This window comes from Pseudomonas sp. MNR3A (assembly GCF_009650575.1).
In the GTDB taxonomy this organism is placed as follows: Bacteria; Pseudomonadota; Gammaproteobacteria; order Pseudomonadales; family Pseudomonadaceae; genus Aquipseudomonas; species Aquipseudomonas machongensis.
In genome coordinates, this window is the sequence record NZ_VZZS01000010.1 from 1 (window position 1) to 55790 (window position 55790).

Consider the following 55790-nt stretch of genomic DNA (forward strand, 5'->3'; position numbering starts at 1 on the left):
TCGGAATGCTCATGTACTCCAGTACACTGCGCTTCCTCCCCCCGTTTCGCCTTGTCTGGCCTTCGCGCAGACACATTTCAGACAGACCCTAGAGCTTTTCCTGTGGAAGCGGGTTCGTCCGCTCCCACAGGGCAAGTGTTGCTCAGGAGTGACTCAGCTCGGCATGCTCGTCTCCGGCCAGCACTTGCTGGTCGGTCTGCTTGAGCAGTTGACTGGTCACCACGCCGGCAGTCATCGAGCCGTTCACGTTCAATGCAGTACGGCCCATGTCGATCAGCGGCTCGACCGAGATCAGCAGCGCCACCAGCTCGACCGGCAGGCCCATGGCCGGCAGCACGATCAGCGCGGCGAAGGTCGCGCCGCCACCGACCCCGGCAACCCCCGCCGAGCTCAGGGTGACGATGGCCACCAGGGTTGCGATCCACAGCGGATCGAAGGTGTCGATGCCCACGGCCGGCGCCACCATGACCGCCAGCATTGCCGGATACAGGCCGGCGCAGCCGTTCTGGCCGATGGTTGCGCCGAACGATGCGCTGAAGCTGGCGATCGACTGCGGTACGCCCAGGCGGCGAGTCTGCGCCTCGATGTTAAGCGGGATGCTGGCGGCGCTGGAGCGGCTGGTGAAGGCAAAGGTCAGCACCGGCCAGACCTTGCGGAAGAAGCGCAGCGGGCTGACGCCAGTGATCGCCAGGATCACCCCGTGCACCACGAACATCAGACCCAGGCCGATGTACGACACCACCACGAAGCTGCCCAGCTTGAGGATGTCATCAAGGTTCGAGCTGGCAACCACCTTGGTCATCAGCGCCAGGACGCCATAAGGCGTGAGCTTCATCACCAGGCGCACCAGACGCATGACCCAGGCCTGCAGCACGTCGATCGCCGACAGCGCGCGCTCGCCCTTGTCCTTGTCGTCCTTGATCAGTTGCAGGGCTGCAAGGCCCACGAACACGGCGAAGATCACTACGCTGATGATCGAGGTCGGTTTGGCCCGGGCCAGGTCGCCCACCGGGTTGCTGGGGATGAACGACAGCAGCAGTTGCGGGATGTTGAGATCGGCGACCTTGCCTGCGTAGTCGCTGTTGATGGCTTGCAGGCGTGCGGTTTCCTGGACGCCTGCGACCAGGCCCTCGGCGCTGAGGCCGAACAGGTTGGTCAGGGCGATGCCGATCAGTGCGGCGATGGCTGTGGTCAGCAGCAGCGTGCCGATGCTCAGCACGCTGATTCGGCCAAGGGCCGAGGCATTGTGCAGGCGTGCCACCGCGCTGAGGATCGAGGCAAAGATCAGCGGCATGACGATCATCTGCAGCAAGCCGACATAGCCGTTGCCGACCAGGTCGAGCCAGGCGATGGTTGCCCTGAGCACCGGATGGCCAGCGCCGTACAGGCTGTGCAGCACCAGCCCGAACAGGACGCCCAGCACCAGGCCAAGCAGCACTTTTTTCGCCAGGCTCCAGTCGGTACGGCGGGTTTGCGCCAGGCCCAGCAGCAGGGCCAGGAACGCCAGCAGGTTGAGGGAAAGCGGCAGGTTCATCGAAGCTCCGTGAAGCAAAAATAGGGATCGCCTCTGTGAGCGATTGCGAACGGAAATGCTAACAGTCTGAAAAGAAACGAATTTATATCTAAAGGTAATTTAGATAGTCGCTAATGGAATAACGCGCTGTCGCAGTTGGCAATGAACATGCCGTTTCGGGCTCTCTCGAGGTCGGTGCCAGACGTCTGCCTGTCATGCAGGCGGTCTAGGCTTCAGCGGCCATGTCTCTGGAGAACGCACATGATGTCTGCTCCGAAACTTCTCGCGGGCGGTCTCGCCCTGCTGCTCAGCGCCACCACCTGGGCGGCAACCGAACTCAAGCACTGGCCCGCCGAGGCCGCCAAACAGCTCGACACGATGATCGCTGCCAATGCCCACAAGGGTAACTACGCGGTCTTCGACATGGACAACACCAGCTATCGCTACGACCTCGAGGAAGCGCTGCTGCCGTTCATGGAGAACAAAGGCCTGCTGACTCGCGACAAGCTCGACCCTTCGTTGAAGCTGATCCCGTTCAAGGATACCGCCGAGCACAAGGAGAGCCTGTTCAGCTACTACTATCGCCTGTGCGAAATCGATGACATGGTCTGCTACCCCTGGGTGGCGCAGGTGTTCTCCGGTTTCACGCTCAAGGAACTGAAGGTTCAGGTCGATGAGCTGATGGCCTCGAACAAGCCTGTCCCCAGCACCTACTTCGAAGGTGATCAGGTCAAGACCATCGAGGTGCAGCCGCCGAAGGTCTTCACCGGCCAGGCCGAGCTGTACAACAAGCTGATGGAGAACGGCATCGAGGTCTATGTGATCTCGGCCGCGTCCGAGGAACTGGTGCGCATGGTCGCGTCCGATCCCAAGTACGGCTACAACGTCAAGCCGCAGAACGTGATCGGCGTCAGCCTGCTGCTCAAGGACCGCGCCAGCGGCAAGCTGACCACGGCGCGCAAGCAGATCAGCGAAGGCCACTACGATGCCAAGGCCAACGAGGGCCTGGAGTTGACGCCCTACCTGTGGACCCCGGCCACCTGGATGGCCGGCAAGCAGGCGGCCATCCTGACTTACATCGATGAGTGGAAGCGGCCAGTGCTGGTAGGCGGCGATACGCCAACCAGCGACGGCTACATGCAGTTCCATGGGGTCGACGTGGGCAAGGGCGGTATCCATCTGTGGATAAATCGCAAGGCCAAGTACATGGACCAGTTGAACGGAATGATCGCCAAACATGCGGCGGCGCAAGCGAAGGAAGGGCTGCCGGTGACGGCGGACAAGAACTGGGTGATCGTGACGCCGGAGCAGATTCAGTAAACGTTGGAGCTTCTGTGCCGGCCTTTTCGCGGGTAAACCCGCTCCCACAGGGGTCTCATAGTCTTCAAGGCTGCGCTGTATCTGTGGGAGCGGCGGTTCGGCGCCCGACTTGCCCGCGAAGAGGCCAATACTTTTCCACAGGCATAAAAAAACCGGCGCTCAAGGCGCCGGTTTTTCATTCATGCCCTCAAAGCCTCACAGCCCGTCGAGTATCGCCTTGTTCCGCACAGCACCCTTGTCGGCGCTGGTCGCCAGCAGGGCGTAGGCCTTCAGTGCAGTGGTCACCTTGCGAGGGCGCACTTCGGCAGGTTTCCAGCCCTTCTTGTCCTGCTCGACACGGCGTGCAGCCAACTCTTCGTCGCTGACCAGCAGGTTGATCGAGCGGTTCGGAATGTCGATCAGCACTTTGTCACCGTCCTTGACCAGGCCGATGGCACCGCCCGAGGCCGCTTCCGGCGAAGCGTGGCCGATCGACAGGCCCGAAGTGCCGCCGGAGAAGCGGCCGTCGGTGAGCAGGGCGCAGGCCTTGCCCAGGCCCTTGGACTTCAGGTACGAGGTCGGATAGAGCATTTCTTGCATGCCAGGGCCGCCTTTCGGGCCTTCGTAGCGGATGATCACGATGTCGCCGGCCTTCACTTCGTCGGCGAGGATGCCGCGCACGGCGCTGTCCTGGCTTTCGAAGATCTTCGCGGTGCCTTCGAACACGTGGATCGACTCGTCGACGCCTGCGGTCTTGACCACGCAACCGTCCAGGGCGATGTTGCCGTACAGCACGGCCAGGCCGCCTTCTTGCGAGTAGGCGTGTTCGAAGCTGCGGATGCAGCCGTTCTCGCGGTCGTCGTCGAGGGTTTCCCAACGGGTCGACTGGCTGAACGCGGTCTGGGTCGGGATACCGGCCGGGCCAGCCTTGAAGAAGGTGTGCACGGCTTCGTCATCGGTCTGGGTGATGTCCCACTTGGCGATGGCTTCTTCCATGCTGCGGCTGTGCACGGTCGGCAGGTCGGTGTGCAACAGGCCGCCACGGGCCAGCGAGCCGAGGATGCTGAAGATGCCGCCGGCGCGGTGGACGTCCTCCATGTGGTACTTCTGGATGTTCGGCGCCACCTTGCACAGCTGCGGCACCTTGCGCGACAGGCGATCGATGTCGCGCAGGTCGAAGTCGACCTCCGCCTCCTGGGCGGCAGCCAGCAGGTGCAGGATGGTGTTGGTCGAACCGCCCATGGCGATGTCGAGCATCATGGCGTTCTCGAACGCCTTGAAGTTGGCGATGTTGCGCGGCAGTACCGACTCGTCGTTCTCGCCGTAGTAGCGCTTGCACAGCTCGACGATGGTGCGTCCGGCGGTAAGGAACAGCTGCTCGCGGTCGGCGTGGGTGGCCAGGGTGGAGCCGTTGCCCGGCAGGGCGAGACCCAGGGCTTCGGTCAGGCAGTTCATCGAGTTGGCGGTGAACATGCCGGAGCACGAACCGCAGGTCGGGCAGGCGCTGCGCTCGTACTCGGCGACCTTTTCGTCACTGGCGGTCGAGTCGGCGGCGATGACCATGGCGTCGACCAGGTCCAGGCCGTGGCTGGCCAGCTTGGTCTTGCCGGCTTCCATCGGGCCGCCGGAAACGAAGATCACTGGAATGTTCAGGCGCAGGGCAGCCATCAGCATGCCGGGGGTGATCTTGTCGCAGTTGGAGATGCAGACGATGGCGTCGGCGCAGTGGGCGTTGACCATGTACTCGACGGCGTCGGCGATGATCTCGCGGCTCGGCAGCGAGTACAGCATGCCGTCGTGGCCCATGGCGATGCCGTCGTCGACGGCGATGGTGTTGAATTCCTTGGCCACGCCACCGGCGCGCTCGATCTCGCGGGCGACCAGCTGGCCCAGGTCCTTCAGGTGCACGTGGCCCGGAACGAACTGGGTGAACGAGTTGGCGATGGCGATGATCGGTTTCTTGAAGTCTTCGTCCTTCATCCCGGTGGCGCGCCACAGTGCGCGGGCACCCGCCATGTTGCGGCCCTGGGTGGAAGTCTTGGAACGATAATCAGGCATGAAGCACTCCTGGCGGCTTAATCAGGTCTCTGGAAAGGGGAGTGAGCTTCTCTTGTCCTTTGCGCCGAAGGCCGGTTGCCGCTGGCACGGATGGGGCCGAAGACAGCGCGGGATCGCCGCGTGCTTGGCCAGAGCTCATAAACCCGCCTGGGGATGTCTGGCGATGAATAGGCCGATTCTACACCGCTGGCGCGACGAGGGAATGACGATGTGTCTGGACGGTGCTTTTCGTCATTTGGGCAGGGTGATGTAGGACATCTCCCAAATGCCCTCCTGGCGGTATTTTCTGGATCTCGCTGCACCTATGATCGCCGCGCCGCATGTGCGGCTTCACGAGCCAAGCCCTCAATGGACCTTCCCAGTTTCAGTTCATCGCGAACCTGCAATCTGGCACTGAGCGCACCGTCGCCAGGGCATCCGGAGGCTTGAGCCCGCGTGGCTGAGGTCTGCGGGCGCCTGCTTCGGCGCCTGGAGAACCTACCATGCAACAACCGACCGACACCCTCGCCGAATCCCTCGACCTGCGCCAGGCGGCCCAGGCCCGACGCGATCGACTCCTGCAGCACGCACTGTACGAAGACGGCAGCGCCGGTGCGCTGATGATCAGCGAGTACTCCAGCCTGGACAGCGGCCTGAGCGCGCGCCAAGCCATCGACATGCTGCGGCGCGAAGCCGCAGACGCCGAAACCATCTATCAATCCTATGTCCTCGATGCCCAGCGCAACCTGCTCGGCACGCTATCGCTGCGTGAACTGATCCTGGCGCCGCCCGACCAGCCGATCGAGACCATCATGGTGCGCCAGGTGATCTGCGTGACCACGGCGACCCGTCAGGAAGAGGTTGCCCGGCTGATTGGCGATCACGACCTGCTGGCGGTACCGGTGCTCGATGAGCTGGGGCGGCTGGTGGGGATCGTCACCTGCGACGAAGCGCTGGATGTGATGGTGGAGGAGGCTACCGAAGACTTTCACAAGGGCGCATCGATCACCAATCACATCGGCAATCTCAAGGATGCAACCGTCAGCCTGATGTACCGCAAACGCGTGCTGTGGCTGGTGCTGCTGGTATTCGGCAACCTGTTTTCAGGTGCGGGAATCGCAGCGTTCGAGGACACCATTGCCGCCCATATCGCCCTGGTGTTCTTCCTGCCGTTGCTGGTAGACAGCGGCGGCAATGCCGGCGCCCAGTCGGCAACCCTGATGGTGCGCGGCCTGGCCACGGGCGAAGTGGTGCTGCGTGACTGGTTGCGCATGCTCACGCGCGAGTGCGGTGTTGCGCTTGCCCTGGGCGGGACCATGGCAGTGGCTGTCGCTTCGTTGGGGGTATTGCGCGGCGGCCCGGAAATCGCACTGATCGTGGCCAGCAGCATGTTGGTGATCGTGCTGATCGGCAGCCTCATCGGCATGAGCCTGCCATTCATGCTCAGTCGCCTGAAGCTTGACCCGGCGACGGCCAGCGGGCCGCTGGTAACCTCGATTGCCGATGCCGTGGGGGTGTTGATCTACTTTGGCATTGCGTCGATGGTGCTGGATATCTGAGGAGACGCTACGGGGCAGCAGCATTGCCGACTTCCCAGGGGCTTGCTGATTGCCGATACAAGTGTCAGCAATCATCGCAAGCCGTATGACTTGGGGCTGTAGACCAGCCCCGGCTGGGTGGGTCAGCTGTTGGGCAGCAACCGGCAGGTGATGCTCTTGATGTAGCGGGTCTCGGCGATCGCCGGGTGCACCGGGTGATCCGGCCCCTGGCCGCCGCGCTCGAGCAGTTGCAGGTTGCGGTCCAGGTGACGGGCGCTGGTCAGCAGGATGTTGTTCAGGTCGTCTTCAGGCAGGTGCATGGAGCACGAAGCGCTGACCAGGATGCCGTCCTTGTTCAGCATGCGCATGGCCTGCTCATTGAGACGACGGTAGGCAGCCTCGCCGTTCTTCAGGTCTTTCTTGCGCTTGATGAAGGCGGGTGGGTCGGCAATGATCACGTCGAAGCGCTCTTCCGCGGCCTTGAGCTCGCGCAGCGCCTCGAACACGTCGCCCTCGATGCAGGTCAGCTTCTCGGCGATGCCGTTGAGCGCGGCATTGCGCTCGACGCCATCCAGAGCGAAGCCCGAGGCATCGACGCAGAACACTTCGCTGGCGCCGAAGGCCCCGGCCTGCACGCCCCAGCCACCGATGTAGCTGAACAGGTCGAGCACCCGCTTGCCCTTGACGTAGGGCGCCAGGCGCGCACGGTTCATGCGGTGATCGTAGAACCAGCCGGTCTTCTGGCCTTCACGCACCGGCGCTTCGAACTTCACGCCGTTCTCTTCCAGCGCGACCCAGTCGGGTACTTCGCCGTAGACGGTCTCGACATAGCGCTCCAGGCCTTCGGCGTCGCGCGCGGCGGAGTCATTCTTGAACAGGATGCCGCCGGGCTTGAGTACCTGCACCAGGGCTGCGATCACATCATCCTTGTGCGCTTCCATGGTGGCCGAGGCCAATTGCACCACGAGAATGTCGAAGAAGCGGTCGACCACCAGGCCCGGCAGCAGGTCGGAGTCGCCGTAGACCAGGCGGTAGCAGGGCTTGTCGAACAGGCGTTCGCGCAGCGACAGGGCGACGTTCAGGCGGTGCACCAGCAGCGACTTGTCCAGCGGCAGCTTGGCGTCGCGCGACAGCAGGCGCGCGCAGATCAAATTGTTCGGGCTCACCGCCACCACGCCCAGTGGCTTGCCGTTGGCGGCCTCGAGGATCGCCTGTTGACCCGCCTTCAGGCCTTGCAGCGGAGTGGCGGCAACGTCGACCTCGTTGCTGTAGACCCACAGGTGGCCGGCGCGCAGGCGGCGGTCGGCATTGGCTTTGAGGCGAAGGCTGGGCAGGGACATGACGTCGCTCCGGAAAAAAGAGCGGGAGTATACCGCGTTGGCCCGGGGTTCGCTGGTGGGGTGGATGAAGTGTCGGCCCCCTCGCGGCTAAAGTTAACCGTCCAGGGAACGATCCAGTGGTTGGTGCCCTGCAGGAGTACAGGGTTAGAATCTCTCGTCATTTCCGAGTGTGTACCCATGTCCCAGGAACTTTCCGCCGAACAGATCCAGCAAGCCTTGCAAGGCATCACCATCCCGCCGCAGCCGCAGATCATGGTGGACCTGCAGTTCGAGCAATACATGCCCGACCCGGACCTGGAGACGATCGCCAAGCTGATAGCGCAGGATCCTGGCCTGGCCGGTGCGCTGCTCAAGCTGGTGAACTCCCCGCATTTCGGGTTGGCCAACAAGATCGGCTCGATCCAGCGCGCCGTGAACCTGTTGGGCAGCCGCTCGATCATCAACCTGATCAATGCCCAGTCGATCAAGGGCGAGATGAGCGACGAAACCATCGTTACCCTCAACCGCTTCTGGGACACTGCCCAGGACGTCGCGATGACCTGCCTGACCCTGGCCAAGCGCACCGGCATCCAGGCGGTGGACGAGGCCTACACCCTTGGCCTGTTCCATGACTGCGGCGTGCCGCTGATGCTCAAGCGCTTCCCCACGTACATGGAGGTGCTGGAAGACGCCTACGCCAAGGCCGGCGAAGAGGTACGGGTGGTCGATACCGAGAATCGTGCCTTCAACACCAACCACTCGGTGGTCGGCTACTTCACCGCCAAGTCGTGGCGCCTGCCGGAGCACATCAGCGCGGCCATCGCCAACCACCACAACGCCCTGGCGGTGTTCCGCGACGAGTCTTCGCGCAACACCCAGACCCAGCTCAAGAATCTGCTGGCGGTGCTGAAAATGGCCGAACACATCTGTGCGTCGTACCGCGTGCTGGGCAACCAGAGCGTCGACCACGAGTGGAATGTCGTCGGGCCGCTGGTGCTGGACTACATCGGGCTGTCGGAGTACGACTTCGAGAGCCTCAAGCAGAATATCCGTGAAATGAGTGGCCACTGATCCATGCCTGAGTTGCCAGAAGTCGAGACCACGCGGCGCGGGATCGCGCCATACCTGGAAGGCCAGCGGGTCAGCCGCGTGGTGGTGCGTGACCGGCGCCTGCGCTGGCCGATCCCCGAGGATCTGGATGTGCGCCTGTCGGGGCAGCGCATCGTCAGCGTCGAGCGGCGGGCCAAGTACCTGCTGATCAACGCCGAGGTTGGCACCTTGATCAGCCACCTGGGGATGTCTGGCAACCTGCGGCTGGTCGAGCTCGGCCTGCCGGCGGCCAAGCATGAGCATGTGGACATCGAGCTGGAGTCGGGGCTGATGCTGCGCTACACCGACCCGCGTCGGTTCGGCGCCATGCTCTGGAGCCAGGATCCGCTTGGTCACGAGCTGCTGGTGCGCCTGGGGCCGGAGCCGTTGACCGACCTGTTCGACGGCGAGCGGTTGTTCCAGCTGTCACGCGGGCGGTCGATGGCGGTCAAGCCGTTCATCATGGACAACGCCGTGGTGGTGGGGGTGGGCAACATCTACGCCACCGAGGCGCTGTTCGCTGCGGGCATCGATCCACGCCGCGAAGCGGGCGGGATCAGCCGGGCACGTTATCTGAAGCTGGCGACCGAGATCAAGCGCGTGCTGGCGGCGGCCATCGAGCGTGGCGGCACCACGTTGCGCGACTTTATCGGCGGCGACGGCCAGCCGGGGTACTTCCAGCAGGAGTTGTTCGTCTATGGACGTGGTGGCGAGGCTTGCAAGGTGTGCGGGACCGAGCTGCGGGACGTGAAGCTGGGGCAGCGCGCAAGCGTGTTCTGCCCGCGCTGTCAGCGCTGATACTCGTGAACACCCATTTGCCGCCAGCTTTGCTGGTCACTCCAGCACTGCGGCCTCACCGACCCCGCGCGGATCGCTGGCTGCCTCGAGCGTCCCGGCCCGTTTGTCCCAGTACAGTACTTGCTGGTTCCCATAGCTGCGCTGCACGTCCTTGAGCGCATACCCGCGTGCACGCAGCGCGGCCTTCTGCTCATCGTCGAAGGTGTTGGGCTCGTGCTCGATCACATCTGGCAGGTACTGATGGTGATAGCGCGGGATCGCTGGCCATTCGCTCACTGGCCGCCCTTCGAGAAAGCCGAGCATCGATAGCAGCACCATGCTCGGGATCCGGCTACCGCCGGGCGTGCCGAAGCTGGCGAACTGTGACGGGCTTTCGATGAAGCTCGGGCTCATGCTCGACAGCGGACGCTTGCCCGCGACCACCGCATTGGCCTGGCTGCCGGCCAGGCCGTAGCTGTTGCTGCCAGTGGGGTCGGCGGCGAAATCGTCCATCTCGTTGTTCAGCACCACGCCGCTGCCGGGTACGGTAAAGGCTGCGCCGAAGGGCAGGTTGACCGACAGTGTGGCCGATACGGCATTGCCCGCAGCGTCGATCACGCTGAAGTGGGTGGTGTGATCGCCCTCGCGCCAGGCGGGTGCGGGGGGCAGGGCACTGCTGGGCGTGGCATCGTGCACGTCGATGCTGTCGGCAAGCCCGCTCAGGTACTGGCGCGCCAGTAGGCGGTTGATGGGGTTGGTGACGTAGTCCGGGTCGCCGAGCAAGCCGCGATCGCGGTAGGCGCGGCGCAGGACTTCTACCACGTAGTGAGTGCGTTGCACGGGCTCTGCGCCCTGCCACGGCAGGCGCTGGAGCATCGCCAGGCTCTGGGCCAAGGCCACGCCGCCGGCAGACGGCGGTGGGCTGCTGATCAGTTCGCGCTGGCCTGCCAGTGGATAGCGCAGTGGCTGGCGCCAGGCCGTGCGGTAGCCTGCGAGATCGTCGAGGGTCCAGACTCCGCCAGCGCGGCGCACACCCTCGACGAGCTTGCGGCCAACCGCCCCGCGGTAGAAGCCGTCCCGCCCCTGATCCGCCATCGCCTGCAGCGTTGCGGCCAGTTCCGGCTGGCGGATCAGGGTACCCAGGGCAGGGACCTGGTTCTCGCGCAGGAACAGCCGGGCGCTTTCCGGGTCGTCACGCAGCGCGTTCAGGCGCATGGTCGCGCGATCGCGGTAGATGCGGTCGACGGCAAAGCCTTGGTTGGCGAGGCGGATGGCTGGCGCGAGGCTGTCCCTGAGCGGCAATTTGCCGTGGGTTGCAGCGAGATCTGCCAGGGCCTGGGGCAGACCTGGGATGGCGGCTGCCAGCGCACCGTTGATCGAAAGCCCCTGCCGGACCTTGCCGTCTTCCAGGTACATGTCCGGGGTGGCGGCGCCCGGCGCGCGCTCGCGGGCATCCAGGAAGCGGTAGTGCGCAGTATCGGACTGTTCGCGCAGCAGGAAGAAACCGCCGCCGCCCAACCCCGATCCATAGGGCTCGACCACCGCCAGCGTGGCGCTGATGGCGATAGCGGCATCGAAGGCGTTGCCGCCCTGTTCCAGAACTTGTCGCGCCGCTGCCGTGGCCTCGGCATGGGGGCTGGCAATGGCAGCGCGCCCGGGCCCGTCCGCCAGGGCGGCGGTAGCCAGCAGCGCCAGTGCGGCGCCGAGCCATGCGCGGCGAATCGCGGCGACGAACGGCATCAGGCCTTGCCGGTGATCCGGCGGTACTTGGCCATCAGCTCGTCTTCTGTTTCCGGATGGGCTTCATCCAGCGGGATGCAGTCGACCGGGCAAACTTGCTGGCACTGGGGTTCGTCATAATGGCCCACGCACTGGGTGCAGAGGTTCGGGTCGATCACGTAGATCTCTTCGCCTTGCGAGATGGCGGCGTTCGGGCACTCGGGTTCGCAGACGTCGCAGTTGATGCAATCGTCGGTGATGATCAGGGACATTGGGACTCCGGCCGGGGCTCGGCGCCCGGGCATGTATCAAAGCAATGGGCACAATTGTGCCGCATTAACGCCCGCAGTGCACGCGGGCGCGAGGCTTTGTCGCGCAAGTGCCGGTTGGCGACGTGGCGTACAAAGCCGAAATCAGGCCGCTGCGATCACTTCTTGAAGCGTACGGTCAGCGCCTCGGCCACCGCCGGGTGGACGAACTTGGTGATATCCCCGCCCAGCGCCGCAATCTCGCGGACCAGCGTCGAGGAAATGAACGAGTAGCGCTCCGACGGCGTGAGGAACAGGCTCTCGACGTCCGGCGCCAGTTGGCGGTTCATGTTCGCCAGCTGGAACTCGTACTCGAAGTCGGACACCGCGCGCAGCCCCCGCAGGAACACATTGGCGCCCTGCTCCTTGGCGAAGTGTGCCAGCAGAGAGGAGAAGCCGATGACTTCGACATTGGGCAGGTGCTTGGTGACCTCGCGGGCCAGCTCGACCCGTTGCTCCAACGGGAACAGGGGGTTCTTCTTGGGGCTGGCCGCCACGGCGATGATCACGTGATCGAACAACCGCGAGGCGCGCTCGACCAGGTCGCCATGGCCTTTGGTAATGGGGTCGAAAGTACCCGGGTACAACACTCGGTTCATCGCGTCATCCTGGCTGGAGTGCGTTGGGGAGTCGGATGGTAGCGCAGCGACTGCTGCCCGGCCAAGTCATGCGACCGGATGATGGCACTATAGACAGTGCGGCTATTGGCTGTCATGCACCCTCTGCGCTCAGCGGATGAACAGCTTGTATACCAGGCGCTGCAGGGCTTTTCCGTAAGGCGGGTAGATCAGCCGGGCGGCGTTGATGCGCTGTTTGGCCAGTACCGCCCTGGCCTTGCTGAAGGTCTGGAAACCTTCGCGACCATGGTAATGACCCATGCCAGAGGGGCCGATGCCGCCGAAAGGCAAGTCCTCCTGGGCGACGTGCAGCAGGGTGTCATTCAGGCATACGCCGCCGGAGTGGGTGTGCTGCAGCACACGCGCCTGTTGGCTGCGGTCGTAACCGAAGTAGTACAGCGCCAGCGGGCGTGGGCGCTGATTGATGTAGGCCAGCGCCTCATCCAGCTCGTCATAGGCGACCAGCGGCAGCACTGGGCCGAAGATCTCGTCCTGCATCACCTGCATGTCGTCGTTTACATCGAGCAGTAGATGTGGGGGCAGCCTGCGGCCCTGGCGCGGCTCGTCGGGGTACAGGTCGAGCACTTGGGCGCCTTTGTCATGGGCGTCGGCGAGCAGGCGTTCGAGGCGCTGCAACTGGCGCGAATTGATGATCGCGCTGTAGTCGGAGTTGTCTGCGATGCGTGGGAAGAGGCGCTGCACCGCCCGTCGGTAGGCCTGGGCGAAGTCGTCCAGGCGTTGACGCGGGACCAGCACGTAATCGGGAGCCACGCAGGTCTGTCCGGCATTGAGGGTCTTGCCGAAGGCAATACGCTCGGCGGCACTGGCCAGTGGCACGTCGTGGGAGACGATGGCGGGCGACTTGCCGCCCAGCTCGAGCGTGACCGGCGTCAGGTTGTGCGCTGCCGCGAGCATGACCTGGCGGCCGATGCTGGTGGCGCCGGTAAACAGCAGGTGATCGAACGGCAGACGGGCAAAGGCCTGGCCTACCTCGACCTCGCCCAGCACGACACTCACCAGGTCGGCGGGGAATACCTGCTCGAGTAACTGCTTTAGGGCTTCGCCAGCGCGCGGCGTGGCTTCGCTGAGCTTGAGCATGACCCGGTTGCCCGCTGCCAGGGCACCGGTCAACGGGCCGATAGCCAGAAACAGCGGGTAGTTCCACGGCACGATGATGCCCACCACCCCCAATGGTTGCGCCAGCACTCGCGCGCTGGCCGGCTGGAAGGCCAGGCCGACGCTGCGCCGGGCAGGTTTCATCCAGCGCCGAACATGGCGCTCGGCATGGCGCAGGCCCTGCACTGACGGCAGCAGCTCGGCCAGCAGGGTTTCATCGGCGCTGCGTCCGCTGAAGTCGGCATCGATGGCCTCGATCAGCACCTTTTGGTGTGCAACCAGGGCCTCACGCAGGCTCTTCAGCCACTGCATACGCTGCGCGGCGGGCGGCATGGGGTTGGCTGCGAAGGCCTGACGTTGTTCGGCGAACAACCGCTCGAGAACAAGGTCGGATGGCTCAAGAGGCATGGCTGTGGACGAACGCATGGCAGCTCCGCGCAGAGGGGCGAGTTGTCGAGCTTATACTCTAATCGGCCTTGATCTGTGAACGTCCGCGGGGTGCACCGCCCGTGGAATAAACCGTAAGATGGCTCGTCATCCGAAGCCCGCAGACCTGGATACCCGCATGGCCCCGCGCATGAAGACCCGTGAGCGCATCGTGCAAAGCAGCCTCGAACTGTTCAACCAGCAGGGCGAGCGCAGCGTCAGCACCAATCACATTGCCGCGTTCATGGAAATCTCTCCCGGCAACCTGTACTACCACTTCCCCAACAAGCAAGCGATTATCGCGTTGCTGTTCAGCCAGTACGAAGAGCTGGTGGACAGCTTCCTGCGCCCGCCCCAAGGCCGTGCAGCCACGGTCGAGGACAAACGCTTCTACCTCAAGGCACTGCTTGCAGCGATGTGGAACTACCGCTTCCTGCACCGCGATCTCGAGCATCTGCTGGAGAGTGATCCGGAGCTGGCCGCACGTTACCGGCGTTTCTCCCAGCGGTGCCTGCAGCAGGGCCAGGCGATCTATCGTGGCTTCGTCGAAGCGGGCATCCTGGACATGCTGCCGACCCAGATCGAGTCGCTGACCATCAATGCCTGGATCGTGCTCACCTCCTGGGTGCGTTTTCTCAGCACCACCCGCGAGCACTCCGCGCATATGGGTGAAGAAGCCTTCAAGCGTGGCGTCTATCAGGTATTGGTGCTGGAGCTGGGGTTCGTCACCGCTGGCTCCCGCGCTGCCGTGGATGCGCTATGCGATGAATTTCATGTTCCGTTCAACCAGGCCCTGGAACACTGATCCGGGCCTTTCGTGCCATCGATAGGAGATTGTCATGCCCCTTGCGCAACTGATCACCCCGCAGCAGCTGGCCGAGCGTCTGGACTCGCCGGGGCTGGTGATCCTCGACTGTCGCTTTGCCCTGGAAGACGTGGATTACGGCCAGCGCAGCTATGCCGAGGGGCATATCGCCGGTGCGCATTTCGCGGACCTGGAGCGCGATCTGAGCGGGCCTGTGGTCAAGGGGCAGACTGGGCGTCATCCATTGCCTGAGCCGCGCCGTCTGGTCGAGCGCTTGCGCGAGTGGGGCCTGGACAATGACAGCCAGGTGGTGTTGTACGACGACGGTCCCGGTGCCTTCGCTGCCCGCGCCTGGTGGTTGCTGGCCTGGCTGGGCAAGCGCAACGCGGTGTTCATCCTCGACGGCGGCCTCAAGGCTTGGCACGCGGCGCATCTGCCGCTGAGCCTGGATCCGCCGGTGCAGCGCGAGGGCAACTTCACGGGCGAGGCCGATGCGAAGCTGCTGATCGATGCCGAGCACCTGAACAAGCGTCTGGGCAGCGCCGACCTGACGTTGATCGATGCCCGCGCCTTGCCGCGTTTTCGCGGCGAAGTCGAGCCGATCGATCCTGTCGCTGGGCATATTCCTGGTGCGCAGTGTGCAGCGTTCACTGACAACCTGGGTGCGGATGGGCGTTTCCTGCCAGCCGAGCAGCTGAAACAGCGCTTCGCCGAGAAGCTGGCAGGGCGTGAGCCGGAGCAGCTGGTCGCCTATTGCGGATCCGGTGTGACGGCTTGCCATAACCTGTTTGCCCTGGCGCTGGCAGGATACCCGTTGGGGCGCCTGTATGCCGGGTCCTGGAGCGAGTGGATCAACGATTCCAGGCACGGTGTCGCCACTGGCGATTGAGGCAGCGAAGCGCTAGCGGCCCTCCAGCAGCCACTGCGGAATCCGGCGCTCAAGGTAGTAGCCCGGATTGCGCAGGCTGCCCTCTACAAAGCCCACATGTCCGCCGCGGCGGTGCAACTCGAAGTGCGTCTGCGGCGCCAGCTCCTGCGGTGCTGGCAGGCTGTGGTCGAACACGAACGGATCGTCCTGCGCGTGGATGATCAGTGTCGGTGTACGGTTTTCCCCCAGGTAATAGCGGCTCGAGGCGTGGCGGTAGTAGTCGTGGGCATCGCTGAAGCCATTGAGCGGTGCGGTTACTCGGCCATCGAAATCCCAGAAGGTCCTCAGGTTGCGTAGCGGCCCGAGGCGCTCCAGCGCAGCCAACCCTTCGTTGTGGCCCAAAGCCTGGAAGTGCTTCTGCTTGCTTTGCACGTAAGCCAGCATCTCGCGCATGAAGTGCGCCTGGTAGACCTTGCTGAAGCCTATGCCGATGCGATCGGCGCACTGATCCAGACGAAACGGCACCGACACTGCCACCGCTGCTTCAAGCTGGCTGGCCGAACCGCTTTCGCCCAGGTACTTCAACAGCACGTTGCCGCCCAACGAGTAGCCCACGGCATACAGCGGCGCCAGCGGTCGTTGCGCGCGCAGATGGCGGATGGTTTCGGCAAGATCTTCACTGGCGCCGGAGTGGTAGCTGCGAGCAAGCAGGTTCGGCTCGCCGGAGCAGCCCCGCCAGTTCAGCGCGACGCTGGCCCAGCCACGCGCCTGCAGCGCTTGCTGCAGGCCTTTTACGTAAGGGGAGTCGGAGGAGCCGGTCAGGCCGTGCAAGACCAGCACCAGCGGCGTGTCAGCTTGATGCGGGCCGTGCCAGTCCATGTCGAGGAAGTCGCCGTCGGCCAGCCACAGGCGCTCGCGGCTGCGCTCAAGTCTTGGAAGCCTGCGCCAGAGTGGGCCCCACAGTGTCTGCAGGTGAGGGTTTGACAGGCCGGTGGCTGGGCTGAAGGTTGCGGTGAGACTGGACATGCTCGGCGGCTCTTGGTGTGCCTGCCTAGAGTGCCACGAAACACCGCACCTGTGGTTGTGTTATCAGTCGGCTATTGGCAGTGCAGGCAGGGGCTGCTGAGCCACCTTGGGTCCGACGCAGGTCACGACACAACGGTTGCTGTCGAAGACCTGCCGAGCGACCGTCTGGATTTGTGTTGCCGTGGTTTGCGCGAGTTGTTCCTGGTAGCGCTGGAAATGATCCGCCGGCAATCCGGATGCGTTGATCTGTGCCAGCAGGTCTGCAAGCTCTTGGTCGTCGGCGAGGGTGCGCAACAGGTCACCGCACAGTTGGCTGCGTGCCAGCTTCATCTCGAACTCGCTTGGGCCTTGCTCGATGAAGCAGCGCAGCACGAGTTTGACGAGATCGATGGATGCTTGCAGATAGTGGGGCTTGATATCCCATTCGACGAGCAGCACCAGGGCGCCACGGTAGTCGTCGAAGTAACTGCGAATGGCGTAAGTGAGGGATCGCCGTTCGCGCAGTTCGGATACCAGGCGCGACTCGAAGCTGGCGCCCAGAATCTGGTTGGCCATGGTCAGCGCAGGAAACTGCTCATCGCCGGGCTGGATTTCTACCGCAAACGCCAGGCTGACCTTTACGTTGTCGGTGTCTGGGTTATTGCTTGGCTGTTCGATGTGCAAAGTCCTGGCCTGGTTGTATGGCCGGGCTTTTTCCAGGGCGGGAAGCGCAAGCTGGGTAATCGGCAGGGCCTGGCAAAGGTCGTTGACCAGTGTTTCGGCGTCCTCTCGAGACAGGTCCCCGGCCAAGGTGATTTCCAGGTTTGCGGCGCAGTAGGCTCGTTGGTGAAAGTCCACTATCTGCTGTCGGCTGATCGTCATGACACTGCTCGTAGTGCCATGACTGTCCCGCGTGTAAGGGTGGCTGTCATAAACGTTACGAAGCCTTTCCACCTTGAGCCGGTGTTCAGGTTTGGCTTCGCGACGGCGTAGATAGTTGATTAAGCGAGTGCGTATGCCTTCTAGCGCCGTGGCCTCGAAGCTCGGACGCGCACTCATGGCAACCAGCAACGCCACGGCTTCCTTGTAAAGGCCGTTGGTGAATGGGCTGCGCAGACGCAAGATGGCGTCGTCGTGCGTCACGTTGTGTTCGAGTGTGGCACCAAGCGACTTGAGTTGACTGGCTAGCTGCACGGCATCCAGTTGGTCACAACCCTGGTTGAGCATATACAGCGTCATTGCGGCCAAGCCGGGCGTGTCGCCGTCATGATAGGCCCCAGCCTTGAAGCGTAGTTGCAGGTCGACTGCAGGAGCACCTTGTACCGGAACGAAACACACCTTGCTGCCCAGCTCGGTATGCCACTGCTGTATTTCCTGAACTGGGGTGTCCAGGGCAGCCTCTGAAAGGCCTTGTGCCGAGGTCAGGCCGGACAGGTCCAGCGCAGCGCTACCAGTGGGCAAGTCGACGCAAGTCAGTACGGGAGTCTCTATTACCGTTGCCTCGGGCGCGCACATATGAGTGACGGTAAGGCGTTCACGGGTGAGGTAGGTCTTGATCGCGAGCTGGATGTCCTGCTCGGTGAGCGATGCCAGGGTCTGAAATTCATCATGCAGCTGCGTGGGGTCCAGGCCGCCGATCACTCTCCAACTGAGCGCATCTGCCTGGCCGGTGAGGTTGGCCTGGGCCTCTGCGTGCTGCGCCAGCAGGTGCAGCTTGGCATCTTCGATCTGCTGCGCGGTGAAGGGGGTCAACTGGAGGCTTTTGATGATGTCCAAAACCGCCTTTTCGGCGCTCGCTGGTGTGTTGCCGGGTGCGACATAGCCAGAGAACGTCAGCAGAGTATCGCCGCGCACCTGGTATTCATAGGACGGGCCGACGCCTATCAGGACCTGCCGTTTGCGCACCAGTTTGTCATGCAGGAGAGACGCCGCACCTCTGCCCAGCAATTCCGCGACAATTCTCAAAGCGTGCACGCTACGGGGCGACTCTGCCGTTGCCAGGCTTGGCACATTGAAGGACATCAGCAGGCCGTCGCGCAGGTTGGGCAGTGTCAGTGCCTGTTGGCGGTACGCCAATTGCTCAGGATGGCGAGGCGTCTGGGTCGGTTGCAGGGGGATGGCCTCGCAACCTGCGAAGTGCCGCTGCACCCATTCTTCGAGACGAGCCAGTTCGATGTCGCCAACGACTACCAGGGTGGCGTTGTTGGGGGCGTAATAATTCCTGTACCACGTGCGAATCGTGATAAGGCTCATGTCTTCGAGGTCTTGCGGGTCGCCGTAGTTGGGAGTGGCGTAGGGGCTGGTTTGGTGAGCAAGCTGTTTATGGCTTTCGAGGGCCTGTTGTACCGGCTGATTGTCGATTTTCAGTCGACGCTCATCGCGTACTGCGGTCTTGGCCTTTTCAAAGGCTTCGCCACCAAGGCGAGCATTGATCATGGCGTCGGCCATGATCTCCAGGCCTACCTCCAGGCGCGAGGCGGGCAGGGTCATCCTGTAGACCGTTGCATCGTTGAATGTAGAGGCGCCGCCGGTGCCGCCCAGCCAATTGATAATCCGAAGGTACTGGCCGGCTGCGAGTTTGCCGCTGCCCTCGAACACCATGTGCTCGATCACATGGGACAGATTGCTATGGCTTGGCGGTTCGTGGCTGGAACCCACGTGATAATGAAGCTGTGCACAAACAAGCGGGCTACGTTGATCACGCTGGAGGTAGACCTTCAGGCCATTCTCCAGGCGAAAGTGCTGTAGCGGCGTGCTTGGCGGGGTGATCAGGTTGGTGGGTTTGACAGTGGATGCTGGCATCGTCGAGCTGCTCCGGCGGGGTTTGAGAGCGGAGCAGCTTCAATCAGAGGGCTTGTTGACAGGTGCTATTTATATCTTGGCATTCATGGTTTCAGCCACGTTGCCACAGGGCATAGTTCACCTGACCCGTTTTCTTTTCCCGGTGCAGGCGCCAGTTGCTGGGCATCGGCAAGCTGGAGGGCGAGGCTTCGCTCTCGGTATAGATCCAGGCCTGTTCTCGCAGCCACTGATGCTCTTCCAGCAGGTTGCAGACGTCTGCCAGCAGGTCCTTGTGGAAGGGCGGGTCGAGGAACACCACATCGAACTGCTGCTTGGCCGGGCCGCCGAGATAGCGCAGGGCGTCGGTCTGCAGGATCTGCCCACGGGGGCAGCGCAGCAATTCGAGGTTGTGCTTGAGGTTGGCGATGGCTGCAGGGTTGCTGTCCAGTGCCACCGCATCGTCGGCGCCGCGCGAAAGGGCTTCGAGCACCAGTGCGCCGCTGCCGGTGAAGGCGTCCAGCACGCGGGCGCCTTCGATATGGGGGGCCAGCCAGTTGAACAGGGTCTCACGCACGCGGTCGGGTGTCGGGCGCAGGCCTTCGCCCTCGGGCACCGCCAGGCGACGGCTGCGCCACTCGCCGGCGATGATGCGCAGTTGCCCAGCTCCCTTGCTTTGGGTCTGGGCGGGGTTGGAGGGTCTTGCCATCAGTGCTCCGGTACGCCGAGCGGTTGCTCGGAAGGTTTGTCTGTGGGCGGTGGCAGCGGCTTTTGCGGCACGCTCGGGCCTGCGGTGACGATCACCAGCTTGTCCACCGCCAAGTGCTTGTTCATCGCCGCCTTGACCTGCTCGACGGTCAGCGCCTGGGATTGTTGCATGAAGTCTTCGAGCCAGGTCAGCGGCAGGTTGTAGAAGCCGATGGCGCCCAGTTGGCCAACGATGCTCGCGTTGCTGGCATTGGAGAGCGGGAAGCTGCCGGCCAGCTCACGTTTGGCATCGTCCAGCTCTTGCTGGGTCGGGCCGTTCTTCAGGTAGTCGGTGAGGATGTCCTGGACCAGCTTGAGCGTGCCTTCGCTGAGTTCGGCGCGCGTCTGCAGGTTGATCATGAACGGGCCGCGCACCTGCATCGGGCTGAATACCGAGTACACACCGTAGGTGAGGCCGCGTTTTTCACGCACTTCGCTCATCAGGCGCGTGCCGAAGGCGCCGCCGCCGAGGATCTGGTTGCCCAGCGACAGTGCTGGCCAGTCAGGGTCCTGGCGAGTGATGCCCAGTTCGGCGAGCATCAGGTGGGTCTGCTTTGACGGGAAATCGATATGAGTCGCGCCCGGCTTGGGCTCAGCTGGTTCGCCAGGGCTGGCCAGTGCCGGACCCTTGGGCAGGGTGGCGGAGAGCTGCGCCGCGATGGTTTCGGCTTCACTGCGGCTGAGGTCGCCGACCAGGGCGATCACGGCATTGCCGGCAGCGTAGGCCTTGGCGTGGAAGTCGCGCAGTTGTGCCTGGCTGATACCCGGGATGCTTTCGGCGCTGCCGTCGCTGGGGTGGGCGTAGGGATGGCTGCCGTAGAGGTTGGCGAACAGCGCCTTGCCGGCCAGCTTGCCAGGGTTCTGCTTCTCGTACTCGAAGCCGGCCAGCAGCTGGTTCTTGATGCGCTTGAGGGCATCTTCGGGGAAGGTCGGCTTGCCGACCACGTCGGCGAACAGTTTCAGCGCCGGGTCGCGTTTGTCCGGGGCGCTCAGGCTGCGTAACGAGGCGATGGCCATGTCGCGGTATGAGCCGTTGCCAAAGTCGGCACCGAGCCCCTCGAAGCCTTGGGCGATCGCGGTGACGTCCTTGCCGGCCACACCCTCGTTGAGCATGGCGTTGGTCAGGGTGGCCAGCCCGGAGACGTTGCCGTCCTGGCTGCTGCCTGCGGCGAAGGTCACGCGCAGGTCGAACATCGGCAGCTCGCGGGCTTCGACGAACAGGACCCGCGCGCCTTCGGCGGTGGTCCAGTTCTGGATGTTCAGCTGGCGTCGGCTGGGGGATTTGCCGTCGAGCTCTGCCAACGACTGCAGCGTGTTGGCCGGGCGGGCGGCGTTGCTGTCGGCCTGGCCGGCGGCATTATCCGATTGCGCCGGGCGGGCCAGCAGCAGGGCCAGCGCCACGATCGCAGCCAGGATGCCGAGGCCGAACAGGGTATAGCGGGGGGCGCTGCGATCACTCATGAGCGGACTCCTCGGGCAGAACATGGGCAACGCTCAGGCGTTCGCGGGTGAAATAGGTGCGCGCGGCGTCCTGGATGTCCTGTGGAGTGACGCGCTTGAGGTCGTCCAGCTCGCTGTCGATCAGCTTCCATGAGAGACCCACGGTTTCCAACTGACCGATGGTGGTGGCCTGGCTGCTGATCGAGTCGCGGTCGTAGACCAGGCCGGCGATGACCTGGGCACGCACGCGCTCCAGTTCTTCTGCAGTGGGTGGCGTGTTCTTGAGCTCGTCCAGCAACTGCCAGACGCCCTTCTCGACGTCGGCGAGGGTTTTCTGCTTCTGCACGTTGGGGGTGGCGGAGATCAGGAACAGGCTGTCACCCCGGGTGAAGGCGTTGTAGCTACTCGAGGCACCGGCCACCAGCTCCTGGCCGCGCTCGAGGCGTGCCGGCATGCGCGCACTGTAGCCGCCGTCGAGCAGCGCCGAGATCAGGCGCAGGGCCTGGGCGCTGCGTGGGTCCTTGGCAGTGGCCAGGCCTGGGACGTTGAAGCCGTAGATCAGGCTGGGCAGTTGGGTGCGTACGTGAAGAGTGAGCTGGCGCTGGCCGGGTTCGGCCAGTTCCAGTGGCAGTTTGGCGGGAGGAATGGCGCGTTTGGGGATGGCGGCGAAGTACTTGTCCGCCAGGCCCTTGACCTCATCGACGGTGACATCACCCACCACCACCAGCGTGGCGTTATTCGGTGCGTACCAGGATTCGTACCAGTGGCGCAGTTCCTCGACCTTCATCCGCTCGAGGTCGGCCATCCAGCCGATGGTCGGGGTGTGGTAGCCGCTGGCCGGGTAGGCCATGGCGCGGAACAGTTCGAAAGCCTTGGCGTTGGGCTGGTCGTCGGTACGCAGGCGGCGCTCTTCCTTGATGACTTCGATTTCACGACTGAACTCGTCGGCCGGCAGGCGCAGGCTGGCCAGGCGGTCGGCCTCGAGTTCCAGGGCTACCGGCAGTCGGTCGCGGGCCAGCACCTGGTAATAAGCGGTGTAGTCATCGCTGGTGAAGGCGTTTTCCTCGGCGCCGAGGTCGCGCAGGATGCGCGAGGCTTCGCCCGGACCGACCTTGGCGCTGCCCTTGAACATCATGTGCTCAAGCGCATGCGATAGACCGGTCTGGCCTGGCGTCTCGTAGCTGGAGCCGACCTTGTACCAGATCTGCGATACCACCACTGGCGCGCGATGGTCTTCGCGCACTACGACCTTCAGGCCGTTGTCGAGGATGAATTCGTGGGTCGGTTGCGTATCGGCGGCCAGGGCCGCAAGCGGCAGGCAGAGCGTGCCGAGCAACAGGCCAGCGGCGCGGCGGGCTAGAGCATTCATACGATGGATAACCTGTACGACGGCCCGCGGGGTTTAGCGTAGGCGGGCCAGGAGGTGCTAGGATACTGATCCGGTTGCCTGGCGACCATGCCTGTCGCCGTTCTGGCCCACAGGACACTACGACAAAACGTTGCGCATGAACCAGCCGGCTTCAAGAGAGTCTGTTCTGCGTATAGAGAATTCCCGATGCCCAATGATGGTGCATCGCTACCCTGAGATAGCCGTCTTCCATGTTTGGTTCCAACGACGACAAGAAAGCGCCGGCCGAGGCCGGTGAAAAGAAAGGCCTGTTCGGCTGGTTTCGCAAGAAGCCGCAGCAACCTGTCGCCGAACAGCCGCAAGCTCCCGAGCAGCCCGTTAACGAGCCGGTAGCGCCAGCCACGCCCGTCGAGCAGGCCGTTGTCGCTCCGCTCGAGCCGGTTGCCGCCGATGCGCCGGTTGTGCCAGATGAAGTGCCGCCGTCGGTAGAGGCTTCCCAGGCCATACCTGCGCAGCCCATCGAGGTCGAAATCCCGGCTCCGGTGGCTGAGGCCCCGGTGGCTGCGCCGGTCAGCAATCTGGTACTGCCTGTCGCCGAGGAACCCGTGGCGCTGGTCCCTGACCTGGAACCGAGCGAACCACCAGCCATTCCCGAGCGCCCTGTCGCGAGCCCTGAGCCTGTGGCAGCGGTTGTCGTCGAGCCGGAGCCGGTGGTTATCACGCCCGTGGCCGAGGCGCCTGCGCCTGCACGGGTGGAGCCCCAGCCTGAGCCTGCCCTTGTCGAGCCAGAACCCGTGGTTGCCGTGGTTGCCGCTGCCGAGCAGTCCAAGCCCGGCTTCTTCGCCCGCCTCAAGCAGGGCCTGTCCAAGACCAGTGCCAGCATTGGCGAAGGCATGGCCAGCCTGTTCCTGGGCAAGAAGGTCATCGACGACGACCTGCTCGACGAGATCGAGACGCGCCTGCTCACTGCCGACGTAGGCGTCGAGGCCACTTCGCTGATCGTCCAGAATCTCACACAGAAGGTCGCCCGCAAGCAGTTGGCAGACGCCGATGCACTGTACAAGTCGCTGCAGGAAGAGCTGGCCGCGCTGCTGCGTCCGGTCGAGCAGCCTCTGAAGATCGAATCCCAGAGCAAGCCCTATGTGATCCTTGTCGTCGGCGTGAACGGCGCAGGCAAGACCACTACCATCGGCAAGCTGGCCAAAAAGCTGCAACTCGAAGGCAAGAAGGTCATGCTCGCTGCCGGCGATACGTTCCGTGCGGCTGCGGTAGAGCAGTTGCAGGTCTGGGGCGAGCGCAACCAGATCCCGGTGATCGCCCAGCACACCGGCGCCGATTCGGCCTCGGTGATCTTCGATGCCGTGCAGGCCGCCAAGGCCCGTGGCGCCGACGTGCTGATCGCCGACACCGCCGGACGTCTGCACACCAAGGACAACCTGATGGAAGAGCTGAAGAAGGTCCGTCGGGTCATCGGCAAGCTCGACGCTGACGCGCCGCACGAAGTCCTGTTGGTGCTGGACGCGGGCACCGGACAGAACGCCATCAGCCAGGCTAAGTACTTCAACCAGAGCGTCGAGCTGACCGGCCTGGCCCTGACCAAGCTGGACGGCACTGCCAAGGGCGGTGTGATCTTCGCCCTGGCCAAGCAGTTCAGCCTGCCGATCCGCTTCATCGGGGTCGGCGAAGGTATCGACGATCTGCGCACCTTCGAGGCCGAACCCTTCGTCAAAGCCCTGTTTGCCGAGCGTGAGCACCCATGATCCGATTCGAGCAGGTCGCCAAGCGCTACCCCAATGGCCATGTCGGCCTGCATGAGCTGAGTTTCCGGGCACGCCGGGGCGAATTCCTGTTCGTCACCGGCCACTCCGGCGCGGGCAAGAGCACCTTGCTGCGCCTGCTGCTGGCGATGGAGCGCCCGACCAGCGGCAAGCTGCTGCTGGCCGGCCAGGACCTGGGTCAGATCAGCAATGCGCAGATCCCGTTCCTGCGCCGCCAGATCGGCGTGGTGTTCCAGAACCACCAACTGCTGTTCGATCGCACCGTGTTCAACAACATCGCATTGCCGCTGCAGATCCTCGGGCTGTCCAAGGCAGAGATCGCCAAGCGCGTGGATTCGGCGCTGGAGCGCGTGTCGCTGTCGGACAAGGGCGAGCTGTTCCCCGCTGACCTGTCGACCGGGCAGCAGCAGCGCGTGGGCATCGCCCGTGCCATCGTCCACCAGCCGGCGCTGCTGCTGGCGGACGAACCCACCGGTAACCTCGACCCGCGGCTGGCCGCAGAGATCATGGGCGTGTTCGAAGATATCAACCGCCTGGGCACCACGGTGCTGATCGCCAGCCACGACCTGGCGCTGATCGCGCGCATGCGTCACCGCATGCTGACGCTTCAGCGCGGACGACTGATCGGCGATGGGGAGGCTGGACAATGAGCACTACGCGTACGCCAAAGGTTTCCGAGCGCGTTGCGCCCAAGGCCGCCGACCCGAAGCCGGAAAAACAGCGTGGTGGCCATGATGACGATGGTCCGGATTTCCGCACCCTGTTGAACGCCTGGCTGGAAAGCCATCGCGCCAGCCTCGCCGACAGCCTTCGCCGCCTGGGCAAGCAGCCAATCGGCAGCTTCTTCACCTGTCTGGTGATGGCAGTGGCACTGAGCATGCCCATGGGCCTGTCGCTGCTGCTGAAGAACGTCGAGAAGCTTGGGGGTTCCTGGCAGCGCGCAGCGCAGATTTCGCTTTATCTCAAGCTCGATGCGGGTAGCAAGGAAGGAGAAGCGCTGCGCGATGAGATCAAGGGCATGCCCGGCGTGGCCGAGGCGACCTACGTCAGCCGCGAGCAGGCGCTGCAGGAGTTCCAGCAGCAATCCGGCCTGGGCGAGGCCTTGCGCGAGTTGCCCGACAACCCGCTGCCCGGCGTGGTGGTGGTGACCCCGACCGAAGTCGACAAGCCGGCGCTCGAAGCCTTGCGTCAGCGCCTGTCGGAGTTGCCGCGGGTCGAAGTGGCTCAGTTGGACCTGGTCTGGGTCGAGCGCCTGGCGGCGATCCTCAAGTTGGGTGACCGTTTCGTCTTCGGCCTGGCGGTCATGCTGATTTCCGCACTGCTTTTGGTAATTGGTAACACAATTCGGCTGCACATCGAGAACCGCCGTGTCGAGATCGAAGTGATCAAGCTGGTCGGCGGTACCGACAGCTACGTGCGGCGCCCCTTCCTCTACATGGGAGCCTTGTACGGCCTGGGTGCGGGCGTGTTGGCGTGGGGCATCCTGGCGTTTGGCCTGAACTGGCTGAACGACGCGGTTGTCGGGCTTTCCGGGCTGTACAACAGTGACTTCGCCCTGGGCGGGGTACCGGGGTCCGATGGTCTGTCACTCTTGATTGGTGCAGTGCTCTTGGGGTATATCGGTGCTTGGATTGCGGTCGCTCGCCACCTGAACGAGCTTGCACCGCGATAATGCTTTCTTGCCAGCATTGACTTTTTTTCATCCAGGAACTTCTTTCATGGTTCCGGGGTCAATGATGGCAGTGCCCACAAGGCACGAGTCCAGTGAGTCGGAGGTACTTGAATGACCACTTCGTTGCAACCTGCCTATGCCCTGGTGCCCGGTGCGAACCTGGAAGCCTACGTGCACACGGTCAACAGCATTCCGCTGCTGACGGTCGAGCAGGAGCGTGAACTGGCCGAGCGTCTCTATTATGAGCAGGATCTTGAGGCCGCTCGGCAAATGGTGATGGCCCACCTGCGTTTCGTCGTACATATCGCCCGCAGCTATGCCGGCTACGGGTTGGCCCAGGCTGACCTGATCCAGGAAGGCAACGTCGGCCTGATGAAGGCGGTCAAGCGCTTCAACCCCGAGATGGGCGTGCGCCTGGTGTCCTTCGCCGTGCACTGGATCAAGGCAGAGATCCACGAGTTCATCCTGCGTAACTGGCGCATCGTCAAGGTCGCCACCACCAAGGCGCAGCGCAAGCTGTTCTTCAATCTGCGCAGCCAGAAGAAGCGTCTGGCCTGGCTGAATAACGATGAAGTGCACCGTGTCGCCGAAAGCCTGGGCGTCGAGCCTCGGGAAGTGCGCGAGATGGAAAGCCGCCTGAGCGGTCAGGACATGGCCTTCGATCCGGCAGCCGATGCGGACGACGACAGCGCCTTCCAGTCGCCTGCGCACTACCTTGAGGATCACCGCTACGATCCTGCCCTGCAGCTCGAAGATGCCGATTGGAACGACAACTCCAACAGCAACCTGCACGAGGCACTCAGTGGCCTGGACGAGCGCAGCCGCGACATTCTCTATCAGCGCTGGCTGGCCGAGGAAAAGGCCACGCTGCACGAGCTGGCAGAGAAGTACAGTGTATCGGCCGAGCGGATTCGTCAGCTCGAGAAGAACGCGATGAGCAAGGTCAAGGCACTGATCACGATCTGATCGGCGCCCTGACTGAAAAGCCGCCTGTCCCTCGCGGGGACAGGCGGCTTTTTGTTGTTCGCATGGGGCGGCAAGCGGATCAAGGCTTGCGTGCGCTCTCCAACTGCATCAGGTAACTGGTTCCCCCGAGCTGGCTCATCTGTCGTCGAATCCATCCGGCCCGGCTGGCGACATAGGTGCTCGGGCGGCTGGCGCTCCACTTGATCGGGCTGGGCAGCACTGCAGCGAGCTGGCTGGCCTGTTGGCGAGTGAGACGGCTGGCATCGACGCCGAAGTGATAGCGCGCCGCTGCCTGGGCGCCGAATACGCCTGGCCCCCATTCGGCGCTGTTGAGGTAGACCTCGAGGATCCGCTCCTTCGACCAGAACAGCTCCATCAGGCCAGTGAACCAGGCTTCGAGACCTTTGCGAAACCAGCTGCGCCCCGACCACAGGAACAGGTTCTTCGCCACTTGCTGGGAGAGCGTGCTGGCGCCGCGGATACTGCCGCCGCGCTCGTTATGTGCCAGTGCGGCCTGGATCGCGGGAATGTCGAAACCCCAGTGGTTGGCGAAGTGCTGGTCCTCGCCCGCGATAACGGCCACCTTGAGCTCGTCGGAGATCTCGTCCCAAGGCGTCCAGTCGCGCTGCAGGTCGATCGGCTCGCCACTGAACCAGGACTGCACCTTGCGTTCGACCATCAACGCAGTGCCTGGTGGTGGCACCCAGCGCAGCACGAGCACCAGCACGATGCTGCCGGCGGCGAACCAGAGCAGTGCGCGGGCGAGACGGCGGATCAGGGATGACAGCATGTCGATAGCTTGGCCGGACCGATGGAACCGGCCATTATACAGACCCCTCTCGAGGAGTCGTCCCATGCTTCGCAGCTTCCTGATGCTCGCCGCGTTCTTTGGCTTTACGGGTGTGGCCCTAGGTGCCTTTGCCGCACACGGCCTGAAGAACCGTCTTACCGCCGATTACCTGGCGATCTTCCACACCGGCGTCACTTATCAACTGGTCCATGCCCTGGCGATCCTGGCGGTCGCGCTGCTTTCGGTGCACTTGCCGGGGCGTCTGGTCGGCTGGGCGGGCGGGCTGTTCGCAGTCGGTATCCTGCTGTTCTCCGGCAGCCTTTACGTGCTGACCCTCACCGGGTTGGGCAAGCTTGGCATCATCACCCCCATCGGCGGCCTGTGCTTCCTCGCCGGCTGGCTGTGCCTGGGGCTGGCAGCCTGGCGCCTGGGCTGACCAAGCGGTCGGGAATCGCGACTAATGGCGTGTGTCGCCCTTGGGTTGCAAGGCTGATCGGGGCTAGAATGCGGGCCCCAATGAACGATGGTGGCCGTGCGCATGCGCATTCAACTGAACGGTGAACCTTACGAACTGCCTGCGGGCGAGAGCGTCGCGGCCCTGCTGGGTCGGCTGGAGCTGGTCGGGCGTCGTGTGGCGGTGGAGCTGAACCTGGACATCGTGCCGCGCAGCCAGCACGAAAGCACCCTGTTGAACGAGGGTGACCAGGTCGAAGTGGTCCACGCCATCGGTGGCGGCTGACGCTTCTGCCGTGCCCCACCCGCAAGTCCCGCAACCTTTCCAGAGGAACAACGATGAGCAACGTTCGTAGCGACAAGCCCTTCACCCTGGCCGGACGCACTTTCCAGTCGCGCCTGCTGGTCGGCACCGGCAAGTACCGTGACATGGAAGAAACCCGCCTGGCCATCGAAGCCTCGGGTGCCGAAATTGTCACCGTCGCCGTGCGCCGCACCAACCTCGGCCAGAACCCGGGCGAGCCGAACCTGCTCGATGTGCTGCCGCCGGACCGCTATACCATTTTGCCGAACACCGCCGGTTGCTATGACGCCGTCGAAGCCGTACGCACCTGCCGCCTGGCCCGTGAGCTGCTCGATGGCCACAACCTGGTGAAGCTGGAAGTGCTGGCCGACCAGAAGACTCTGTTCCCCAACGTGATCGAAACCCTCAAGGCTGCCGACGTGCTGGTCAAGGACGGTTTCGACGTGATGGTCTACACCAGCGACGATCCGATCATCGCCCGTCAACTGGCCGAAGCCGGCTGTATCGCCGTGATGCCCCTGGCGGGCCTGATTGGTACCGGGCTCGGGATCTGCAACCCCTACAACCTGCAGATCATCCTGGAAGAGTCCAAGGTGCCGGTACTGGTCGACGCCGGTGTAGGTACCGCCTCCGACGCCACCATCGCCATGGAAATGGGTTGCGAAGCCGTGCTGATGAACTCCGCTATCGCGCACGCCCAGCAGCCGGTGCTGATGGCCGAAGCGATGAAGCACGCCATCGTCGCCGGTCGTATGGCCTATCTGGCCGGGCGTATGCCGAAAAAACTCTATGCCAGCGCCTCGTCGCCGCTGGATGGTCTGATCAAGTAAGAGCCCCTGATGACTGAATCGCAAGAAACGCCGATCACCGCTGAAGGCGAAGAGCGCCCGCACCGCCGCATCAAGAGCTTCGTGATGCGCGCAGGCCGCATGACCGAAGGCCAGCAACGTGGCCTTGATCAGGGTGGCCCGCTGTTTATCCTGCCCCTGGCCGACAGCCCGGTGGATTATGACCAGGTGTTCGGCCGCTCGGCGCCGCGCACCCTGGAGATCGGCTTCGGCATGGGGCACTCCCTGCTGGAGATGGCCGCTGCTTCGCCTGAGCTGGACTTCATTGGCGTGGAAGTGCACCGCCCGGGTGTTGGCGCGCTGCTCAACGGCGTGCTGACCCAAGGTCTGAAGAACCTGCGGGTGTACGACTGCGACGCCATCGAGGTGCTCAACCGCTGCGTGGCCGACAACAGCCTCGATCGCCTGATGCTGTTCTTCCCCGATCCTTGGCACAAGGCGCGCCATCACAAGCGCCGCATCGTCCAGCCCGAGTTCGCCGAGCTGGTACGGCGCAAACTCAAGGTCGGCGGTGTGTTCCACATGGCCACCGACTGGGAGCCCTATGCCGAGCACATGCTGGACGTGATGAAGGTCGCGCCGGGCTACCGCAACCAGGCGGCTGACGGCGCTTATGTGCCGCGGCCTGAAGAGCGGCCGATCACCAAGTTCGAGCGTCGCGGCGAGCGGCTCGGGCATGGCGTCTGGGACTTGAAGTTCGAGAAGCTGGACTGATCGAAAAAACGCCCTGAGAAGGGCGTTTTTCATTTGGCTGGCCTGTACGCGTGGGTTAACCGCGACGATCCGCCACCACGCCGATGAGCACCAGCACCACCAGCAGCACCGGCGCCAGCGCATAGTTGTTGAATTGCGCCAGCGCCTTCACCACCCAGGGCGTGGCATAGATCAGTGCCGCGCCGCTGCCGATCATCACCAGCAGCGCCATGAAAGGCACGCGCAGGGCGCCAGCGAGGCCCCCCAGGCGCTGATCGACCCAGCCTTTGAGGTCGGTGCCGAACAACACCAGCAAACACCCCACGAGCGCCAGCGAAATTTCTGACAGGTTGCTGCGGCTCCAGCGGGAAACGGTCGAGAGCAGGTCAAGTACCAGGTCCATGGGTCATCCTTAATTCAAGAAGTACTGCAGCAGGTCGTTGAGGAACAACTGGCCCCGCGGTGTCGCCGCCAGTCGATCGGGTTCGACCTGCAGTAGGCCCTTTTGTTCGGCAGCACGGCGTGCTTCTGCCAACTGTGCCAGCGGCAGGCCGGTGCGTCGGGTGAAGAGTTCGGCCTCCACGCCATCGGTCAGGCGCAGGGCATTCATCAGGAATTCGAACGGCAGCTCATCGGCGGGCAACAGCTTCTCGCCGGCTTTGAAGGGCTTCGCCGGGTTGAGGTAGTCCTTGGGCAGGCGGGTTTTCCAGGTGCGCAGGATACGCCCGTCCGGGAACGACAGCTTGCCATGCGCCCCCGCGCCGATGCCGATGAAGTCGCCAAAGCGCCAGTAGTTGAGATTGTGCCGTGCAGCGCGTCCTGGCTGGGCGTAGGCCGAAACTTCGTACTGGTGGTAGCCATGTTCGGCCATCAACGCTTGGCCGGCTTCCTGGATGTCCCAGAGGATGTCGTCCTCGGGCAGCTCGGGCGGCTGGTTCCAGAATACGGTGTTCGGTTCCAGGGTGAGCTGGTACCACGACAAGTGCGTAGGCGCGAGTGCGATGGCCTGGCGCAGGTCACCCAGCGCCTCGTCCAGCGACTGGTCCGGCAGGCCGTGCATCAGGTCCAGGTTGAAGTTGTCGAAACCTGCTGCGCGGGCCATGTCTGCAGCGCGCACGGCCTCGTCGCCGTTGTGGATGCGCCCGAGCTTTTCGAGCTTGCTCGGCTGGAAGCTTTGCACACCGATGGATAGACGGTTGATGCCGGTCTGGCGGTAGGCCTTGAACTTGTCCTGCTCGAAGGTACCGGGGTTGGCTTCGAGGGTGATCTCGATGTCCGGGGCGAACGGGATCCGTTGCTCGATGCCTTGCAGCAGGCGCCCCAGCGAGGCGGCACTGAACAGGCTTGGCGTGCCGCCGCCGAAGAAGATCGTGCTGATCGGGCGGCCCTGCACCGCAGGCAGTTCCTGGTCCAGGTCGGCGAGCAGGGCGTCGATGTATTCGTCTTCGGGCAGCGTCGGGCCGGCCTGGTGCGAGTTGAAGTCGCAATAAGGGCACTTGCGCACGCACCAGGGGATGTGGATGTACAGCGACAGCGGCGGGGGCTCTGGAAGGATCAGGCCCGCCGGCTGAAGGGACGGCTGTTCGGTCATGCCAGGCCCAGACGCTGACGCAGCAGGGCCATGGCGCGGGCGCGATGGCTGAGCTGGTTCTTCTCGAGCGGTGCGAGGTCGGCGCTGGAGCAGTTGCGCTCCGGTACCCAGAACAGTGGGTCGTAGCCGAAGCCATGGTCGCCGCTGGCCTCGAACAGGATGCGACCGTGCCACAGGCCTTCGCAGAGAATCGGCAGAGGGTCGTCGGCATGGCGCACCAGGGCCAGGACGCAGACGAACTGCGCGCCGCGCTGCTCCTCGGGCACGTCCTTCAGGGCATCGAGCAGCTTGGCGTTGTTCGCCGCATCACCCTTGCCGTCGGCATAGCGAGCCGAGTAGATGCCCGGTGCGCCGCCCAGGAAGTCCACCGCCAGCCCCGAGTCGTCCGCCAGTGCCGGCAGACCGGAAAGGCGCGCGGCGTTGCGGGCCTTGAGAATGGCGTTCTCGACGAACGACAGGCCGGTCTCCTCCGGCTCGACCTGGCTGAATTCGCCGATCGAGCGCAGTTGCACGGAGCCGCCAAGCATGGCCTGGAGCTCTTTCAGTTTGCCGGCATTGTGGCTGGCCAATACGAGTTGCTGGAAATTCATCATTCGCCTGGGAACACTTCCTGGTTGAAGCTGAGTGTGTGGCTGAGGCCGCCGGTTTCGATATTGAGGTCGAAGGTCAGGGTTTCAGCCTGTGCGATCTTGAACTGGGCGATGTAGTACACCGCACCTTGGTCGGTGAACTGCCTGAACGACAGCGGGCTGCTGCGGCCGGTGAGGTCCTTGACGGTGCCGCTGACCACCGCCGTGCCAGGCTTGCCGGCCTTGAGCACAGCGATGTTGAGCACGCCCTGATTCTTGCTGCGGACAAGGCCGGTGGCTGCGGCGATGCCCGGTTGCAGCATGCTCGAGGTGAAGGCGCTGTAGTGCACCGTGACGTCGCCGAAGTCCTGCTTGCGCTCGGGACGGGCGGCGTCGGCAGCCAGCACTGGCCAGGCCAGGCACAGGCTGATCAGCAAGAGAGCGAGACGACGCATGGTGCCATTCCTCCGATAGGTGGATCAGACCGCGACCTGGTGCTCCTGCAGCCCAGGACTACTGACCCGATAGATGCCGATCTCTCCCAGAAGATTAGGCCAAAGCCGACCGCCCCACCCGTTGCGGTGACGGTTGTCGACGGCCAGGCGATCGAGCACCTTGGCATTGCGCTCGTGGCACAGGTTCTCGAAGTCTTCGAAGGTGCAGAAGTGGATGTTCGGGGTGTTGTACCAGGTGTAGGGCATGAAGTCCGACACCGGCATGCGTCCTTTGGTGGCCAGGTACCAACGGCAGCGCCAGTGGCCGAAATTGGGGAAGGTGATGATGCACTGGCGGCCTACCCGCAGCATCTCGTCGAGAATGCGGTCGGGATATTCCACGGCCTGCAGGGCCTGGGTCATGACCACCACGTCGAAGCTGTTGCTGGCAAAGTTGCCCAGGCCCTTGTCCAGGTCTTGCTCGATGACGTTGACGCCCTTGTTTACGCACTCGGCGATGTTGTCGGCGTCGATCTCCAGGCCATAGCCGGTGACGTTCTTGCGATCACGCAGCGAGGCCAGCAGTTCGCCATTGCCGCAGCCCAGGTCGAGTACCCGGCTGCCGGCGGGGATCCAGTCGTGGATGATTTCCAGGTCGGCTCTCATGCGGTCCTCAGAGGGTGATGCGGTTCATGTAGTTCGCGAAACCCTGCATGTAGCGCGGGGTCGGGATGAGGAAGGCGTCGTGGCCGTAGGGCGAGTCGATGTCCAGGTAGCAGACGTTCTTGCGCGCAGCCATCAGGGCATCGACGATCTCTCGCGAGCGTGCTGGCGAGAAGCGCCAGTCGGTGGTGAACGACATGATGCAGTAATGCGCGGTGACATGCGCCAGCGTGGCGGCCAGGTCGCCATCGTGGGCGGCGGCCGGGTCGAAGTAGTCCAGCGCCTTGGTCATCAGCAGGTAGGTGTTGGCATCGAAGCGCCCCGAAAACTCCTCGCCCTGGTAGCGCAGGTAGCTCTCGACCTGGAACTCGACGCTGTGGAAGTCGTAGTTGAGCTTGTCGCTCTTGAGCTCACGGCCGAATTTCTCGCCCATCGAGTCGTCGGACAGGTAGGTGATGTGCCCGACCATGCGCGCCAGCATCAGCCCGCGCTTGGGGATCACGCCCTGGTCCTGGAACGAACCGCCGTGGAACTCGGGGTCTGTGAGGATGGCCTGGCGTGCCACTTCGTTGAAGGCGATGTTCTGTGCCGACAGCTTGGGCGCCGAGGCGATGTCCACGCAGTGGCGCACGCGATCGGGGTAGGTGATGGTCCACTGCAGCGCCTGCATGCCGCCCAGGCTACCGCCGACGATGGCGGCCCAGGTCTGGATGCCGAGGCGATCGGCCAGGCGGGCCTGGCTGTGTACCCAGTCTTCCACGGTCAGGACCGGGAAGTCCGCGCCATAGGGCTTGCCGGTAGCCGGGTTGAGGCTGCTCGGGCCGGTGCTGCCATTGCAGCCGCCGAGGTTGTTCAGGCTGACCACGAAGAAGCGGTTGGTGTCGATCGGCTTGCCCGGGCCGATGCAACTGTCCCACCAGCCCGGCTTGCGGTCGGTGGCAGCGTGGTAGCCGGCGGCGTGGTGGTGACCGGACAGTGCGTGGCAGATCAGCACGGCATTGCTGGCGCTGGCGTTGAGCTGGCCATAGGTTTCGTAGATGAGTTCGTACGAGGCCAGCGCGCGGCCACAGGCCAGGGCCAGCGGTTCATCGAACCGGGCGATCTGGGGCGTTACCAGACCGACGGAATCTTCGGGAAAGACAGTGGACATCGACCCTGCTCACGCTTGACGGAAGCGTAAGTCTAAAGAGCGCTACCCCCAGCGGCAAGCAAAGGCTGCCGCTGGATGACGCGGTGGTTCAGATCATCCGCCACAGCTGTTCCGGCATGCCGGCATAGGCAGCCAGTTGTGGCATCAGGAACGACTGGATCACCTGGATGGCGATGAAGGCGAAGATCGGCGAAATGTCCATGCCGCCGAGGTTGGGCACCAGGCGGCGGAACGGCGCCAGCACTGGCTCGCTGATCTGGTAGGCCAGTTCGGCGGCGGGGTTGTGGCTGTTCGGCGCGACCCACGAGACGATCACCATGACGATCATCGCGACCCAGAAAATCTTCAGGAACAGCGAGGTGATGCCGAGAATCGCCCACATCAGCAGGTGCAGGATGTCGCCGAAGGTGCCGTAGGTGACCATCAGCACGAAGGCCATCAGCAGCGCCTGGATCACGATCGCCAGCAGCAGCGAAGAGGTGTCCAGGCCAGCGATGCTGGGAATGACCCGGCGGATTGGCTTGAGCAGCGGTTGGGTGGCGCGCACGGCGAACTGGCTCAGCGGGTTGTAGAAGTCGGCCTTGACCAGTTGCAGCACGAAGCGCAGCAGGACGATCACCAGGTACAGGCTGACCAGGGTTTGCACCACGAAGATCGCGGCGTCGGACAGTGCATTCATCGACAGCTCCTTATTTGCCCAATTGTTCGGCCAGCTCGGCGGAGCGCGTGGCCGCAGCCTGCAGCGCCTGCTCGACGATGGCCTCGAAACCGTTGGCCTGGAACGACTTGATCGCCGCTTCGGTCGTGCCGGCCGGCGAGGTGACGCGGCGGCGCAGTTCGGCGGCATCGACATCGCTGGCAACCGCCATGTGCGCGGCGCCCAGGGCAGTCTGCAGGGTCAGTTGCGAGGCGGTTTCACGCGGCAGGCCGAGCTTCTCGCCAGCAGCGGTCATGGCCTCGATCAGCAGGAAGAAATACGCCGGGCCGCTGCCGGAGACCGCGGTCACGGCGTCCAGCTGCTGCTCCTGTTCCAGCCACAGGGCGGTGCCGACCGCAGTCAGCAGTTGCTCTGCCTGCTGGCGTTGTTCGCCGGAGACCTGAGCGGTGGCGTACAAGCCGCTGGCACCTTGGCGCAGCAGCGATGGCGTGTTGGGCATGCAGCGCACCACCGGGATTTCGCCCAGCCAGCTCTGCAGGCTCTGGCAGGTGATGCCGGCAGCGATGGAGACCACCAGTTGGCCCGGCGCCAGGGTTGGTTTCAGGGTCTCGCACACGGCTTTCATGACCTGTGGCTTGACCGCCAGCACGATCACGTCCACGCCATCGATGGCCTGGGCGTTGCTTTCGAAGGTTTCGATGCCGTGCTCGGCCTTGATCCGGGCGCGGGTCTCGGCACCCGGGTCGCTGGCGCGGATCTGCGCGGCGTCCAGGCCCTGGGCGCGCAGGCCGCCGATCAGGCTGGCGGCCATGTTGCCGGCGCCGATGAAGGCAATACGAGTCTTGCTCATGTCAGGTCCTTGAAGGAGAGAGTGAGTAAAGCATGGAATCAGGGCTGGCCGTAGTCGCGGGCGCCGAACAGGGCGGTGCCGATACGGACCCAGGTCGCACCCTGGGCGATGGCCGCTTCCAGGTCGTGGCTCATGCCCATGGACAGCGTGTCCAGGCCAAGGCCCAGGTTTTCCTGTAACTGGCGCAGGCGGGCGAAGGCGGCCTCCTGGGTAGCGCGGTCGTCGCTGGGCTCGGGAATCGCCATAAGCCCGCGCAGACGCAGGTTGGGCAGTTCGGCCACGGCCTGGGCCAGTGCCGGCAGATCGGCCGGGGTGCAGCCGGATTTGCTGTCTTCGCCGCTGACGTTCACCTGCAGGCAGACGTTCAGCGCTGGCAGGCCGCTGGGGCGCTGCTCGCTCAGGCGTTGGGCGATTTTCAGGCGATCCACGCTGTGTACCCAGTCGAAGTGTTCGGCAATGGCCTTGGTCTTGTTCGACTGGATGGGGCCGATGAAGTGCCAGATCAAGGGCAGGTCGCGCAATTCATCTTGCTTGGCCAGGGCTTCCTGCAGGTAGTTCTCGCCGACGTCGCGTACGCCAGCGGCGTGGATTTCGCGAATGGCGGTGGCGGGCTTGGTCTTGCTCACGGCCAGCAGGTGTACGCTGGCGGTGTCGCGTCCAGCGGCTCGGGCCGCGTTGTCGATGCGTTCGCTGATAGCGCGAAGGTTGTCTGCTAGGGTGGACATGGATCGATGCCGGCAGCTCAGTGGTGTGCGGCATTCTACCTGCTTGATGGCCTTTGGGGAGTCTCATGGATGTGACCGACCTGTTGGCCCGAGCCGTGGCGGCGGGGGCTTCGGACCTGCACCTGGCTGCGGGCGAGGCGCCGCTGTGGCGCCTGGATGGCGAATTGCAGCGCCTGGCGTTGCCCGTGCTGCAAAGTGAAATGATCGAGCAAGGCATGGCGGCTTGGCTCGATGCGCCTCATTTGCACCAATGGCTGGCGGGTGACGAAATCGACCTGGCCCTTGATTTGCCTGGGCTTGGGCGTTTTCGTCTGAACCTGTACAGACAGTATCGAGGGCTGGCCGCGAGCTTGCGGCTGATACCTGCACAGGTGCCGACGGTCGAAGAACTCGACCTCACGGAAGTGTTTCGAGCCATTGCCGAGTGCCGTGATGGCCTGGTGCTGGTAGGTGGTCCGACCGGTAGTGGCAAGTCCAGCACACTGGCTGCGTTGATCGCGCAGCTTGATCGTGAGCGCTCAAACCACATCCTCACATTGGAAGATCCGGTCGAATTCGTGCACCGCGCCGAGCGCTGCCTGATCACCCAGCGCGAGATCGGCCGCCACAGTCGCGATTTTGCCCAGGGGTTGCGCAGTGCCCTGCGCCAGGATCCGGATGTGATCATGATCGGGGAATTGCGTGACCTGGAGACCATTCGCCTGGCGCTGCGAGCGGCGCAGACCGGGCATCTGGTGCTGGCCACGGTGCATACGCGAACAGCGGCGAGCAGCATCGATCGCCTGGTGGACGTGTTCGCCGCCGAAGAGAAGCCGCTGGTGCGCGCCATGTTGGCCGAGTCGTTGCGTCTGGTGGTGGCGCAGGTGCTGGTGCGTCGGGTGGGTGGTGGCCGGGTGGCGGCGCGGGAGGTATTGGTGGCGACGCCAGCGGTGCGCAACCTGATTCGCGAAGGGCGGATGGCGCAGTTGCAGTCGGTGATGCAGACCGGCACGGCGCAGGGGATGGTGACGATGGAAGGGGCGATGCAGGCGTTGATGAAGCGGGGAGTGATCGACGGGGCAGGGTGAAACTGCTGGCCTCTTCGTGGGTTTGCCCGCGAAGAAGCCAGAGAGAGAAACCTACCTCAACGCTTGGCCAGCCGCAGCGCCTCCTGCTCCTTGGGCAGCACGCGCTTGGCAACCACATAATGCTTCTGCCAGTACGGCTTCTCGAGGCTGTCGATGCTCACCCGCTTGCCGGTGCGCGGCGCGTGGATGAAGCGGTCGTTGCCAAGGTAGATGGCAACGTGATTGACCCGACGGCTCTTGATGTTGAAGAAGATCAGGTCGCCGGGCTTGAGGTCATCCCGCGCCACTTTCACGCCATGCCCTTGGGCCATGGCGTTCGAGGTGCGTGGCAGATCGATGTCGGCGACATCGTTGAAGGCGTACTTGACCAGGCCGCTGCAGTCGAAGCCCTTGCCAGGCGTGCTACCGCCCCAGCGGTAGGGGGTGCCGAGCACGTTGACGGCGCGGCTGAGTACTTCGCTGCTCTGCTTGGGCGACATCGCCGCCACTTTCAGCGCGTGGTTCTTCGCGGCATTTGCCGGACGCGCACGCAGGCTGACCTGCTTGGCGGGGGTGCGTTTCACGGAAACATCGGCGTTGGAGGTGTAGCCAGTGAATCCGTTGGGGAGTCGTTGCTCACGGTTGGTGGCGTGGGCGGCCAGGGGTAACAATAGGCAGAGGGTCAGCCATGTCTTGAAGAAAGGCGGCATAGTTGAAGCTCTTTATGGATGTTTATAGATGTTGGCGCGCAACTTTATAACAGCTTTTTGATCAAAATCTGATCCGTTGGTCGTGTGGCTGGGTACCATACGTCGGGGCAAAACGAAAAAGTCACATTTTTCGTTAGAAAATTTTCGGCTATCCCACGAGGGTTTTGAATGAATACGTATCAACAGGGTGCGCCGCTTCATGACACGCACAGCAAGGTCATCGGGTACCTGCTGTGGATCTTCGGCTTCACCGGCTCGCACCGTTTCTACTACGGCAAGCCGATCACCGGGACGATCTGGTTCTGCACGCTGGGCTTGCTGGGTATCGGCTGGCTGATCGACCTGTTCCTGATCCCGTCCATGGACCGCGAGGCTGACCTGCGGTTCCAGCCAGGGCCGGTGAACTACAGCGTGGCGTGGGTGCTGCTGACGTTCCTGGGTATTTTCGGCATTCACAGGCTTTACCAGGGCAAGTGGATCAGCGCACTGATCTACCTGTTCACCGGCGGCCTGTTCCTGATTGGCGTGCTGTATGACTTCTGGACCCTCAACACCCAGGTTTCCGAGGTCAATGGCAAGCAGCGCTGACTCCCTCAGAAAAAAGGCCTTGTCGCAGTGCGGCAAGGCCTTTTTCGTTACTGGCGGGTCTGTCGCTGCTGCAGCAGCAGGTTGCTGAAACCTGCTCCAGCCAGCTGCTTCTGTGCCACGGTCAGTTGTTCACGGTTGCTGAACGGACCGACCAGTACGCGGTACCAGGTTTCTTCCTTCACCGTCCCCGATTCCACCTTGACCACCTGGCCGAGCAGGATGATCTGCGCACGTACCTTGTCGGCATCGGCTTCCTTGCGGAACGAACCGGCCTGGAGGAAGAACTGCGTGGTCGCTGCAGGCTTGATCACTGGTGGAGCCGGTGGCGGCGTCTGCCCCGACAGCGCAGCCTGGGCTCGGGCCGTGTCGATCTTCGCGGCTTCGGCAGGAGTGACCGGCGTGACCGGCTGGGCCGGCACGGGCGGCGTCTTCTCCGGCACCGCTTCAGGCGGCACGATCACTTCCGACTCTGGCAGCAGGGTGTAGAAGTCGTACTTGGGCTTGATCGGCTGCGGCGTGGTCGGCGTGCTGCCTTTGGCCGCCTCGGCGACCTTGGCGGGCTTCTGCTGTTCAGGCTTGGCACGCTTGATGTCATCGCCGCCGGGCTCGAGCTTCATCAGGAAAACGATGAATGCGCCTACGGTCAGGCCGACCGCCAGCCAAACCCAACCCGGGATCGGCTGTTTGGCGGGTGGCTGGTGACGGCTGGCGCCGCGCTTGGGCGCGGGTTTTTTCTTGGCAGCCAACTTACATGCGCTCCAGGGTTTCCAGGCCGAGCAGTTCCAGGCCCTGCTTGAGAGTACGGCCGGTCAGCGCGGCGAGACGCAGGCGGCTCTGCTGCTGTTCGACGGTTTCGGCGGTGAGGATCGGGCAGTTCTCGTAGAAGCTGGAGAACAGGCCGGCCAGGTCGTAGAGGTAGCTGCACAGCACGTGTGGGGTGCCTTTTTCGGCGACGTTGTTCAGCGTTTCGCCGAACTGTGCCAGGCGAGCCGCCAGGTCCTGCTCGTGGGCAGCCTGCAGCACGATGTCGCCCTCGACTTCGTCGAAGCCCTTGCCCAGCTTGCGGAACACGCCGGCCACGCGGGTATAGGCGTAAAGCAGGTAGGGCGCGGTGTTGCCTTCGAAGTTGAGCATCAGTTCGAAGTTGAAGCTGTAGTCGCTGGTACGGTGCTTGGACAGGTCGGCGTACTTCACCGCGCCGATCCCGACCACTTCACCGATGTGGCGCAGTTCGTCCTCGGCCAGGCTCGGGTTCTTTTCCTTGACCAGCGCGTAGGCGCGCTCCTTGGCTTCGCTCAGCAGGTCGATCAGCTTCACGGTGCCGCCGTCGCGGGTCTTGAACGGACGGCCATCGGCGCCGTTCATGGTGCCGAAGCCCATGTGCTCCATTTTCATCGGGTGCCCGACGAAGCCGGCGCGGCGAGCCACTTCGAACACCTGGTTGAAGTGCAGCGCCTGGCGCTGGTCGACGAAGTACAAGGCGCGATCGGCCTTGAGCACATTGCTGCGGTAGCGCACCGCAGCCAGGTCGGTGGTGGCGTAGAGATAGCCGCCGTCGGCCTTTTGCACGATCACCGGCAGTGGCTCGCCTTCGGTGTTCTTGAACTCTTCCAGGAACACGCACTGCGCACCCTGGCTTTCGACCAGCAGACCCTTGGCCTTGAGGTCGGCGACCACGTTGGCGAGGTCGGCGTTGTAGGCACTTTCGCCCATCACGTCGGCCATGGTCAGCTTGACGTTGAGCAGTTCGTAGGTCTTCTGGCAGTGCGACAGCGAGATATCCTTGAAGCGCGTCCACAGCGCCATGCACTCGGGGTCGCCGGCTTGCAGCTTGACCACCAGGCCACGGGCGCGGTTGGCGAAGTCTTCCGATTCGTCGAAGCGCTTCTTCGCCGCGCGGTAGAAGTTTTCCAGGTCCGACAGCTCGTCGCTGGTGATGGGGTTTTCTTCCAGGTAGGCCAGCAGCATGCCGAACTGGGTGCCCCAGTCGCCCACGTGGTTCTGGCGGATCACCTCGTCGCCGAGGAATTCCAGCACGCGCGCGACGCTGTCGCCGATGATGGTCGAGCGCAGGTGGCCGACATGCATCTCCTTGGCCAGGTTTGGCGCCGACATGTCGATGACCACTTTTTCCGCTGCGCCGGCCTTGCGCACGCCCAGGTGGGCATCTGCAAGTGCCGCCTCCAGGCGGTTGGCCAGGGCGTCGGTGTTCTGGAAGAAGTTGAGGAAGCCGGGGCCGGCGATCTCGACCTTGCTGATGTCGGCGCTGGCAGGCAGGGCGGCGATCAGCTTGTCGGCCAGGTCGCGCGGCTTCATGCCTGCCGGCTTGGCCAGCATCATGGCGATGTTGCTGGCGAAGTCGCCGTGGGTCTTGTCGCGGGCGTTTTCCACCTGGATCGCCGGCGTCAGGCCTTCAGGCAACACACCTTCGTTGACGAGTTGGGTGAGGGCTTGCTGGATCAGCTGGCGAATGGTGTCTTTCATCGGGTTCTCTTTTCGACCGCAAGCGCGGTGCAGCGCTTCGATGCGCAGGTGGAAAAACGGAACATTATCCGTGGCCGGGGCTTGATTGCCAACCTTTACGGCTCGCGCAGGATTGCGCTGGCTTTCATGGATTCAGTAGAGATCGACCGGGTCCACATCCAGCGACCAGCGCACCTGCCGTCCCGACGGCATCTGTTCCAACACTAGCAACCAGCTACTGATCAGTCGATGCAGCGGCGCCCGGGCATTGGCCTGGATCAACAGCTGCGCGCGGAAGCGGCCGGCACGGCGCTCCATGGGGGCAGGTACCGGGCCGAGCAGCTCGATGCCGCTCAAGCCCTGCTCTGCCAGCACACCTTCGGCGGCGGCGCAGGCTTCGTCGAGAAAGGCTTCCGCCTGCCCTGGCTTGTGCGCTTCGGCGCGCAACAGGGCCAGGTGCGAGAAGGGCGGCAGACCGGCGGCGCGCCGCTCGCTCAGGGCTTGCTCGGCGAAGGCGAAATAGCCTTGCTCGGTCAGTTGCACCAGCAGTGGATGCTCGGCCAGGTGGGTCTGCACGATCACCTTTCCAGGCTCCTCGGCCCGCCCGGCGCGGCCTGCGACCTGGACGATCAGCTGCGCCATTCGCTCGCTGGCGCGGAAATCACCCGAGAACAGTCCGCCATCGGCATCGAGAATGGCCACGAGGGTTACCCGCGGGAAGTGATGCCCCTTGGCCAGCATCTGGGTGCCGACCAGAATGCTCGGCTGGCCGCGCTGGATGGTGGTGAACAGGTGGTGCATGGCGTCCTTGCGCGACGTGCTGTCGCGGTCCACGCGCAGGACGGGGTAATCGGGGAACAGGGTCTTCAGGCGCTCTTCGGCGCGCTCGGTTCCGGCGCCGACCGGGCGCAGGTCGACGTGGGCGCACTGCGGGCATTGCAGGGGCAGGCGTTCGTCGTAACCACAGTGGTGACAGCGCAGTACGCCTGAGCGCTGATGCACGGTCATGCGTGCATCGCAGCGTGGACACTCCGACAGCCAGCCGCAGTCGTGACACAGCAGCGTCGGGGCGAAGCCGCGGCGGTTGAGGAACACCAGCACTTGCTGACCGGCTGCCAGGGTCTGGCCGATCGCCTGCTGCAGTGGGCCACTGATGCCGCTGTCCAGCGGCAGGCTGCGTACATCCAGGCGCATGAAGCGCGGCGGGCGGGCGCCGCCGGCGCGCTGGTTCATGCGCAGCAGGCCGTAGCGCCCGCTGTGGGCGTTGTGCAGGCTTTCCAGCGAAGGTGTCGCCGAGCCCAGCAGGATCGGGATGTTCTCCTGGTGCGCGCGGACCACGGCGAGGTCGCGGGCGTGATAGCGCAGCCCTTCCTGTTGTTTGTAGGAGCCGTCGTGTTCTTCGTCGATGATGATCAGGCCCGGGTTCTTCATGGGCGTGAACAGTGCCGAACGTGTGCCGATGATGATGTCGGCCTCGCCATCGCGGGCAGCGAGCCAGGCATCCAGACGCTCGCGGTCGTTGACGGCCGAGTGCAGCAGGGCGATGCGGGCATTGAAGCGCTGCTCGAAGCGTGCCAGGGTCTGCGGGCCGAGGTTGATCTCGGGGATCAGGATCAGTGCCTGCTTCCCGGCCTCCAGGGTTTCGCGAATCAGCTGCAGGTAGACCTCGGTCTTGCCGCTGCCGGTGACACCGGCCAGCAGGAAGGCGTGGAAGCTGCCGAAGCCTGCGCGCACGGCCTGGAAGGCAGCGCTCTGCTCCTCGTTGAGCGGCAGTTCCGGCTGGGCCAGCCAGCGGTCATGGCGTGGCGCCGGCAGGTGCCGGCGCACCTCGACCTGCACCAGTTCCTTGGCCAGCAGCAGGTCGAGGCTATCTTTGTTCAGCCCGAGTTTGGCCAGCACGCTGTGGGCTACGCCATGAGGGTGCTGGGCGAGGGTCTGCAAGGCCTCTTTCTGGCGCGGTGCCCGGGCGATACGTGGGTCGTCCAGGCGCGCGCCGGGGGTCGCATGCCAGAAACGCTCCTGGCGCACTTCGGCTGCTTCGCCCTGACGCAGCAACACCGGCAGTGCCCAGCTCAGGGTGTCGCCCAGGCTGTGCTGATAGTAGTGGGCGGTCCACAGGCACAGCTTGAACAGTGCCGGAGGCAGCGGCGAGACCGGGTCGAGCAGCATGCTCGCTGGCTTGAGCTTGTCGGCGGGGACTTCGCTCTGCTCGCAGACCTCCACCAGCACGCCGATCATCTCGCGACGGCCGAACGGTACGCGGATGCGCATGCCGGGTGTCAGTTGCTGGCGTGCCATGGCGGCCGGGGCCCGGTAGTCGAACAAGCGACGCAGGGGCGAGGGCAGGGCAAGGCGCAGGATGACGTCGGACACGCGGCAGGTCTTCGTAGCTGGTCGGGAATCGCACGAGCCTAGCAGACGACGGCCGGTGCAAGCGACAACTTGCGCTGGCCTGACGGTCTGGTATTATTCGCCGCCTAATTACGTGCGGTATTCAACAATTGGTGTTGGGTGGCGGCACGCAGCTCGAGGAAGTGACCATGAAAGCCGATATTCATCCGAACTACGAAGCAGTTGCTGTCACCTGCAGCTGCGGCAACAAATTCGAAACCCGTTCGACCCTGGGCAACACCCTGGCGATCGACGTTTGCAACCTCTGCCACCCGTTCTACACCGGTAAGCAGAAAGTCCTGGACACCGGTGGTCGCGTACAGAAGTTCGCCGATCGCTTCGGTATGTTCGGTACCAAGAAGTAATCATGCGCACGGCGAGCCCTTCGGGTTTCGCATTGCTGCAAAAGAAGGCGCCCCTCGTGGGCGCCTTTTTTGTGGGCGCAATCTGGCATGTTCCCGCGCAGGCCTTCTGCCCGGTGCCCGAGGCCGTGCAGCCAGTGACGGTGCGTCAGGTCGTCGATGGCGATACCGTGCGTCTGGGGGATGGCCGCAGCGTGCGGCTGATTGGTATCAATGCGCCCGAGATCGGGCGCAAAGGTCGCACCAGCGAGCCCTATGCCGAGGCGGCCAGGCGGCGGCTGGAGGCACTGGTGCAGGCCAGTGATGGCCGGGTGGGGCTGGTGCCGGGTGTGGAACCCAGGGACAAGTACGGGCGCACCTTGGCGCACATCTATGGCCGCAATGGCGACAATCTTGAGGCACGGTTGCTCAGTGAAGGCTTGGCCTATCGCGTTGCGGTGGCACCCAACGTGCGTCTGGTTGGTTGCCAGCAACAGGCCGAACAGGCCGCACGCACAGGTAGGCTCGGGCTCTGGCGGCAGTCGCCGGTCATCGCAGCGGGGCGCCTGAGGCAATCCGGGTTCGCTGTGATCGGCGGCAGGGTGAGCGCGATCGATCGCAATCGAGGAGGCGTCTGGCTGGAGCTTGACGAGGCTGTGGTGCTGCAGGTTCCCGCTCGTCTGCAACGCGCCTTCCCCGACGGTTTCTTCGATAATCTCAAGGGGCGTCAGGTCGAGGCGCGCGGCTGGGTGCTGGACCGTTCCCGCAAGGGCGGGCTCAAGCCTGGGCAGCGACGCTGGCTGTTGCCGCTGAGCGATCCGAGCATGTTGGAGCAGGTTTCGGTGAAAAAATAGTTGTAGACATTATTGGTTTGGATTGTACACACTCAAGGCCGTAAGCCCCGCGGGTTGTAGCGTAAAGTCGTAGGCCAAGGGCCTTGACACATGTGACCGGGCAGTCTTGTCGCCTCCCGGCTCTTTGCGTATCCTCGGCGGTCCGTCAGAACAGTAAACAAGCGGAATGCCCACCATGTCAGACTTGAAAACCGCCGCTCTCGAATATCACGCTCAACCTCGCCCGGGGAAACTGAGCGTCGAACTCTCCAAGCCAACCGCCACCGCCCGTGACCTTGCCCTGGCCTACAGCCCAGGCGTCGCCGAGCCGGTACGCGAAATTGGCCGTGATCCAGAGCTGGCCTACAAATACACCGGCAAGGGTAACCTGGTCGCTGTGATCTCCGACGGTACCGCCATCCTCGGCCTGGGTGACCTCGGCCCGCTGGCCTCCAAGCCAGTCATGGAAGGCAAGGGTGTTCTGTTCAAGCGTTTCGCCGGTATCGACGTGTTCGACATCGAAGTCGAGTCGGAAAGCCCACAGGCCTTCATCGACACCGTTCGCCGCATCTCCATCACCTTCGGTGGCATCAACCTCGAAGACATCAAGGCACCTGAGTGCTTCGAGATCGAGCGTACCCTGATCGAACAGTGCGACATTCCGGTCTTCCACGATGACCAGCACGGCACCGCCATCGTGACGGCCGCCGGCATGATCAACGCCCTGGAAATCGCAGGCAAGAAGCTCGAAGACGCCAAGATCGTCTGCCTGGGTGCCGGCGCTGCCGCCATCTCCTGCATGAAGCTGTTGGTCAGCATGGGCGCCAAGGTCGAGAACATCTATATGATCGACCGCAGCGGCGTCATCCACGCTGGCCGCGACGACCTGAACCAGTACAAGGCGCAGTTCGCTCACGCCACCGACAAGCGCACCCTGGCTGATGCGCTGGAAGGCGCTGACGTGTTCGTTGGCCTGTCCGGCCCGAACCTGCTGAGCCCGGAAGGCCTGAAGTCGATGGCTGCCAACCCGATCGTGTTCGCCTGCTCGAACCCGGATCCGGAAATCGCTCCAGAGCTGGCCCACGCCACCCGCAGCGATGTGATAATGGCCACCGGTCGTTCCGACTACCCGAACCAGGTCAACAACGTTCTGGGCTTCCCCTTCATCTTCCGTGGTGCCCTGGACGTTCGCGCCAAGCGCATCAACGAAGAGATGAAGATTGCCGCCGCTATCGCCCTGAAAGACCTGGCCAAGCTGCCGGTTCCGAAGGAAGTGTGCGAGGCCTACGGTGTTGAAGGTCTGGAGTTCGGCCGTGAGTACATCATTCCGAAGCCGCTGGACGCTCGCCTGATCACCGTCGTTTCCGATGCCGTGGCCAAGGCCGCCATCGAATCCGGTGTGGCGACCCTGCCGTATCCGAAGCACTACCCGCTCAAGAGCGTGGATGACGTGTTCAACGGCTGATCCGTTGTAGCGACATGAAAAAGCCCCGGCTCGCAAGAGTCGGGGCTTTTTGTTGGCCGTTGCTCTACAGATGACCGCTCCACCTGTAGAAGCGACACAAGGCCGCTGCTACAGGATCAGATCGCTACTCAGAACAGATCCATCGGCGCCGCCTCATCGGCCGGCAGCGGGCTGCCTGGTGCTGAGCCGTTGCCCAGCTCGTCTACCGATGGTGGTGAATCCTCGGCCTTGAACAGCTCGAAGTAGGCGTTCGGCGTGCTTGGCGTCGCCGCGCGACCGCTGACCGGATCCACGCGCAGGCTGAGGATGCCCTCTGGCTCTGCCGGTGCGTGTTCAGGCTTGCCCTTGAGTGCCGGGCCCATGAAGTCCATCCAGATCGGCAGTGCAACGGTGCCGCCATATTCTCGGCGACCAAGTGTTTCAGGCTGGTCGAAACCGACCCAGACTGTGGTCACGTAGTCGGCGTTGTAGCCGGAGAACCAGGCATCCTTGGATTCGTTGGTGGTACCGGTCTTGCCCGCGATGTCGCTGCGGCCCAGGGCCAGGGCGCGACGGCCAGTACCACGCTTGATCACATCCTGCAGCATGCTGGTCAGGATGTAGGTGGTACGGCCATCGACGATGCGCTCGGCAATGGCCGGCGTTTGCGGCGGCGGGGCGATCTGGCCCAGTGCCGAAGGTGCGGTGCCCGGTTGTGGGAGCGTGGTGATCGGCTCTTCGGGCGCGGCGATTCCGGCCTGGTCCTGATTGCCCTGGGGAACGCGCGCCGGGTTGGCGGTGAACAGGGTTTCGCCGTTGCGGCTTTCGACGCGCTCGATCAGGTAGGGGTTGATCTTGTACCCGCCGTTGGCAAAGGTGCTCCAGCCGGTGGCGATTTCCATCGGGGTGAGCGTTGCGGTACCCAGTGCCAGCGACAGGTTGCGCGGCAGGTCCTGCTTGTTGAAGCCGAACTTGGCAATGTAGTCGATGGTGCGGTCGACCCCCATCGCCTGGAGCAGGCGGATCGAGACCAGGTTGCGCGACTTGTACAGCGCCTCACGCATGCGGATCGGACCGAGGAAGGTGTTGGTGTCGTTTTTCGGACGCCAGACCTTGTCGAGGTATTCGTCGACGAACACGATCGGTGCGTCGTTGACCAGGCTGGCGGCGGTGTAGCCGTTGTCCAGTGCGGCGCTATAGACGAAGGGCTTGAAGCTGGAGCCTGGCTGGCGTTTGGCCTGCATGGCGCGGTTGTAGTTGCTCTGCTCGAACGAGAATCCACCGACCAGGGCGCGGATTGCGCCGCTGTTCGGATCAAGCGTGACCAGTGCGCTCTGGGCGCTCGGCACCTGGCTGAACTTGAGCTTGCCGTCGTCCAGGCGTTGCAGGCGCACCAGGTCGCCGATCTGCGCGACATCGGCCGGCGACTGAGGCGCGCGCCCCTGGGCATTGCTGTTGATGAACGGACGGGCCCACTTCATGGTGTCCCAGGCCACGTCTTCGTCCTGGCCGCCGCGCGTCATGACTTTCAGGCCGGTCTTGTCCACCTGGGTGACGATGGCCGGTTCCAGGCCGCCGAGGGTGCGTTGCTTGCCCAGTTCCTGCTGCCAGGCGGTGCGGGTCTTGCCCGGGAAGCGCGCTTCGGGGCCGCGGTAGCCATGGCGCTCGTCGTATTGGGAGAGGCCGTTGAGAACTGCCTTGTTCGCGATCTCCTGCGTGTCGCTGGGCACGGTCGTGGTGACCCGGAAACCTTCGGTATAGGCATCGCTGCCGTAGCGTCCGACCATCTCGGCGCGGGCCATTTCGGCGACGAATGGCGCATTCACCTCAGGTGTCGGTACGTGATAGCTGGCGTTCAGCGGCTCGGCGAGGGCGGCCTGGTAGCTTGCCTCATCGATCTTGCCGAGCTTGTACATGCGGCCGAGGATCCAGTCGCGGCGCTCCTTGGCGCGCACCGGGTTGGCCAGCGGATTGAAGCGCGAAGGGGCTTTGGGCAGGCCGGCGATCATCGCCATCTGCGCCAGGCTGACATCACGGATCGACTTGCCGTAGTACACCTGCGCGGCGGCATCGATGCCGTAGGCGCGGTTGCCCAGGTAGATCTTGTTGACGTACAGCTCGAGGATCTCGTCCTTGGTCAGCTCACGTTCGATCTGCAGCGCCAGGAGGATCTCGTTGGTCTTGCGCGAGAAGCTGCGCTCGCTGGTGAGGAAGAAGTTCTTCGCCACCTGCATGGTGATGGTGCTGCCGCCGGTCTGGATATGACCAGACTTCACAAGTTGGGTCGCAGCGCGCATCAGGCTGCTCGGGTCGACCCCGTAGTGATTGAGGAAATTGTCGTCTTCGGCTGACAGAAGCGCCTGGATGAACTGTGGGGGAATTTCCGCAAAACGGATTGGCGAGCGGCGCATTTCGCCAAACTCGGCAATCAGTTTGCCGTCGCTGCTGTACACCCTCAGGGGGATCTGCAACTGGATGCTTCTGAGCGAGTCGACCGAAGGCAGGCTGGGACTAAGATACAGAAACGCACCACTCAGACCGAGCACGAGCGCGCAGATGACGGCGACGAAAGACCACCAGAAGAACTTCAGCAGACGTATCAAGGCTTTTGGGTGTCCAGGTTGAGAAGTGGAGTGCACGCAGGCCCGGCGGACGGGAAAAAACGCTGGGCATTATAAGCATTTTCGCCCCGCCGGGTCATCGGTCGGTCGGGGCAATGGGCGCAATCGCCCCGGATGGCAAGGGTTTGCCACGGTCATGATAAGGAGCAGCGATGCTTGGACGCTTTGGCAGGGATGCCGGTTCAGTATTGGGGGTGGAAATTGCCTCCGATTCCGTGAGGATTCTTGAGTTGCAGCGGCGACGAGGGCGCCATGAGGTGGCTGCCTGGGTGGTCGAGCCAATCCGGGGGGCTTTGCGGGGTGGTGGCGATACCGAAGTGCAGGCCATGGCCCTGCGTCAGGCGTGGCGCCGTTGTGGCAGCCGGTCTCGACGGGTTGCGTTGGCGGTGCCGGGCTCGCAGGTGATCTGCAAGGTGGGCCAGTTGCCCGCCGCACTGGCGGAGCCTGAACGAGAAGCGCATCTGCTTGCCGATGCCGAGCGCCTTTTCCCTTTCCCGATTGACGATCTGGCCCTGGACTTTCAGGTGCTGGGCATTTCCCAGCAGGCACCCCACATGCTCGATGTGCTGGTCGGGGCCGCTCGCCAGAGCGTCCTGGCGCCGCGGTTGCAGCCGTTCGAGGCGGCAGGCCTGGAGGTGGTTGCCGTCGAGGTGGACAGTCTGGCGCTGCGTCGCTTGCAGGCCACCGACAGCTGCCGGCCGCTGCTGCAGGTCGAGGCCGACAGCCTGACCCTGCATGTCTGGCCCGATGGACCCCTGCCTTGGCGAAAGGCGCAGAGGATCGAGCTTGGCGTGGGTCCGACCGAGTTTCTGGCGCATCTCGAGAGCTTGCTGGAGGGGGATCCTCCGTTCGAGCTGAGCGCAGGGTTGATGGTCGGCGGCGGGGCGGCGACGGACGCTTGCGTGCGGTCGCTGGCGCGGCATTTCGGATTCCCCTGTGAGCGGGTTTGTCCGCAGGGTGTTCATGCGGCTTCGCTGCCAGACCGCTGCGGCGCCATGGTCCTGCCCCTCGGCCTCGCCCTGGGAGGTACGCAATGAGCCTGCGCCTGAACCTGCTGCCATGGCGTGAGCGCCAGCGTCTGGTGGAGCTGCGCAACTTCAGACTGGTGTTTCTGGGCAGTCTGTTCGCAGCGTTTGTCGTGGTCATGCTGGTTGATCGGTTCGCCCATCTGCGCCTGAAGCAGCAAGCCGCTGCCGGTTTGCAGCGTCAGCAACAGCTCCGGTTGCTGGATGGGCAAGTAGCACGCCTCGAGCAACTGCGTGAGGCGCGCGCGGGCCTGGGTAGGCAGGTCGATGCGCTCGGTGCGCTGCGCTCCTCGCAGCAAGGAGTACCGCAGCTGTTGATCGAGATCGAACTGGCGATGCCGCATGGGATGCAACTGACCCGCCTGGACGTGCAGGACGACCGGCTGCAGATCAATGGCCTAGCGGTTTCTCCTGCGGTGCTGGCCCAGTTCATGCGCGACCTGCAGCGCTCGCCGATACTCCTGGACCTTGAACTCAAGCACGTCTTGGCGCGGGCCGGTGGCGATGCGTTCTCACTCGTGGCCCGGGTGGTGGCCTCCTGAACATGCGTATCGCTGAGATGCTCGTCTGGCACGAGATGGCGGGGCGCTCGCGTATGTACAGGGGCGCGGTTGTAGTCATTGGTGTGTCGCTGGTGCTTGCCTGCGGCTATCAGTTCCGTCTGCAGGAGGTGCGCGCAGCCTATCGTCAAGGCGTGGCGAGCGAAGTCGAGCAGCGGAAGCTGTTGCAGGCGCGGGAGCAACAGGTTCTGGCGCTGGATGACGCCGAGGTGGCGCTGGCGAGCGAGGCGAAGCGGCTGCGGGATGCGCGTTGGCGATTGTCGGGCGGCGAGGGCATGAGCGATCTGCTCGACCAGTTGGCCGTGTCGGGGCGCACCTACGGCCTGGTCTTCGAGCGCCTCGACGTGGAGGAGGACGTCGAGGGGCCGGGTTACCGCCAGGTGCCCTTGCAGATGCAGGTGAGTGGGCGCTATGCCGCCCTGCGACCCTGGCTGGACGAGTGGCTGGGCCAGTTGCGCCTGCTGCGGGTGATCCGTTTGCAGTTGGAGCCTGCAACAGAACGGCCGGGGTTGCTGCAGCTTCATGTGTGGGTGCAGGCATTTCATGCCGGCGAGGCGCTGCCAATGCCGGCTTCGCTGGCCGATGAGCCCGCTCGGCCCATCGGTCGGACGCCCGCGCTGGACCCATTTGCAGCCTGGTCGTCGCGTCGGCATACGGAGGGGTTGGCGGGGGTGCCACTGGAGCAGTTGGAGATGGTGGGCAGCCTGTCCCGCGCGGGGCAATCCCAGGCGCTGGTGCGCTGGGCCGGGCGTGTTTACCGGGTTGCCAAGGGGGAGCGCCTGGGGCGTGAAGAGGGTGAAGTCATAAAGGTCGACCAGGATCAGGTCGAGATCAGGGAGCGGCTGTTCAACGGTGGCGAGTGGCAAGAGCGCTCAAGCTACCTGACGTTGAGCCGGCCCGCAGGCGCAAGGAGCGAACGTGAAAAGACTGCTGATCGGCGTCGTGGCGATGCTGCTGACGCTACGGGCAATGGCGGAGCCCCTGTACAAAGGTGAGCCGCTTTCGCTGAATTTCCAGGACGTCGAGGTTCGTGCAGTGCTGCAGGTGCTCGCCGATTATACCGGCATCAACCTGGTGGCCAGTGACACGGTTCAGGGCAATATCACCCTGCGGCTGCACGAAGTGCCCTGGGATCAGGCATTGGAGCTGGTGTTGCGCAGCCGCGGGCTGGCCAAGCGTGAGGAGGGCAATGTGCTGTTGGTCGCCCCCGCCGCAGAGCTCGCCGAGCAGTCGCGCGAGGCGCGCGTCGACCAGGCGCTCGAGGCGCAGTTGCAGCCGCTGCATCGGGAGTTGCTGCCGATTCATCATGCCGATGCGTCCGACCTGGCGAAACTATTGTTGGAGAGCCTCGCGGATGACGAACCTGCGGCAGGGCGCGGCAGTTTGAGCGTGGATTCGCGGACCAACACCCTGATCGCCACCCAGTCGGCCGCGCGCCTGGCTGAGTTGCGGCAACTGGTTGCGGATCTGGATGTGCCGGTGCGCCAGGTGATGATCGAGGCCCGGATCGTCGAGGCCAACGTCGATTACGAGAATGTGCTCGGCATTCGCTGGGGTGCAAAGCTGGGCGGTATGCCAGCGCGGTCAGGCAGTGAGCTGTTTGTCGATCTTGGCGCGCAGGGGGCGACCTCTGGCGTGGGCGTAGGGGTGGTGCGCGGCGATGTGCTGCTTGATCTGGAGCTCAGTGCCATGGAGAAAAGCGGCAATGGCGAGGTCATCTCCCAGCCCAAGGTGGTCACTGCCGACAAGGAAACCGCGCGTATTCTCAAGGGCACCGAAGTGCCGTACCAGCAGTCGAGCAAGAGCGGCGCCACCTCGGTGGCTTTCCGCGAGGCATCGCTGTCACTGGAGGTCACGCCGCAGATCACCCCGGATGGCAAGGTCATCATGGCGGTGCGGGTGACCAAGGACGAGCCAGACTACGTCAATGCCCTCAACGACGTGCCACCGATCCGCAAGAACGAGGTCAATGCCAAGGTGCGCGTGGCCGATGGCGAGACGATTGTGATTGGTGGCGTGTACTCGACGTCGCATAACAATGGAGTGGACAAGGTGCCATTTCTTGGCGATCTGCCGTATGTTGGACGGCTGTTTCGACGCGATGTATTACAAGAGAAAAAATCTGAGCTGCTGGTCTTCCTGACTCCGCGTATCATGAGTGACCGGGCGATTGCTGTGAGTCGTTGATTCTGTGCGAAATTTGATACTTGTAGGGCCCATGGGCGCCGGTAAGAGCACCATCGGGCGCCTTTTGGCCAAAGAGCTGCGCCTGCTGTTCAAGGATTCCGACAAGGAAATCGAGCTGCGAACCGGCGCCAACATCCCGTGGATCTTCGACAAGGAAGGCGAGCCGGGCTTCCGTGATCGTGAGCAGGCGATGATTGCCGAACTCTGCGAGCTCGACGGCGTGGTTGTCGCAACAGGTGGCGGCGCAGTGATGCGCGAGGCCAATCGCCAGGCGTTGCACAGGGGCGGGCGTGTCATCTACCTGCATGCCTCGGTGGAACAGCAGGTCGGCCGTACTGCACGTGATCGCAACCGTCCACTGCTGCGGACCGCCAACCCGGAAGCCACGCTGCGTGCGTTGCTGGAAACGCGCGACCCGCTCTATCGCGAAATCGCCGACCTCGTGGTGGAAACCGACGAACGGCCGCCGCGCATGGTAGTGCTCGATATTCTCGAGCGTTTGCAGCAGTTGCCGCCCCGCTGAGCCGGGACTATCCTCGGCGACCAACGCCGGGGCGACGTTGAACGTTACCGCGCTGGCCGCTCAGGCAAGGCCGCGCCAAAGCACATTGTGGGGATACATGCAGACATTGAAGGTCGATCTGGGCGAACGTAGCTATCCGATCTACATTGGCGAGGGCCTGCTGGACCAGCCCGAGCTGCTGGCGCCGCACATTGCCGGGCGGCAGGTCGCCATCGTCTCCAACGAAACCGTCGCGCCCCTGTATCTCGAGCGGTTGAGCAAGACACTCGGCGCCTGGTCGGTGCTGCCGGTGGTGCTGCCTGACGGCGAAGCCCACAAGAACTGGGAAACCCTCCAGCTGATTTTCGATGCCCTGCTCACGGCCCGCCATGATCGGCGCACCACTGTGGTCGCGCTGGGCGGCGGGGTGATCGGCGACATGGCCGGCTTTGCCGCGGCCTGCTACCAGCGCGGCGTCGACTTCATCCAGGTGCCGACCACGCTGCTGTCCCAGGTGGATTCGTCCGTTGGTGGCAAGACCGGCATCAATCACCCACTGGGCAAGAACATGGTCGGTGCCTTCTATCAGCCCAACGCGGTGCTGATCGACACCACCAGCCTGCGCACCCTGCCAGCCCGCGAGTTGTCGGCGGGCCTCGCCGAAGTGATCAAGTACGGCCTGATCTGCGACGAGCCATTCCTCGGCTGGCTGGAAGACAACATGGCAGCCCTGCGCGGGCTCGATTCCGTGGCTCTGACCGAAGCCATCCGCCGCTCCTGCGCGGCGAAGGCGGCCGTGGTCGGTGCCGACGAGCGCGAGTCTGGCGTGCGCGCCACCCTGAACCTCGGCCACACCTTCGGTCATGCCATCGAAACCCACATGGGTTACGGGGTATGGTTGCATGGCGAGGCCGTCGCTGCCGGGACCGTCATGGCCCTGGAGATGTCCATGCGTCTGGGCTGGATCGACCAGTCGGCGCGTGATCGCGGAATTCGCCTGCTGCAGGATGCAGGCTTGCCGGTGGTGCCTCCACAGCAAATGACCCCGGCGCATTTCATGGAACATATGGCGGTCGACAAGAAGGTGCTCGACGGACGCCTGCGCCTGGTGCTGTTGCGCCAGATGGGCGAGGCCGTGATCACCGACGACTATCCGAAAGAGATTCTTCAGGCCACGCTTGCAGCGGATTATCGCGCGATCGTGGCGCAGCTTTGAGGTTGTGACAGCGCAATGACCAGTTTGCATGCCGATGAGGCGTTCCTCGATCACTACCAGTTGAGTCACGATCCGTTCGCACCTCGGGTGCCCGGATTCAAGTTCTTCCCTGCCCAGCGCAAGCCGGTGCTGGGCCAACTGCATCACCTGGCGCGTTACAGCCACCTGATGCTGGTGGTAACCGGCCCGCTTGGCAGCGGCAAGACCCTGCTGCGCCAGGCCCTGGTGGCCAGCACCAACAAGCAGTCGGTGCAGAGCGTGGTCGTTTCCGCGCGCGGCGCAAGCGATGCTGCCAGCGTGCTGGGCCAAGTAGCCCAGGCGTTGAACGTCGCCCAGCCGGAAGTGCAGGCAATCCTTTCCCAGGTCGTCCAGCTGGCGTTGACCGGGCAGGAAGTCTATCTGCTGGTGGACGATGCGGAACAACTCGACGAGTCGGCACTCCAAGCGTTGCTGGAGCTGGCGGCAGGCGTTCCGGAAGGGCGCCCGCATGTGTTCCTGTTCGGTGAACCTTCGCTGATTGCCGGGCTGGACGAACTCAGTGTCGAGGAAGAGCGCTTCCACATCATCGAGCTCGCCCCCTACAGCGAAGAAGAGACTCGTGAGTATCTGGAGCAGCGCCTGGAAGGTGCTGGCCGGGGCCTTGAAGTATTCAGCGCCGAGCAGATCGCCGATATCCACGAAAACTCCGACGGCTGGCCAGGAAACATCAACCAGGTTGCCCGCGATACCTTGATCGAAGCCATGATCGCTACCCGCAGTACGGAAAAGCGACCATCCATGGGGTTCAAAATGCCTAAGAAACATGTGCTCGCGTTGTCCGCTGTCGTTGTGGTCGCTGTCGCGGCCGCGGTCCTGATGCCCAAGAAAGGGGACAAGGCACCGACCGAAGCACCTGCGGCCCAGGCCCAGTTGCCACTGGGACAGTCGGGCAATGGCGGACCGACCGTCGAATTCTCCGGTTCTTCGCAGC

Annotated in this window: 53 protein-coding genes (1 of these 53 running past the window's edge); 26 read left to right on the plus strand and 27 right to left on the minus strand. The window is 63.8% G+C overall.

Annotated features, from left to right (window positions below; all coding sequences use genetic code 11):
- Positions 1-142 precede the first annotated feature (142 nt).
- Positions 143-1534, minus strand: a complete 1392-nt coding sequence (locus F6X62_RS08915; protein WP_153773265.1) for an L-cystine transporter — start codon at positions 1532-1534, stop codon at positions 143-145.
- A 243-nt stretch (positions 1535-1777) separates the two neighbouring features.
- Between F6X62_RS08915 and F6X62_RS08920 the strand changes: the two genes are divergently transcribed.
- Positions 1778-2833: a haloacid dehalogenase-like hydrolase gene (locus F6X62_RS08920; RefSeq protein WP_218572550.1), complete on the plus strand. Its 1056-nt coding sequence runs from the start codon at positions 1778-1780 to the stop codon at positions 2831-2833.
- Positions 2834-3028: 195 nt separating this feature from the next.
- On the opposite strand, the gene ilvD is transcribed toward F6X62_RS08920, so the two are convergent.
- A complete protein-coding gene (gene ilvD / locus F6X62_RS08925) occupies positions 3029-4870 on the minus strand; it encodes a dihydroxy-acid dehydratase (RefSeq protein ID WP_153773267.1) in 1842 nt (613 codons plus the stop codon).
- A gap of 482 nt (positions 4871-5352) precedes the next feature.
- On the opposite strand from ilvD, the gene mgtE reads away from it, so the two are divergent.
- Positions 5353-6408, plus strand: a complete 1056-nt coding sequence (gene mgtE / locus F6X62_RS08930) for a magnesium transporter (RefSeq protein WP_153773268.1) — start codon at positions 5353-5355, stop codon at positions 6406-6408.
- 122 nt (positions 6409-6530) lie between these two features.
- Here the strand turns inward: mgtE and F6X62_RS08935 are convergent, their stop codons facing one another.
- On the minus strand, positions 6531-7727 hold the full coding sequence (locus F6X62_RS08935) for a class I SAM-dependent rRNA methyltransferase (RefSeq protein WP_112899435.1): 1197 nt from the start codon (positions 7725-7727) through the stop codon (positions 6531-6533).
- A gap of 231 nt (positions 7728-7958) precedes the next feature.
- On the opposite strand from F6X62_RS08935, the gene F6X62_RS08940 reads away from it, so the two are divergent.
- Positions 7959-8777: an HDOD domain-containing protein gene (locus F6X62_RS08940; protein ID WP_172964843.1), complete on the plus strand. Its 819-nt coding sequence runs from the start codon at positions 7959-7961 to the stop codon at positions 8775-8777.
- 3 nt (positions 8778-8780) lie between these two features.
- Entirely contained in the window at positions 8781-9593 is an 813-nt protein-coding gene (mutM, locus tag F6X62_RS08945; RefSeq protein ID WP_153773269.1) for a bifunctional DNA-formamidopyrimidine glycosylase/DNA-(apurinic or apyrimidinic site) lyase, read from the plus strand.
- A gap of 36 nt (positions 9594-9629) precedes the next feature.
- Here the strand turns inward: mutM and ggt are convergent, their stop codons facing one another.
- From ggt to F6X62_RS08965, 4 genes are all read right to left on the minus strand, one after another.
- A complete protein-coding gene (ggt, locus tag F6X62_RS08950; RefSeq protein ID WP_153773270.1) occupies positions 9630-11312 on the minus strand; it encodes a gamma-glutamyltransferase in 1683 nt (560 codons plus the stop codon).
- Entirely contained in the window at positions 11312-11563 is a 252-nt protein-coding gene (locus F6X62_RS08955) for a YfhL family 4Fe-4S dicluster ferredoxin (protein ID WP_011531711.1), read from the minus strand. Before F6X62_RS08955 ends, ggt begins: the two co-directional genes overlap by 1 nt.
- 155 nt (positions 11564-11718) lie before the next feature.
- On the minus strand, positions 11719-12198 hold the full coding sequence (coaD, locus tag F6X62_RS08960; RefSeq protein ID WP_063541647.1) for a pantetheine-phosphate adenylyltransferase: 480 nt from the start codon (positions 12196-12198) through the stop codon (positions 11719-11721).
- Between the two features lie 129 nt (positions 12199-12327).
- Positions 12328-13758 (minus strand): coniferyl aldehyde dehydrogenase, encoded by a 1431-nt coding sequence (locus F6X62_RS08965; protein WP_153773271.1) that lies wholly within the window; start codon positions 13756-13758, stop codon positions 12328-12330.
- Positions 13759-13897: 139 nt separating this feature from the next.
- On the opposite strand from F6X62_RS08965, the gene F6X62_RS08970 reads away from it, so the two are divergent.
- Together F6X62_RS08970 and F6X62_RS08975 are read left to right on the plus strand one after the other, a co-directional pair.
- Positions 13898-14563 (plus strand): TetR/AcrR family transcriptional regulator, encoded by a 666-nt coding sequence (locus F6X62_RS08970; RefSeq protein WP_054891154.1) that lies wholly within the window; start codon positions 13898-13900, stop codon positions 14561-14563.
- Positions 14564-14597: 34 nt separating this feature from the next.
- Complete coding sequence (locus F6X62_RS08975) at positions 14598-15452, plus strand: sulfurtransferase (RefSeq protein ID WP_125931178.1); 855 nt, start codon at positions 14598-14600, stop codon at positions 15450-15452.
- 12 nt (positions 15453-15464) lie between these two features.
- Here the strand turns inward: F6X62_RS08975 and F6X62_RS08980 are convergent, their stop codons facing one another.
- From F6X62_RS08980 to F6X62_RS09000, 5 genes are all read right to left on the minus strand, one after another.
- A complete protein-coding gene (locus F6X62_RS08980; RefSeq protein ID WP_153773272.1) occupies positions 15465-16457 on the minus strand; it encodes a hydrolase in 993 nt (330 codons plus the stop codon).
- 63 nt (positions 16458-16520) lie between these two features.
- Positions 16521-19238 (minus strand): pitrilysin family protein, encoded by a 2718-nt coding sequence (locus F6X62_RS08985; protein WP_153773273.1) that lies wholly within the window; start codon positions 19236-19238, stop codon positions 16521-16523.
- A 91-nt stretch (positions 19239-19329) separates the two neighbouring features.
- Positions 19330-19923, minus strand: a complete 594-nt coding sequence (rsmD, locus tag F6X62_RS08990; RefSeq protein WP_153773274.1) for a 16S rRNA (guanine(966)-N(2))-methyltransferase RsmD — start codon at positions 19921-19923, stop codon at positions 19330-19332.
- Positions 19923-21422, minus strand: coding sequence for a pitrilysin family protein (locus F6X62_RS08995; protein ID WP_153773275.1), 1500 nt, complete (start codon positions 21420-21422; stop codon positions 19923-19925). The genes rsmD and F6X62_RS08995 overlap by 1 nt, the downstream gene beginning before the upstream one ends.
- Entirely contained in the window at positions 21415-22770 is a 1356-nt protein-coding gene (locus tag F6X62_RS09000) for a pitrilysin family protein (protein WP_153773276.1), read from the minus strand. The genes F6X62_RS08995 and F6X62_RS09000 overlap by 8 nt, the downstream gene beginning before the upstream one ends.
- Before the next feature lie 230 nt (positions 22771-23000).
- Here F6X62_RS09000 and ftsY point away from each other — a divergent pair, with 230 nt between their 5' ends.
- The 4 genes from ftsY to rpoH all read left to right on the plus strand — a co-directional run bounded on the left by ftsY (position 23001) and on the right by rpoH (position 27165).
- The gene (gene ftsY, locus F6X62_RS09005) at positions 23001-24509 is read left to right on the plus strand and encodes a signal recognition particle-docking protein FtsY (protein WP_153773277.1); all 1509 of its coding nucleotides are present in this window, start codon (positions 23001-23003) and stop codon (positions 24507-24509) included.
- Positions 24506-25177, plus strand: coding sequence for a cell division ATP-binding protein FtsE (gene ftsE / locus F6X62_RS09010; protein ID WP_011531723.1), 672 nt, complete (start codon positions 24506-24508; stop codon positions 25175-25177). The genes ftsY and ftsE overlap by 4 nt, the downstream gene beginning before the upstream one ends.
- Positions 25174-26199 (plus strand): permease-like cell division protein FtsX, encoded by a 1026-nt coding sequence (gene ftsX, locus F6X62_RS09015; protein WP_063541629.1) that lies wholly within the window; start codon positions 25174-25176, stop codon positions 26197-26199. Before ftsE ends, ftsX begins: the two co-directional genes overlap by 4 nt.
- Positions 26200-26310: 111 nt before the next feature.
- Entirely contained in the window at positions 26311-27165 is an 855-nt protein-coding gene (gene rpoH / locus F6X62_RS09020; RefSeq protein WP_112899427.1) for an RNA polymerase sigma factor RpoH, read from the plus strand.
- 79 nt (positions 27166-27244) lie between these two features.
- Here the strand turns inward: rpoH and mtgA are convergent, their stop codons facing one another.
- On the minus strand, positions 27245-27955 hold the full coding sequence (gene mtgA / locus F6X62_RS09025) for a monofunctional biosynthetic peptidoglycan transglycosylase (protein ID WP_065863965.1): 711 nt from the start codon (positions 27953-27955) through the stop codon (positions 27245-27247).
- Positions 27956-28019: 64 nt separating this feature from the next.
- On the opposite strand from mtgA, the gene F6X62_RS09030 reads away from it, so the two are divergent.
- From F6X62_RS09030 to trmB, 4 genes are all read left to right on the plus strand, one after another.
- Entirely contained in the window at positions 28020-28391 is a 372-nt protein-coding gene (locus tag F6X62_RS09030) for a DUF423 domain-containing protein (RefSeq protein WP_054891165.1), read from the plus strand.
- A gap of 102 nt (positions 28392-28493) precedes the next feature.
- Positions 28494-28694 (plus strand): sulfur carrier protein ThiS, encoded by a 201-nt coding sequence (thiS, locus tag F6X62_RS09035; RefSeq protein ID WP_054891258.1) that lies wholly within the window; start codon positions 28494-28496, stop codon positions 28692-28694.
- 53 nt (positions 28695-28747) lie between these two features.
- Entirely contained in the window at positions 28748-29542 is a 795-nt protein-coding gene (locus tag F6X62_RS09040) for a thiazole synthase (protein WP_153773278.1), read from the plus strand.
- Between the two features lie 9 nt (positions 29543-29551).
- Positions 29552-30274: a tRNA (guanosine(46)-N7)-methyltransferase TrmB gene (gene trmB, locus F6X62_RS09045; protein ID WP_054891167.1), complete on the plus strand. Its 723-nt coding sequence runs from the start codon at positions 29552-29554 to the stop codon at positions 30272-30274.
- A gap of 55 nt (positions 30275-30329) precedes the next feature.
- Here trmB and F6X62_RS09050 read toward each other — a convergent pair whose 3' ends face one another.
- The 9 genes from F6X62_RS09050 to F6X62_RS09090 all read right to left on the minus strand — a co-directional run bounded on the left by F6X62_RS09050 (position 30330) and on the right by F6X62_RS09090 (position 36893).
- Positions 30330-30656 carry a DUF3392 family protein gene (locus tag F6X62_RS09050; protein ID WP_054891168.1) on the minus strand — a complete coding sequence of 109 codons (327 nt, stop codon included), beginning with the start codon at positions 30654-30656 and terminating at the stop codon, positions 30330-30332.
- A gap of 9 nt (positions 30657-30665) precedes the next feature.
- Positions 30666-31844, minus strand: a complete 1179-nt coding sequence (gene hemW / locus F6X62_RS09055) for a radical SAM family heme chaperone HemW (RefSeq protein WP_153773279.1) — start codon at positions 31842-31844, stop codon at positions 30666-30668.
- Positions 31841-32437, minus strand: a complete 597-nt coding sequence (rdgB, locus tag F6X62_RS09060) for an RdgB/HAM1 family non-canonical purine NTP pyrophosphatase (protein WP_054891170.1) — start codon at positions 32435-32437, stop codon at positions 31841-31843. Before rdgB ends, hemW begins: the two co-directional genes overlap by 4 nt.
- The gene (locus F6X62_RS09065) at positions 32434-32868 is read right to left on the minus strand and encodes a DUF4426 domain-containing protein (RefSeq protein ID WP_153773280.1); all 435 of its coding nucleotides are present in this window, start codon (positions 32866-32868) and stop codon (positions 32434-32436) included. Before F6X62_RS09065 ends, rdgB begins: the two co-directional genes overlap by 4 nt.
- A 24-nt stretch (positions 32869-32892) precedes the next feature.
- The gene (metW, locus tag F6X62_RS09070; protein ID WP_063541621.1) at positions 32893-33513 is read right to left on the minus strand and encodes a methionine biosynthesis protein MetW; all 621 of its coding nucleotides are present in this window, start codon (positions 33511-33513) and stop codon (positions 32893-32895) included.
- Positions 33514-33520: 7 nt separating this feature from the next.
- Positions 33521-34660 (minus strand): homoserine O-acetyltransferase, encoded by a 1140-nt coding sequence (locus F6X62_RS09075; RefSeq protein ID WP_054891173.1) that lies wholly within the window; start codon positions 34658-34660, stop codon positions 33521-33523.
- Between the two features lie 88 nt (positions 34661-34748).
- Entirely contained in the window at positions 34749-35339 is a 591-nt protein-coding gene (locus tag F6X62_RS09080) for a YggT family protein (protein ID WP_054891174.1), read from the minus strand.
- 10 nt (positions 35340-35349) lie between these two features.
- Positions 35350-36168 (minus strand): pyrroline-5-carboxylate reductase, encoded by an 819-nt coding sequence (gene proC, locus F6X62_RS09085; RefSeq protein ID WP_054891175.1) that lies wholly within the window; start codon positions 36166-36168, stop codon positions 35350-35352.
- A 38-nt stretch (positions 36169-36206) separates the two neighbouring features.
- Positions 36207-36893: a YggS family pyridoxal phosphate-dependent enzyme gene (locus F6X62_RS09090; RefSeq protein ID WP_063541619.1), complete on the minus strand. Its 687-nt coding sequence runs from the start codon at positions 36891-36893 to the stop codon at positions 36207-36209.
- 65 nt (positions 36894-36958) lie between these two features.
- On the opposite strand from F6X62_RS09090, the gene F6X62_RS09095 reads away from it, so the two are divergent.
- Complete coding sequence (locus tag F6X62_RS09095) at positions 36959-37960, plus strand: type IV pilus twitching motility protein PilT (RefSeq protein ID WP_153773281.1); 1002 nt, start codon at positions 36959-36961, stop codon at positions 37958-37960.
- 56 nt (positions 37961-38016) lie between these two features.
- Here the strand turns inward: F6X62_RS09095 and F6X62_RS09100 are convergent, their stop codons facing one another.
- Positions 38017-38649, minus strand: coding sequence for a C40 family peptidase (locus tag F6X62_RS09100; RefSeq protein ID WP_153773282.1), 633 nt, complete (start codon positions 38647-38649; stop codon positions 38017-38019).
- 168 nt (positions 38650-38817) lie between these two features.
- Here F6X62_RS09100 and F6X62_RS09105 point away from each other — a divergent pair, with 168 nt between their 5' ends.
- Positions 38818-39237: a TM2 domain-containing protein gene (locus F6X62_RS09105; protein WP_065863958.1), complete on the plus strand. Its 420-nt coding sequence runs from the start codon at positions 38818-38820 to the stop codon at positions 39235-39237.
- A 47-nt stretch (positions 39238-39284) separates the two neighbouring features.
- Here the strand turns inward: F6X62_RS09105 and F6X62_RS09110 are convergent, their stop codons facing one another.
- From F6X62_RS09110 to F6X62_RS09120, 3 genes are all read right to left on the minus strand, one after another.
- Positions 39285-39983, minus strand: coding sequence for an SPOR domain-containing protein (locus F6X62_RS09110; protein ID WP_054891179.1), 699 nt, complete (start codon positions 39981-39983; stop codon positions 39285-39287).
- Between the two features lies 1 nt (position 39984).
- Complete coding sequence (argS, locus tag F6X62_RS09115) at positions 39985-41721, minus strand: arginine--tRNA ligase (RefSeq protein WP_054891180.1); 1737 nt, start codon at positions 41719-41721, stop codon at positions 39985-39987.
- Between the two features lie 132 nt (positions 41722-41853).
- Positions 41854-44073: a primosomal protein N' gene (locus F6X62_RS09120; RefSeq protein ID WP_112899420.1), complete on the minus strand. Its 2220-nt coding sequence runs from the start codon at positions 44071-44073 to the stop codon at positions 41854-41856.
- A gap of 167 nt (positions 44074-44240) precedes the next feature.
- Between F6X62_RS09120 and rpmE the strand changes: the two genes are divergently transcribed.
- The 3 genes from rpmE (at position 44241) to F6X62_RS09135 (ending at position 46730) form a co-directional block, all read left to right on the plus strand.
- Complete coding sequence (rpmE, locus tag F6X62_RS09125) at positions 44241-44456, plus strand: 50S ribosomal protein L31 (protein WP_054891182.1); 216 nt, start codon at positions 44241-44243, stop codon at positions 44454-44456.
- 2 nt (positions 44457-44458) lie between these two features.
- Positions 44459-45286, plus strand: coding sequence for a thermonuclease family protein (locus F6X62_RS09130; RefSeq protein ID WP_153773283.1), 828 nt, complete (start codon positions 44459-44461; stop codon positions 45284-45286).
- Between the two features lie 175 nt (positions 45287-45461).
- The gene (locus F6X62_RS09135; protein ID WP_054891184.1) at positions 45462-46730 is read left to right on the plus strand and encodes a malic enzyme-like NAD(P)-binding protein; all 1269 of its coding nucleotides are present in this window, start codon (positions 45462-45464) and stop codon (positions 46728-46730) included.
- 128 nt (positions 46731-46858) lie between these two features.
- Here the strand turns inward: F6X62_RS09135 and F6X62_RS09140 are convergent, their stop codons facing one another.
- Positions 46859-49309: a penicillin-binding protein 1A gene (locus F6X62_RS09140; RefSeq protein WP_371926279.1), complete on the minus strand. Its 2451-nt coding sequence runs from the start codon at positions 49307-49309 to the stop codon at positions 46859-46861.
- Positions 49310-49482: 173 nt separating this feature from the next.
- Here F6X62_RS09140 and pilM point away from each other — a divergent pair, with 173 nt between their 5' ends.
- From pilM to F6X62_RS09175, 7 genes are all read left to right on the plus strand, one after another.
- Positions 49483-50367: a type IV pilus biogenesis protein PilM gene (pilM, locus tag F6X62_RS09145; protein ID WP_153773285.1), complete on the plus strand. Its 885-nt coding sequence runs from the start codon at positions 49483-49485 to the stop codon at positions 50365-50367.
- Complete coding sequence (locus F6X62_RS09150) at positions 50364-50897, plus strand: PilN domain-containing protein (RefSeq protein WP_153773286.1); 534 nt, start codon at positions 50364-50366, stop codon at positions 50895-50897. Before pilM ends, F6X62_RS09150 begins: the two co-directional genes overlap by 4 nt.
- 2 nt (positions 50898-50899) lie before the next feature.
- Positions 50900-51910 (plus strand): pilus assembly protein PilP, encoded by a 1011-nt coding sequence (locus F6X62_RS09155; RefSeq protein ID WP_153773287.1) that lies wholly within the window; start codon positions 50900-50902, stop codon positions 51908-51910.
- Positions 51864-53102: a type IV pilus secretin PilQ gene (locus F6X62_RS09160; RefSeq protein ID WP_153773325.1), complete on the plus strand. Its 1239-nt coding sequence runs from the start codon at positions 51864-51866 to the stop codon at positions 53100-53102. The genes F6X62_RS09155 and F6X62_RS09160 overlap by 47 nt, the downstream gene beginning before the upstream one ends.
- A gap of 4 nt (positions 53103-53106) precedes the next feature.
- The gene (gene aroK, locus F6X62_RS09165; RefSeq protein ID WP_063541601.1) at positions 53107-53625 is read left to right on the plus strand and encodes a shikimate kinase AroK; all 519 of its coding nucleotides are present in this window, start codon (positions 53107-53109) and stop codon (positions 53623-53625) included.
- A 97-nt stretch (positions 53626-53722) separates the two neighbouring features.
- Positions 53723-54820: a 3-dehydroquinate synthase gene (aroB, locus tag F6X62_RS09170; protein ID WP_153773288.1), complete on the plus strand. Its 1098-nt coding sequence runs from the start codon at positions 53723-53725 to the stop codon at positions 54818-54820.
- A gap of 15 nt (positions 54821-54835) precedes the next feature.
- Positions 54836-55790, plus strand: partial view of an AAA family ATPase gene (locus F6X62_RS09175; RefSeq protein WP_065863946.1) — the 5' portion only. It continues 644 nt past the right edge of the window; only the first 955 of its 1599 coding nucleotides appear in the window; its start codon is at positions 54836-54838; its stop codon lies off the right edge, out of view.

Excerpts from the sequence above, each read along its gene's own strand:
- rdgB (WP_054891170.1), bottom strand. The coding sequence starts at position 32,437 with ATGATGAATTTCCAGCAACTCGTATTGGCCAGCCACAATGCCGGCAAA.
- F6X62_RS08955 (WP_011531711.1), bottom strand. The coding sequence starts at position 11,563 with ATGTCCCTGATCATCACCGACGATTGCATCAACTGCGACGTCTGCGAA.
- aroB (WP_153773288.1), top strand. The coding sequence starts at position 53,723 with ATGCAGACATTGAAGGTCGATCTGGGCGAACGTAGCTATCCGATCTAC.
- F6X62_RS08915 (WP_153773265.1), bottom strand. The coding sequence starts at position 1,534 with ATGAACCTGCCGCTTTCCCTCAACCTGCTGGCGTTCCTGGCCCTGCTG.
- pilM (WP_153773285.1), top strand. The coding sequence starts at position 49,483 with ATGCTTGGACGCTTTGGCAGGGATGCCGGTTCAGTATTGGGGGTGGAA.
- argS (WP_054891180.1), bottom strand. The coding sequence starts at position 41,721 with ATGAAAGACACCATTCGCCAGCTGATCCAGCAAGCCCTCACCCAACTC.
- F6X62_RS09080 (WP_054891174.1), bottom strand. The coding sequence starts at position 35,339 with ATGAATGCACTGTCCGACGCCGCGATCTTCGTGGTGCAAACCCTGGTC.
- F6X62_RS09090 (WP_063541619.1), bottom strand. The coding sequence starts at position 36,893 with ATGTCCACCCTAGCAGACAACCTTCGCGCTATCAGCGAACGCATCGAC.
- rsmD (WP_153773274.1), bottom strand. The coding sequence starts at position 19,923 with ATGGCAAGACCCTCCAACCCCGCCCAGACCCAAAGCAAGGGAGCTGGG.
- F6X62_RS08935 (WP_112899435.1), bottom strand. The coding sequence starts at position 7,727 with ATGTCCCTGCCCAGCCTTCGCCTCAAAGCCAATGCCGACCGCCGCCTG.
- mgtE (WP_153773268.1), top strand. The coding sequence starts at position 5,353 with ATGCAACAACCGACCGACACCCTCGCCGAATCCCTCGACCTGCGCCAG.
- F6X62_RS09000 (WP_153773276.1), bottom strand. The coding sequence starts at position 22,770 with ATGAATGCTCTAGCCCGCCGCGCCGCTGGCCTGTTGCTCGGCACGCTC.
- F6X62_RS08970 (WP_054891154.1), top strand. The coding sequence starts at position 13,898 with ATGGCCCCGCGCATGAAGACCCGTGAGCGCATCGTGCAAAGCAGCCTC.
- ilvD (WP_153773267.1), bottom strand. The coding sequence starts at position 4,870 with ATGCCTGATTATCGTTCCAAGACTTCCACCCAGGGCCGCAACATGGCG.
- F6X62_RS09075 (WP_054891173.1), bottom strand. The coding sequence starts at position 34,660 with ATGTCCACTGTCTTTCCCGAAGATTCCGTCGGTCTGGTAACGCCCCAG.
- ftsE (WP_011531723.1), top strand. The coding sequence starts at position 24,506 with ATGATCCGATTCGAGCAGGTCGCCAAGCGCTACCCCAATGGCCATGTC.
- trmB (WP_054891167.1), top strand. The coding sequence starts at position 29,552 with ATGACTGAATCGCAAGAAACGCCGATCACCGCTGAAGGCGAAGAGCGC.
- F6X62_RS09135 (WP_054891184.1), top strand. The coding sequence starts at position 45,462 with ATGTCAGACTTGAAAACCGCCGCTCTCGAATATCACGCTCAACCTCGC.
- thiS (WP_054891258.1), top strand. The coding sequence starts at position 28,494 with ATGCGCATTCAACTGAACGGTGAACCTTACGAACTGCCTGCGGGCGAG.
- hemW (WP_153773279.1), bottom strand. The coding sequence starts at position 31,844 with ATGACCGAACAGCCGTCCCTTCAGCCGGCGGGCCTGATCCTTCCAGAG.
- F6X62_RS08995 (WP_153773275.1), bottom strand. The coding sequence starts at position 21,422 with ATGAGTGATCGCAGCGCCCCCCGCTATACCCTGTTCGGCCTCGGCATC.
- rpoH (WP_112899427.1), top strand. The coding sequence starts at position 26,311 with ATGACCACTTCGTTGCAACCTGCCTATGCCCTGGTGCCCGGTGCGAAC.
- F6X62_RS09105 (WP_065863958.1), top strand. The coding sequence starts at position 38,818 with ATGAATACGTATCAACAGGGTGCGCCGCTTCATGACACGCACAGCAAG.
- F6X62_RS09160 (WP_153773325.1), top strand. The coding sequence starts at position 51,864 with ATGCTGCTGACGCTACGGGCAATGGCGGAGCCCCTGTACAAAGGTGAG.
- proC (WP_054891175.1), bottom strand. The coding sequence starts at position 36,168 with ATGAGCAAGACTCGTATTGCCTTCATCGGCGCCGGCAACATGGCCGCC.
- F6X62_RS09100 (WP_153773282.1), bottom strand. The coding sequence starts at position 38,649 with ATGCCGCCTTTCTTCAAGACATGGCTGACCCTCTGCCTATTGTTACCC.
- F6X62_RS09050 (WP_054891168.1), bottom strand. The coding sequence starts at position 30,656 with ATGGACCTGGTACTTGACCTGCTCTCGACCGTTTCCCGCTGGAGCCGC.
- F6X62_RS09155 (WP_153773287.1), top strand. The coding sequence starts at position 50,900 with ATGCGTATCGCTGAGATGCTCGTCTGGCACGAGATGGCGGGGCGCTCG.
- F6X62_RS09065 (WP_153773280.1), bottom strand. The coding sequence starts at position 32,868 with ATGCGTCGTCTCGCTCTCTTGCTGATCAGCCTGTGCCTGGCCTGGCCA.
- F6X62_RS09095 (WP_153773281.1), top strand. The coding sequence starts at position 36,959 with ATGGATGTGACCGACCTGTTGGCCCGAGCCGTGGCGGCGGGGGCTTCG.
- F6X62_RS09030 (WP_054891165.1), top strand. The coding sequence starts at position 28,020 with ATGCTTCGCAGCTTCCTGATGCTCGCCGCGTTCTTTGGCTTTACGGGT.
- metW (WP_063541621.1), bottom strand. The coding sequence starts at position 33,513 with ATGAGAGCCGACCTGGAAATCATCCACGACTGGATCCCCGCCGGCAGC.
- rpmE (WP_054891182.1), top strand. The coding sequence starts at position 44,241 with ATGAAAGCCGATATTCATCCGAACTACGAAGCAGTTGCTGTCACCTGC.
- F6X62_RS08985 (WP_153773273.1), bottom strand. The coding sequence starts at position 19,238 with ATGCCAGCATCCACTGTCAAACCCACCAACCTGATCACCCCGCCAAGC.
- ggt (WP_153773270.1), bottom strand. The coding sequence starts at position 11,312 with ATGCCGTTCGTCGCCGCGATTCGCCGCGCATGGCTCGGCGCCGCACTG.
- F6X62_RS08965 (WP_153773271.1), bottom strand. The coding sequence starts at position 13,758 with ATGCGTTCGTCCACAGCCATGCCTCTTGAGCCATCCGACCTTGTTCTC.
- F6X62_RS08980 (WP_153773272.1), bottom strand. The coding sequence starts at position 16,457 with ATGTCCAGTCTCACCGCAACCTTCAGCCCAGCCACCGGCCTGTCAAAC.
- F6X62_RS09150 (WP_153773286.1), top strand. The coding sequence starts at position 50,364 with ATGAGCCTGCGCCTGAACCTGCTGCCATGGCGTGAGCGCCAGCGTCTG.
- ftsX (WP_063541629.1), top strand. The coding sequence starts at position 25,174 with ATGAGCACTACGCGTACGCCAAAGGTTTCCGAGCGCGTTGCGCCCAAG.
- F6X62_RS08975 (WP_125931178.1), top strand. The coding sequence starts at position 14,598 with ATGCCCCTTGCGCAACTGATCACCCCGCAGCAGCTGGCCGAGCGTCTG.
- mutM (WP_153773269.1), top strand. The coding sequence starts at position 8,781 with ATGCCTGAGTTGCCAGAAGTCGAGACCACGCGGCGCGGGATCGCGCCA.
- F6X62_RS09130 (WP_153773283.1), top strand. The coding sequence starts at position 44,459 with ATGCGCACGGCGAGCCCTTCGGGTTTCGCATTGCTGCAAAAGAAGGCG.
- ftsY (WP_153773277.1), top strand. The coding sequence starts at position 23,001 with ATGTTTGGTTCCAACGACGACAAGAAAGCGCCGGCCGAGGCCGGTGAA.
- mtgA (WP_065863965.1), bottom strand. The coding sequence starts at position 27,955 with ATGCTGTCATCCCTGATCCGCCGTCTCGCCCGCGCACTGCTCTGGTTC.
- F6X62_RS09040 (WP_153773278.1), top strand. The coding sequence starts at position 28,748 with ATGAGCAACGTTCGTAGCGACAAGCCCTTCACCCTGGCCGGACGCACT.
- F6X62_RS08920 (WP_218572550.1), top strand. The coding sequence starts at position 1,778 with ATGTCTGCTCCGAAACTTCTCGCGGGCGGTCTCGCCCTGCTGCTCAGC.
- coaD (WP_063541647.1), bottom strand. The coding sequence starts at position 12,198 with ATGAACCGAGTGTTGTACCCGGGTACTTTCGACCCCATTACCAAAGGC.